Origin of the sequence: Pseudoalteromonas sp. 0303 (assembly GCF_013349995.1) — a bacterium.
Classification (GTDB): domain Bacteria; phylum Pseudomonadota; class Gammaproteobacteria; order Enterobacterales; family Alteromonadaceae; genus Pseudoalteromonas.
Map to the genome: position 1 here is coordinate 73,042 of NZ_JABVXF010000006.1, position 57,671 is coordinate 130,712.

A 57,671-nucleotide genomic window follows, 5' to 3' on the forward strand; every position below is an offset into this window, starting at 1 on the left:
TATGGTATTGATTTACTTTACCATTTTTCAGGCGGCCCATTTTATGGTCTTATTGGTGTTAAAGAAATTGATGTTTACACAAAAGACACATATGGAAATATAGGTTTAGGTTATCAGCACTTTTTAACAGATGGTTTATCTTTTAACGTCGAAGCCTCTTATTATAGTGGTTTTGATCACAGTGAATCGGACTTCAACAGTAAATTTGGTGTCAGTTACTTATTTGGACAAAGTTCATCTTCAAAGCCAGTTGAGCCAGCTCCTGTCATAGCTGAACCAACTGACAGTGATAATGATGGTGTAATGGATGCAGATGATCAGTGTGCTAACACACCGATGACAGATGCCGTTGATAGCAAAGGTTGTACTCTTTATGAAGAAAAAGAGGCAACAATCACTTTACTTGTCACTTTCCCGCATGATGTTGCAGAAGTACCAAATGAATACTTCAGCGACATTGCTGATGTTGCAGCATTTATGAAAGAAAACGAAGGCACATCAGTTGTACTTGAGGGCCATGCATCAGCAGTAGGTGATGCAGACTACAATATGAAGCTTTCTGAAAAGCGTGCTAAAGATGTTGCTGCAGAGCTAGTTAAAGATGGTATTTCCTCAGATAGAATTTCTACTGTTGGCTACGGTGAAGAGCGTTTGAAAAACGAAGCGTATACACTTGAAGCGCACGCACAAAACCGTCGCGTGGAAGCTCAAATCACGAGTGTTGAGAAAGTTAAAGTACTTCGCAAATAAATTATATACTTAAGGTAAATATTCTTTAATTACTCAATAACATATGATGAGGCCGGACTAATTTTATTAGCCCGGCCTTTTTTGAATAAAAATCAATATTTATTTTTTAAAGAAACACGTTAACCTTAGTTTGTACCAATTTAAGATGTAATAAGCATCATGTTTTGATATGAATCACTTAATCAAAGATCAAAATATTGTAGTATGGTATATAATTACCTTGTTGAATTATCATTAGGTAATATAATTATTTTTAATGATGTGTAATTTGCACCAGTCCGACATGGATTATTAAGGTGCTTTATGTCGCTGTATTTAGTTGATGCTATGGAATTATAAAAATTTATTAGTTGTTTGAGTTTATTAAGTTTGGATTAATTACTCATCATCTATCTTGACTGAGTGTAGGCTACACAGCCTTTAGTTACTAAAATGGAAGGGAATGAAACATGAAATTAAAATCACTAACTATAGCTTTAGCGCTTGCTGCAACAAGTGCTTCAGGTATCGCAGCTGAAAAACAAGGTTTTTATATCGGTGTCTTTGGTGACTACTACGATGCTTCTTGGATTGCAACAGACTATTCAAAGTATGCACGTACAGGTTATGCCACAGGTATGGGAGCCGAGTTAGGTTATCGATTTAGCGATAATTGGGGAGCTCGCTTGGAGTATGCTGACGAAAATGTTGATATTGAATCGCTGGTAACAGGCGATAAATATGACCATGATATGGAAAGATATGGTATTGATTTACTTTACCATTTTTCAGGCGGCCCATTTTATGGTCTTATTGGTGTTAAAGAAATTGATGTTTACACAAAAGACACATATGGAAATATAGGTTTAGGTTATCAGCACTTTTTAACAGATGGTTTATCTTTTAACGTCGAAGCCTCTTATTATGGTGGTTTCGATCACAGTGAATCGGACTTCAACAGTAAATTTGGTGTAAGTTACTTATTTGGACAAAGTTCAGTTTCAGAACCTGTAGAGCCTGCTCCAACAGTTGTTCCTGTCCCAGTTGAGCCAGTAGACAGCGATGGTGACAACATCCCTGATGCTGATGATCAATGTGCAAATACACCAATGACTGATGCTGTTGATGGCACAGGTTGTACGCTTTATGAAGATCGTGAAGTTACTAAGAGCCTACTAATTACGTTCCCTAACAATACATCTAAAGTATCTCAACAATACCTAGATGATATTGATGCTGCTGCTGCATTCTTAAAAGAGCACCCAGGTACAGACGTAGTACTTGAGGGCCACTCTTCATCAGTTGGTAAAGCTGACTACAACAAGTGGTTATCTAAGAAACGTGCTGATGCGGTTGCTAAGAAACTAATCGAAGATGGCATTGACCCAATGCGTCTTACTACTGTTGGTTTAGGTGAAGAGCGCCTTAAAAACCCAGCAAATACGCCAGAAGCTCACGCTGAAAACCGTCGTGTTGAAGCGAAAGTAACTGTAATTGAGCGTGTAAAAGTAGAGCGTTAATCTAACCCTTTACGCAAATTTGAAAACCCAGCCTAGTGCTGGGTTTTTTCATTTCTAAGACCTATAAAGTAAGTAGATAGGAATGATTCTTAATAAATATTCATTTGAATAGCGTTTTTTTCTAGTACTATTCATGTTATTTATAGTGAATATTAAACTCCTTACTTACAGCATGGATTTTCATCTATACTTAAAAGCTTTATAATTAACCGTCAGAATACTATAAGTACTGGGTCTTAATTGGTATTTAGCTTAATACTACCGAGTACTTTCACGTCACCAAGAGGGCAATATTGTGCTACAAGAATATCGTAAACACGTAGAAGAACGTGCCGCGTTAGGTATCGTACCAGCGCCATTAGATGCTCAGCAAACGGCTGATCTTATTGAATTAATCAAAAATCCACCGGCAGGCGAAGAAGAGTTTATCGTTGATCTTCTAGTTAACCGCGTACCACCGGGTGTTGATGATGCTGCTTACATCAAAGCAGGTTTCTTAGCTGCAGTTGCGAAAGGTGAAGCGAGCTCTCCACTTGTATCAAAAGAAAAAGCAGCTGAGCTACTTGGTACTATGCTAGGTGGTTACAACATCGCACCTATGATTGATCTTCTAGATGACGAAGCGTTAGCGCCGATCGTTGTTAAAGGTTTATCAAACACATTATTAATGTTCGATGCTTTCTACGATGTAGAAGAAAAAGCGAAAGCAGGTAACGAATTTGCTAAGCAAGTAATCGAATCTTGGGCAAATGCAGAATGGTTTGTAAACAAGCCTGCAGTTGCTGAAAAAATCTCAGTTACCGTATTCAAAGTAACTGGCGAAACAAATACTGATGACCTTTCACCTGCACCAGATGCATGGTCTCGCCCTGATATTCCACTACACGCTTTAGCAATGCTGAAGAACGAACGTGATGGTATCAATCCTGAAAAACCAGGTGAAGTTGGTCCAATCACACAACTAGAAGAGCTTAAAACGAAAGGTTTACCTCTTGCATACGTTGGTGATGTAGTTGGTACGGGTTCTTCTCGTAAATCTGCAACTAACTCTGTACTTTGGTTCATGGGTGATGATATTCCTCACGTACCAAACAAACGCGTTGGTGGTGTATGTTTAGGCGGTAAAATCGCACCTATCTTTTTCAACACAATGGAAGATTCTGGTGCATTACCAATCGAACTACCTGTTGATGAGCTAAACATGGGTGACCAAATCGATATCTTCCCATACGAAGGTGTTGTTAAGCGTCACGGTACTGATGAAGTAATCTCTACTTTCTCTCTTAAATCAGACGTAATTCTTGATGAAGTGCGTGCTGGTGGTCGTATTCCACTAATCATCGGTCGTGGTTTAACTGATAAAGCGCGTGCATCACTAGGTATGGAAGCTGAAGATATCTTCCGCAAGCCTGCTCTTGTAACTGATTCTGGTAAAGGCTTCACATTAGCTCAGAAGATGGTTGGTAAAGCATGTAACATGCCTGGCGTACGTCCTGGTCAATATTGTGAGCCGAAAATGACAACTGTTGGTTCGCAAGATACAACAGGTCCTATGACGCGTGACGAACTTAAAGATCTAGCATGTTTAGGTTTCTCTGCAGATCTAACTATGCAATCTTTCTGTCATACATCTGCTTATCCTAAGCCAATCGACGTAAACACTCACCACACACTTCCTGATTTCATCATGAATCGTGGCGGTGTATCACTACGTCCAGGTGACGGTGTAATCCACTCATGGTTAAACCGTATGTTATTACCAGATACAGTAGGTACTGGTGGTGACTCGCATACTCGTTTCCCTCTAGGTATTTCATTCCCTGCGGGTTCAGGTGCGGTAGCATTCGCAGCAGCAACTGGTGTAATGCCTCTTGATATGCCTGAGTCAATTTTAGTACGTTTCAAAGGTGAAATGCAGCCAGGTATCACACTACGTGACCTAGTTCATGCGATCCCTTACTACGGTATTAAAGAAGGCCTTCTAACAGTTGAGAAGAAAGGTAAAATCAACGAATTCTCTGGTCGCGTACTAGAAATCGAAGGTGTTGAGCACCTAACAGTTGAGCAAGCTTTCGAACTTTCTGATGCATCAGCTGAGCGTTCAGCGGCAGGTTGTACAGTTAAACTTTCGAAAGAGTCTATTGCTGAATACCTTGAGTCAAACATCGTAATGCTTAAGTGGATGATCTCTGAAGGTTACGGTGATGTACGTACGATTGAGCGTCGTATCAATGCAATGCAAGAGTGGTTAGCTAACCCTGAACTTATGGAAGCTGACGCTGATGCAGAGTACAAGCATGTAATCGAAATCGATCTTGCAGACATCAAAGAGCCAATCCTTTGTGCTCCTAATGACCCAGATGATGCACGTCTTCTTTCTGACGTAACAGGCGAGAAAATCGATGAAGTATTCATCGGTTCTTGTATGACTAACATCGGTCACTTCCGTGCTGCAGGTAAACTACTAGATGGTTTTAGTGGTCGTATCCCAACTCAACTTTGGGTTGCACCACCAACGAAGATGGATAAAGACCAGCTTACTGATGAAGGTTACTACGGTATCTTTGGTCGCGTAGGTGCACGTATCGAAACTCCAGGGTGTTCACTATGTATGGGTAACCAAGCACGTGTTGCTGATAAAGCAACTGTTGTTTCTACCTCTACGCGTAACTTCCCTAACCGTCTAGGTACTGGCGCTAACGTATTCTTAGCATCAGCAGAGCTTGCAGCAGTAGCGGCAATCTTAGGTAAATTACCTACACCTGCTGAGTACCAAGAGTATTCAGATAAGATCAATGCAACTGCAGCTGATACTTATCGTTACCTGAACTTCCACCGTATGCCTCAATACACTAAAAAGGCAGACCAAGTAATCGTTCAGCAAGCTGTTTAATTAGTAATAATTAAATTTACTAGTATAAAAGCCCGCACCTAGCGGGCTTTTTTATTAAGTTTTTGTTCAGTTTGGTTTGTAAAATTAATACATTTGTCTACACTGATTATTGTTAAAAGTTAAAAGTTAAAAGTTAAAAGTTAAAAGTTAAAAGTTAAAAGTTAAAAGTTAAAAGTTAAAAGTTAAAAGTTAAAAGTTAACAGTTGTAACTTTGTGTTTAATGTTGTAACCAAGGAGGGCGGACATTATTTCTTGGCTGCATAGATTTTGCAAATCAAGGAATTGAACAATGAAAGCACTTCTTCTTTTACTCCCCCTTAGTGGTTCGGCTCTTGCTGTTAACCCCTCTTTTAGTGAAGTCCGACTCGGTTTTGAAACGATTAGCTATAGTGAGACTCTCAATGATGTAGCAGGGTTTGGCAAGTTGAGTCAGTCAATTGATGTGACCAATCCCGCAATACGACAAATTTCATACACAGGGATTGATGATAATTGGGGATTCTATATTGAAAGTGCTGCAACAATTTCTACCGAAATTGAAACTGAAACTTGGTATTTGGCAGAGTTTGGCGATATTCAAGAAAATGCATTTAAAACAAAAGCGAATGAGATCGGTTTTAAAGGTGCTTATAATTTTTCAAAAGCCATACAGTTTACTTTAGGCACTAAGTTTTTTACTTCTAGTTTTACACGCTCAAATTTTGCTTTTGTGCAACCAGGTGCAGCGGCATTTGATGAGGCACTGCTTGCTATCTCAGATGATCCAGATAACCCCGCTCGTTTTACCTTACCGGGTATGAATAACGCGAACAATGTGGGCGACCAACAAGATTATAACTCCCAGCTACGCCCCGTGGTCTCTGTGTCAGAAGATCAAATAGGTATCTTGCTTACTTTAGGTGCCCGTTACGATAGTCGTTTAAAAGACAGTTTTAATAAGTACAGCTGGTATGCAGAAGCTGAATTGAGTACACCCATGTACTCTGAAATTCAAAATACTCAATTTGAAACAACTACATTAACCGACAGTTGTAATGGCTGGGGTGTGTTAGGACGAGTCGGGCTACGTTATCAAATAATGTCACATATTGCGTTAATGGGCGGTATTGATGCGCAATACAAATCTCGCGATATAGTGACTAAGAATCTTGAAAATGGTCAACGTTTGCGCGTACCTGAAGTCGAATATAGTAATGTGTCTTTTGCAGTTGGTTTGCAGTGGAGCTATTAATGAACAAGTTCGCCATAATTAGCTCATTACTTTTATTCTCTTTATCAGGGTGTAAAACCATTGATTCTGTTCAGCAAGATTTAGGTTCTCTTGCGAGTAGTATTACAGGAGAAGAACAGGCGACCCCCGAACAAATACAGGCAGCCTATGAAAAAGCCCAAAGTGTTTTCCAAGAAGCACTTACAGCTTATAACCAAATAGATACGGAGAACTTAGCGCAATTTGATGAGGAGCGTGTAGCTAAGGCTCGTAAAGTTTGGGCGGTGCTTGAGCCTGAGTTTAATGAACTGCGTTTAGCTCCTGAACATGCTTTAAAAAGTGCGTCACTGTTCTCATCTGATACGGTTGCAGATGAAGTCATGTCTCAAAGTCAGGAGGTCATTTCCTTGGTTACTGAAGCGCAGCTTGCCAAGCAAAGGATCACATCGGTTTTACAGCCAATTAGAGATGAGTTTGCCATTTTAGATCAATTGGATGCTGAAACATCTTATGAAAAGCGTTATCGAGAGCTCGATAAGCAACATCAACAATTAAAGGAAATGCTCATTGACGGGCAAGAGCAGCAAGTTGCTGAGTATGTACCTAAGCTATTAGAGCAACTCATTGATTTAGAAAAAGACGCCGTTGTACAGTTTTATTTCTCTCAGTATATCGAAAAAATTTATGGGTTAGCTAACTCAAAAAAAGTCGATATATTTCCGACAGTTTATCAGGACGTTCGAAAACAATTAGAGCAAGGAGAAACATTTAGTAAAGCTAACTATCGTAAGTACGAGCAAGTTAAACAAAAAGCTGCTTTATTGTCATTACAAATCGATCGTATTAATAGCCTTTATGCTGAGTACTTAGCCCAAAAATTGGCTATTGATAAAGACACTGTTGAAGCGCACATGCTGAGTCTAGAAAGTGAAATTTATGCACTGACCATGGCTGCTGGTTTGGGTGATCTGAGAGGCCTCTCTTTTCAGGAGCAGCTTCAGCAAGTAAGAAAAGCAATTAATTGAGTAAACCAAGAGCCACAGTTCGCTGTGGCTTTTTATCAACGTTAAGGGATTTAGCGTTTAAATAGCTAAGAGTTTCCCTGCTATAAGTGAATATAATGGAGTAAAGATATGTTAATTCAAAAGCGGCTGTTAGCCGCGGTTTTTGGTACCTTATTTTTAGTTGGGTGTGGGGGAGGTAGTGACTCTGAAACTAAACTTGATCCTGTTGACCCCGTTAATCAAAGTCCAACAGTTACTATTAGTGCCGAATCAGAAGGTGCAGAGCAGGCTTCTTTTAAATTAAGTGCCGCTGCCACAGATAGTGACGGTAGCATTGCCTCTTACAGTTGGACATCTGATGCTAGTTTTGACTTTGTACAAAGTGATGGATTAACGAGTGCTGAAGCTACTTTTCAAACACCCGATATAGACGCTGATACAACGGTTAATTTCACTGTCACTGTAACCGATAACGATGGAGCAACAACTTCAGCAAAGCATAGCGTTATATTTAAACGAAATGTTTCAACAGTGACAATTACCGGGATAGTAACGGATCAGCCAATTGCTAATGCAGAGTTAGAGATTAATGTTGGTAGTGACGTCTTTTCGGTCAATGCAGATCAAACCGGTCGCTATACGATTGAGCTTGTTGTGGACGAATCTGCAAGTGATAAGCTTGTGCTGGTTAAAGCAAAAGGTCTTGATAGCACCAACCCTGGGGTTGTTTTTGTTTCACAGCTAAGCTCAATTCAAGCGTTATTGGAACAGGCTGGTGAGGATAATACGCTTGATAGTGAAGACAACTTTGGCGTCAACATCACGAATGTAACGACCGCAGAATATGCGCTTTTAACACGTAATAATGAAGAACCTCAATCAGTCGAAGAGCTAAACGCAGCACTGCTAAATGTTGATGCTGACGAAAAGATCTTATTGGCAACTCTCATCAAAATCATCGTGGATAATGCAGATTATGTTCTCCCTGAAGGCGTCGAAAGCACACTCGATCTTGTCAGTGACGGAGATATCGCTAAGAATTTTGAAGATGAAGTAAATGAGAAAGATCCAGATCTCATTGAAGAGACGAAAGAAGAAATTAAAAAAGATGAAAACTTAGTTTCTGATAGCGATGAGCCTATTGTTGGTGATTTTATAGTTAACTCACCTCGTTATTATAACAATGATGCATATCACCTCTTTATGGCAAGTGACGGTACGGGTGAACTTAATGCAAATACAAGCTCAACACTGACAATGAGTAAAGAGTCTGGGGTTTATACCTTAGCGCTGGCAAATAGTGTAGTGACTTACACCGATGAATATAACGATGGTAATGAATCTTATATTGAGCAAACAAAATTAACAGATATTAGTTTTCAAGTTTTAGCAGAGAATGAGGTTTTCAGAACGATTGAAGTGACTCAAACCACACAACGAACATTGGACTACCAAAATGGTAGTGAACCCGTTGTGGAACCTTCAGTTACTCGAACCTATACAACAAACCTGATTGATAAGGCTAAAACAATAGCACTAAATACTACTGAGTTAACCGAAAACACATGGGTTTTAGACTTAAGAGACAATGATTACGATTCTGCGTCATCTGATGATGAACCTGAAACTTTGCGCTTTTATGCCGATGGTACAGGGGATGTAACGGGTGAGAGTAGTGAGGTATTTAGTTGGGAGCTCGATGATACTAAGTTATCTATTAGTTATGATGAAAACGGTGAAACTGGGTTAATTGCGTTTTGGTTTACAAAAGCTCTCTCTGCGGGCTACCAAGTTGTTGCATTAGACACTAGTTTTGATGAGCCAAGTAATACATTAACAGGTTTAATGGTTAAAAAAGCGAATGTGACAACAACCGATGAGGATATTATTGGTCGTTGGCATGGTTTTGTTGGTACTTCTCAATCTTATGATTTGAATATTTACCCTGATGGTAGTGTCGCTATTGGTTTAGATTATTCAGGTTTCCAAGGTCATATTGAAGATGGCAATTTCTCTAGAAAACGCTTTTATTCAGAAACATATGGTCTTGTATCAAGCTGTGATGGCTTTGCTGATGACTGTTACCTTGAAAGTGAAATGCAACATGAATTCATTAATATTGTTGGTAGCACCTATTACATAATTAGGACGCTAACTTATTACACTATGGGTGGTGAGGCATATGATGAAGTTAAATCGGTATTCATTTATGAATATAGTAAAGACTTTTCATACTCTGCCTTTACTGAAGAGCTATTAGATGGTTCTATTTCTCTTTACAAAGATGATAGTTCAACAGATGCTATTTACAGTCAATATAATGATTTAGGTGAAGTAAAGTATGTTGTCCGCTTTGATGGTGTTGAGCATATGGCAACGTTCAATGATGGCGTATTAAGCTACCAAGTTGATGGTAATACGTGGTTTGTTGAACTGGTTTCTGCAGATGAAAATGCTATTACTATTTGCCGATATCAGCAAGGAAGCAGTTGTTCAACTGATACGCAAATTAGTTACTTACCTAAGCGCCCTAAAATTACGTTAACAGTAAACCCATCTCAGAATGGTAGCCTCTCACCTAGTAGCCAAACTTCGTATTGGTACCAATATGCGTCTTTCGTAATTAGCCCTGATGAAGGGTATGTTGTTGATGAAATTACAGGATGCGAAGGATATATCGAAGGAGATTATTACCTTGTCTATACCACAGGTGCGGATTGCGATATTACCGCAACGTTTAAACCTGCATTATTAGCCGCTGGCGAATATATTATAAATAACAGTGATTTATATAATGCACCAGCTTATGAGCTTTTATTAAATGAAGATCAAAGTGGTTCTTTCACTTATGATAGAAAGGATGCCATTACTTGGTCTGAAGTTAATAATAGTATAGAGATAATACCAGTAAACAGTATTGTTATTGATGAATATATTGCTTTTCCATTTGTTGGTGAGCAGCAAGTTGAAACTCATTACCGTACAGAAATAAGTAGTGTTAGTCTAACGGCTTATCCTGAAAAGGGGACTAACTGGTACTGGTCTATTATTACTTATGAATATTATGAAAATGACGTTTGGATTCGCTCAGGTACCGAGCAGTCCAATGTATATTTGCACACTGAGACTAATTATATTACCACAACAGAATTGGAGCTACTTGGAGAGTGGACAGTAGGAGATGCTACTTATGATAACAGCATTTTAATCATGTCATTAAATGAAAATGGGGAAGGTAGTTTCACCGATGTAACAACGAATGAACTAGAAAATTTTAGTTGGCAAATTACCGATGAACACTTAACGATAACTTCTATTGAAAATAATTCTACAGAAACAGTTTATTTCACCAAAGATATTAATGTGGGCTACCAATTCCTCGTATCAGGCTCTGATGATGATGGCAGTTATACTGACTCAGGCATCCTAGTACGCAGAAATGTGCAAGCAATCTCTGCTGCTAATTTTGCTGGTCGGCATGAGTTCAGGGAAGGCCATGATTTAGACTCGCACTGGGCTGATATTCAAGTGTATGACGATGGTCAGGTTTTCTTTACCTTTAACACTAGTTTATACCAAAAAGGGTTTGAAGATGGTCACTTAAAGCGCGATCTTTATTATGATACTGAAACTTGGCAACCTGTAGACTGGTGTGATATTTCACAGGCTAATTGCGAGTTATATGGTGAGTTTGAATATACATTAGTCGCGGTAGATGGTAATCGCTACTATGTTGAACGCTTAACAAATTATTATAATGATAATCAACTGATTGATTCTTATGCTTATTTATATGTCCACGATTATTCAAGCTCAACTAAGGTTGATCAATTTGAAGATTACGATATGGGCTTTACCCTATATCAAAATGACGATAACGGTATTGCTCGCTGGTCAGTGAGTTATAGTGATTATGATGCTGAACTTGATAAGCAATATTATACTTTCCAACTAGATGATGCTGAGCCGATTAATATTGAGCTGCTTGACGGTAAACTGGAGTTAATACTTGATGGTCAAGATACGGTTATAGAGCTTATTGATAATAACCGTCGTGATATTACTTTTTGTAAATACTTAAAAGGTAATAGTTGCCTTGAGGAAGATAAAGTTTACTTATCGTTTGATGCGCCAGAGCACACGATTACAGTTAACAGTGATGAAAATGGCTCATTAGCTGTCGGAGATGAAAGTATTGTACGTCATGGCTCAAACTGGTGGACATCAATCAATCCAAATTCGGGTTATGAATTAGATACAATTTCTGGCTGCGAAGGTTTTATTAACGATGAAGGAAACTATGAAATTTCCTTTGTGAGCCAAAGTTGCCAGATTGATGTGACATTTAAAGAGTTAGTCCCACTATCTATAAAGGCAAATATCACCGACACTGTGCTTGCAATGTGTGTAGATAATTCTGGCTACACTCGGTTAGAAGAAACGACAGAGCTATTTTGTGCATGGAGTGGAAACGGAGAAGTAAAATCTCTGGAAGGATTAGAGTCTTTTAGCAACTTAGAAGCATTTCATATAAGTGAGCTGAATCTAGGAAGTGGGGATATTGATTTATCACAGTACTCTAACCTAAGAATTATAGGTATCCATAATTCTGGAGTTACCTCACTATTGGTTTATGATCCTAGTATTATTACAGAGCTTTATTTAACTTCAAATCAATTAAAAAGTATAGAATTGTCTGAATATACTAACTTGGTGCGTTTAGATTTATCGCAGAATGAATTAACAAGCATAGACTTAAGTCAAGCCCCAAGCCTTAATCATCTTGCTCTTAAAAATAATGAATTATTATCAATTGACCTAGATGTCAATATACTACTAGAGGAGCTCATAATTAATAATAACCGTTTATTAGAGCTTGATCTTTTCCAGAATAATCAACTTGTAGTATTAAATGCAAGCAACCTAGCTATTAATGAATTGGATTTATCCAATCTGAATAATCTTGAGTCTTTATCTCTTGATTATACAGCTATTAGCAACTTAGACTTTTCTCTGTTGTCCTCGCTTACAAATATAAGTCTTAGGGGCGTTGAACAGTCTTTAGTTCCTTGGGAGCAGATTTACCATGTGTCTAGACTTGGTATCGGTGGTCAAGACTATACAAGCTTTGATTTCTCACCGTTTACTCGTTTAATCTATCTGTCTGTGGGGGACTCTAGCATTACTGATTTTTCAACAATTGCTAATCCTCAACAATTACAAACGTTAGATATTTGGGGGAATAATTTATTAACTCAGTTAGATATAAGCACAATGACATCTTTACAGCATTTTTATTTACAAAGTACAGCTGTAACACAAATTGACTTTGCTAATAATACTAATCTGGAATATGTTTCTGCATGGAATAACCCGCTACGTACTGTGAGTGGGATAGAAGGTATTACAAATAACTACGCAAACTTAAATTTTGAAAGTAACCCATTATCAGCGGAAACACAGGCTTATTTAGATGATCTTCGTGATAATCAAGGTTATTACAATATTTTTTACAGTTTAAGCTACACAGTAACTGTGAATATCACAGGTAATGGCAGTGTCAGTGATACAGAAATGCATTTACAGGATGGTGAAACCAGAGGCATCTACCTATACCCGGATACAGGTTATGAAGTAGCAAGTGTAACAGGTTGTGATGGCATTTGGCATTCTGCGGATTACTATGAAGTAGGGCCAATAACAGCCTCATGTGAGGTTGACGTTGAGTTTGTTGAATTAAACCCGTAAATATCATCTCATGTTGTTTAAATAGCCGCATATTGCGGCTATTTCTGTTTCTGCATTAAAATTTCACAAAATGACGCCTTTAGATCTTAATCATGATCAGCTTACCGCTGTAGTTTACATTTAAACGCAAATTTTCCTCTCTGGTTGCATTAAAATGCTCACATTATTAATGGATGAAAATTCATAACTCAATCTCAATTCTAACAAGCGAGAATGTAATGACAGCCTTAAACAACCAGAACCTTCTACAACTTCGTTTTGTAAGCCAAGCGCATATTGACGCAGTTAAGCCCTCTTTTGCTAACCTACCTGCTAATCCATACGCAGATGGTGAATTTCGTAAGCGTCGTTATTCAGTAATCAAAGTTGTTGATGGTGAATTAAAACTACAACCAACAAAAGCATTCGTGCAAGATGACTCAATTAATACCTTCCAAGGTAATGTTGAGCGCACCTATGAAAATCTAGAAGATAGCTTATTAGCGACTGATGGCATGAAGCAAATAGTTAATCAGTTCCGCGATATGACGGGTATCAGCGATGATCGCGATATTGAAATTCATCAATTCAGAATGCTTGCGATCGACAGTGACACTCCAGCTGCACCTGAAGGTGTTCACCAAGATGGTTTTGATCACGTATGTGTATGTGGTGTATCACACGAAAACCTAGAAGGTGGTGAGCTGCTTGTTTATGAACACCAACAAGCTGAGCCATGTTTCAAAATGGAAATTAAAGATGGCATGTTCGCACTGATTAATGACCGTGAAGTATGGCACAACGCTACACCAATGAATAAATTAGATGCAAGCAAAGAAGGTTACCTTGATTGCTTCGTACTAACTGCGTAAGGGTATCTCATGAACTTAACGCAATTACGTCGCCAATTTCCTGCACTTATGCAACAAGTGGCAGGTCAGTCACCGATTTTTCTTGATGGCCCAGGTGGCTCGCAAGTACCACAGTCAGTTTTAAGTGCTATGACTGCTTATTTGGGTTACTACAACTCAAACTTAGGCGGCGCATTTTTCTCAAGTGATAAAACGGTAGAGTTAATGGCAAATGCTCGCCAAGCTGCAGCCGATTTATTAAATGCGCCATCTAAAGAGCAAATCGTGTTTGGTGCAAACATGACAAGTTTAACGTTTAGCTTTAGCCGTGCCATCTCACGTGATTGGACTGCTGATGATGAAATTATCGTCACCAATGCCGATCACTTCTCAAACGTATCATCTTGGCAGCAAGCTGCTGAAGATAAAGGCGCGACAGTAAAAACTACCCTTATCAACGAAGCTGATTGCAGCCTAGATATGGCACACTTTGAAAGCCTTTTATCTAGCAAAACAAAGCTTGTTGCTGTGACATATGCGTCGAACACGACGGGTTCAATTAATGACATTAAACGCATCGTTGAGCTTGCACATGCTGTTGGTGCGCTAGTGTATGTTGATGCCGTTCATTACGCACCTCATGAGCTTGTAGACGTACAAGCACTTGATTGTGACTTCTTAGCCTGCTCGGCATATAAGTTCTTTGGTCCTCACCTTGGTATTGTCTATGGCAAACGTGAGCACCTTGAAGGTTTCACACCATATAAAGTTGAACCTGCAAAAGATGTTGCGCCAGGTCGCTGGGAAACGGGTACGCAAAGCTTTGAAGCGCTAGCTGGCTTAATTGCTGCTGTTGATTACATTGCTGCAATTAGTGAACTTGATGATAGTCATTCACGCAGAGAAAAACTCGCGGCTGCATTTGCTATTACTAAACAACACGAAATGGCATTAAGTAAGCATTTCTTAACTCGTTTAGCAGATTACCCACGTATCAAGTTATTTGGTATTGATGATCTAGAGCGTATAGCTTATCGCACACCGACTTTTGCTTTAACTTTTGAAGGCATCGAGCCACGTGTTGTGTCTGAATTTTTAGGTAAGCAACATATTTGTGTGTGGGATGGTAATTTCTACGCTCAAGGCTTATGTAAGCAACTCGGTGTATTAGAAACCGGCGGCGTAGTACGCATTGGTTGCATGCACTACAACACGACTGAAGAGCTTGATAAGGTTTTTGATTTATTTGATCAATTACTGGCAGGTTAAATCTGAGTTGTTAGTTTTAATTAAGCTATAAGCAGCCCGAGTGGGCTGCTTATTACCGCTAGGATTGTGGTTGGCCATATATTTGTTCCGCGCGGTTGAATAAGACCCACGAGGTTAAAATATACTTATCATTTGAAATTGGCTTATTACCACGGTGCGTGTGGGTAAAATAGCCCGGTGCTACGACCATAGAACCCTGTTTAGGCGATATTTTTCGTTGTTGATAGTAAAATTCTGTTTCACCACCTTCTTCTACATCATTTAAATAGAACATAAATAACAGCACGCGGTGTAGTGCCTCGTTGTGGCCTGCTTGCGGATATACCTCGCTATGCCAATAAGGGTAACCACCTTTATTGATATCGTATTTCTGTGCTTGAATTGGACCCATGCGGAAAATTTGCTGCACGAGTAATGGCAATTGTGGTTTGCCGACTTCTTCAAAGTTATCTTGTGTTAGGTCAACAGGTTTGCCTGTTTGCGGATGGTAAACCTTTAAACCAAAGGCACCAATCATCATAAAAATATGCTCTTCAAGGTATTTGAAGATGTAACCCGCAGTCGTTTGTTGAACGTGTTTAAGTTGCTCAGCGTATTCAGGGTGGTTATTAAGGTATAAATCGCGGCTGTCTTTTTTCGCTAAATCTACTCCGCCGGAGGTAATGCCTTGTTTTAAATGCGGGCTTTGTTCAAATACCGTGATAAAGTTGTCGCAAAATTCTTTGCTGAGGGCGTTTTCGTATACGCGAATAAAGTCCGTCATGAGCTACCTTTAGTTTATATTTTTTATAGGGTTACTATGTTTACTGAAACTATCACACCACGCTTTAGCGAAACAGATGTGCTAGGGCACATCAACAATACCGTACTCCCTGTATGGTTTGAAGCCGCCCGAGCGCCTATTTTCAGGTTTTTTACGCCCGATTTAAACCCTTATGAGTGGAAACTGATTATTGCTAAGGTTGAAGTAAGCTTTGTCGGTGAGTTGTTTTATGGCCATGATGTCACAGTGAAAAGCAGTGTTGAGCACATTGGCTCTAGTTCATTTGTACTGCGTCAAGAGGCTTGGCAGCAAGATAACTGCTGTGCCGTTGGTAAAACCGTACTAGTACGTTACGACTTCGCAAATAAATGTTCGCAAAAACTTAATGAGCAAGAAAGGGCTGACCTTACAGCGCATTTAATCGCTGAGTAATACCCCATTTTTTGCCGACATTTATGAACGCTTGGGGTAAAATGCGCCTTCATTATTTTGACTGAGTAATTTTGGGTTACACGCAATGCTGTTAATGATCGACAATTATGATTCGTTTACATACAACCTAGTGCAATATTTTCAGCGCTTAGACCAAGATGTATTAGTTAAACGAAACGATGAGATCAGCATTGCTGAGATTAAACAACTTAACCCAGAGCACATCGTACTGTCGCCTGGGCCATGTTCACCAAACGAAGCGGGGATTTCCTTGCAAGTGGTCGAACAATTAAAAGGGCAGTTGCCAATTCTTGGTATTTGCTTGGGGCACCAAACTATTGCTCAGGCTCTAGGTGCTGATGTTATTCGTGCCAAGCAAGTGATGCATGGTAAAACGTCGTTAGTTAAGCATACCAATCAAGGTGTGTTTAACGGTTTGGCAAACCCGCTGACGGTATGCCGGTACCATTCTTTGGTAGTGGATAAACAAAGCCTGTCTAGCGACTTTACTATTACTGCCTGGACAGAACAAAATTCTGATTTTGATGAAATTATGGGGATCATGCATAATGATTTAGCACTTGAAGGAGTGCAATTTCACCCCGAAGCAATTTTGACCCAACAAGGGCTTGAATTACTTGCTAACTTTTTAACTCGCTTCTAACCTTAGGCTAGTGAATTAACAAATATGACCGACAATACGCCTGTGCAAATGACCGAAGAAACCCGACAACAAAGGACTGCGATGGTGCTTAATGAGCGCGCGCACGATCTTTTGCTGGGTCACAGTTTTGCACAGCGTCAAATTGGCTTTATTCACACCCTAGAAATCGACTATGGCGAATCAATGGAACAGCGAACTCTATTAGAAGTAGAAGTTGCTGCCGAGAAAAAACGTCAAAAGAGCAGTACAGCTCACCATAAATACCGTGCACAGGCGAGCAAGCAATTACACCAAGTGATTGAGGCTGCCATGCATAAGCAGCTTGAAGACATTGATTCAGTAATTCATGAAACTATAGGGATTCAAGATAGCGTACCTGCTATTTTAGATATTTTAGCAGTGCGTTCAGCCTCAGTAGGTCGACTAGAGCCCTTAGTTAAAGACTTAAGTTGGTTAGGCCGTGAGCTTGTCGCGTTTGTGAATTTGCCTTTTTACCGAAAACAACGTAATAAACACACATCAGTTCAAGTCGATAACCCACAGTTAGCGCTGCGCTACATTGGCTTAGATAACTTAAAGTTTGTGGTGCCAACCTTTGCGGTACGCCATTGGATGCCACACAGTACAGAACCATTCCCGCTGTTAAAACGTCGACTTCGTGATAATTCAATGGCGTGTGCTATCGCAGCTCAAGAGATTGCGAAGCTTAATGGTGTAAATGAGGTGCATGCGTTTACTTTAGGTATGCTACTCGATGTGGGTAAGATAGCGCTTGTTCGCATATATCTTCGTATTTTCGAGTTAGTTTGGCAGCGCCAAGTAACAAAAGCCCGTGATGAGCAAAAGAAAGATCTACACACAGCTTTATTAGAACTAAAACCGGATCCTTTATTTTTAAGCACCTTGCTAAATAAGCAGTCGATGAAGGTAACTGCGACCGTAATTGAGAAAATGGCTTTTAGGTATTTGCCATTTAATGCGGTGATGCAGCAGTTAACTACACCTTTAGCTAAAAACGATGAGTATTTGCCGCTTACTAAGGTGATTTTAAAAGCACGTTGTTACGCTCAGTATTTAAGTTTAAATGAGCATCAACTAGTCGAAAATGACGAAACTGAACGTTGGTTTGCACACTTCGATTTCACTAAAGAAGAGCTTGATCAGCTAGCAAAATGCAATTTTGATCGCTTTCATATTCAAATTAATTAAAAAAATTGTTAATTTTTTTGCGACTATTCATTCATTGTTTATCAATCCGCAGTGACAAATTTTTTCTCTTTAGCCTCTGCTTGGCTCACTAGCTGTACGCCTTTTTATAGTATTTAGAGCAAAAAATAGCCTTCAAATAGTTATTCACTATCCATGAAAAAATATCTCAAGCCCTTTATTTTCAAGGGCTACATGAAAGTTTTCTAAGAGACAGGACGAAAATTTTCTGGAATAATGGATGAATGAAAATTGAACCAAAGAGTAATTTTGGAGATTTTGCGCTAAGCTCAATCGGCTAAGTAAAATGGCTTAGTTTAGCTTTAGAGCGCCACCTTACTCTGAGTGTGCTTACAATTATGAGGATATAAAATGACAGTCAATCGCGAATTATTTGATCAAGTAATGGTTCCTAACTATGCACCATCAAGTGTTATTCCAGTTCGAGGCGAAGGCTCTCGCGTATGGGACCAAGAAGGTCGCGAATTTATCGATTTTGCTGGTGGTATTGCTGTTAACTGTCTTGGCCATTGTCACCCAGCTCTTGTAAGTGCATTAAAAGAGCAAGGCGAAAAAATTTGGCACTTATCAAATGTAATGACTAATGAGCCAGCGCTTCGCTTAGCTAAAAAGCTAACTGACGCAACGTTCGCTGAAAAAGTATATTTTGCTAACTCTGGTGCAGAAGCTAACGAAGCGGCACTTAAACTTGCACGCCGTTTTGCACTTGATAACTTTGGTGAGCAAAAGTCACAAATTATCTCATTCAACAAAGGTTTCCACGGCCGTACCTTCTTCACAGTAACAGTAGGCGGTCAAGCTGCATACTCTGATGGTTTTGGTCCAAAACCTGGTGATATCGTTCACTGTGACTACAACGATTTAGCTGCATTTGAAGCGCTTATCTCAGACAGCACATGTGCAGTAATGATGGAGCCTCTGCAAGGTGAAGGCGGTATCATTTCTCCGACTGCTGAGTTTGTTGAAGGTGTTCGTGAGTTATGTACTAAGCATAATGCACTACTTATCTTTGATGAAGTACAAACAGGTGTTGGCCGTACGGGTGAGCTTTATGCTTATCAAGGTTTAAATGTAACTCCTGATATCTTAACGACTGCAAAAGCGTTAGGTGGTGGTTTCCCTATCGGTGCGATGATCACCACAACTGATATCGCTAAGCACTTAAAAGTAGGTACTCATGGTTCTACTTACGGTGGTAACCCACTTGCGTGTGCAGTAGCAGAAGCTGCATTCGACACAGTAAATACACCAGAGGTACTTAACGGCGTTAAAGAAAAGTCAGCGTTATTCCGTGAGTTACTAACTGCGATTAACGAAAAGTACAATGTATTCACTGAAATCCGTGGCGAAGGTCTATTAATTGGTGCTGTAGTAACAGAGCAATTCAAAGGTCGTGCAAAAGAGTTTTTAGTAGCTGGTACTGCAGAAGGCGTTATGTCTTTAGTTGCTGGCGCTGATGTTGTTCGTTTCACTCCGTCACTTGTAATTCCAGAAGCTGATATCCGCGAAGGTATGGCTCGTTTCGAAAAAGCAGTTGCAAAAGTCGTTAACGGCTAAACGAAACTGTCATTTCAGGGCAAGTTAAGCTTGCCCACATTTCTTAATTTACCGTTATTTATAAGGGAGCAAGCGGACTTATGATGATCCTTCGCCCAATCCAGCAAAGCGATTACCAAGCGTTAGTAAAGATTGCTGTTGAGTCAGGCCATGGCTTTACGTCTTTGCCTAATAATGAAGAGTTATTACAAAAGAAAATTGATCATTCTGTCAGCTCATTTGCAAAAGCAGCACAGCAGCCAGGTGATGAAGGTTACTTGTTTGTTCTTGAAGATAGCGAAACGGGTGAAGTTGTAGGGACTTCGGGTATTGAAGCCGCTGTTGGTTTAGATGATGCTTTTTATCATTATCATTTAAGCAAAGTAATTCATTCTTCTCGTACGCTAGACGTGTATAAAGCCGTTGATATTTTAACCCTGTGTAATGATTACACCGGTGCAACTGAGCTATGTACATTATTCTTAAAAGATGGCTACCGTAAAAACAATAACGGTAAATTGCTTTCAAAAGCGCGTTTTATGTTTATTAATCAACATAGAGAACGTTTTGCTGACACCGTCATTGCTGAAATGCGTGGTGTGTCTGACGAAAGCGGCGAAAGCCCATTCTGGCAATGGCTAGAAGAGCACTTTTTCTCAATGGACTTTCCAACGGCAGATTACTTAACGGGTATTGGTCAGAAAGTATTTATTGCTGAGTTAATGCCTAAATACCCAATTTACGTCAACTTACTGAGCAAAGATGCACAAGCTGTGATTGGTCAAGTACATGACAACACACGCCCTGCGATTGAACTATTAAAGAGCGAAGGTTTCACCTTTAATGGTTATGTAGACATTTTTGATGCAGGCCCAACTGTTGAAGCAAAAGTAGATAACATTGCTACAGTCAGAAATGCCCACACAGTTAAAGTTGAAATTGGTGAAAGCCAAGGCGACACCACGGTATTGTTAGCAAATGATAAAATTGCTGATTTTAGAGCAACCGTGACTCAAGTTAGCCTATCATGTGATGCCGATAGCATCACAATCTCAAGTGAATTAGCAAAAGCACTTCACTTAGAAGCGGGTGATTCAGTATCACTTGCAGAACTATAGAATTCAGGAGACATATTAATGACTCATGCAGCGCAATTTATTAATGGTCAATGGCAAGCAGGCCTTGGTCATACTTTTCAATCTGTAAACCCAGCAAATAACGATGTAATTTGGCAAGCAAACACTGCTACAGCCGAACAAGTAGACGGCGCAGTCGCTGCTGCACGTGAAGCGTTTTACAGCTGGGCTGATAAAACATTTGCAGAGCGTTTAGCGATTGTAAAAACATTCGCAGAAACACTGAAAGAGCACAGCGAAGAATTAGCGATTGCTATCGCACAAGAAACAGGTAAACCACTTTGGGAAACACGCACTGAAGCAGGTGCGATGGTGGGTAAAATTGCTATCTCTGAAAAAGCATTTTTAGAGCGTACAGGCGATGTTGAAAACCCAATGCCACAAGGTCGCGCGATGATCCGCCACAAGCCTCATGGTGTTGTAGCTGTGTTTGGCCCTTATAACTTCCCTGGTCACTTACCAAATGGTCACATTGTACCTGCACTATTAGCAGGCAATACCGTGGTATTTAAACCTTCTGAGCTAACGCCAGCAGTTGCTGAGTTAACGTTAAAGTTATGGCAAAAGGCGGGTCTCCCTGCAGGTGTAATCAACCTTGTGCAAGGTGAAGTAGAAACGGGTAAAGCGCTTGCATCTCATAAAGGGATCGACGGTTTATTCTTTACTGGCTCTTCGCGCACTGGTCATATTTTACATGAACAGTTTGCTGGTCAACCGGGTAAAATCTTAGCTTTAGAAATGGGTGGTAATAACCCGCTTATCGTTACTGATGTTGCTGACACTAAAGCGGCTATCCACGATATTATTCAATCAGCGTTTATCTCTACAGGTCAACGTTGTACGTGTGCGCGTAAGTTATTCTTACCTGCGGGCGAGCAAGGTGATGCTATCTTAGCGGGTCTTATTAAAGCAACTAAAGCTATTAAAGTAGGTGACTACGACGCAGAAGAGCAACCTTTCATCGGGTCAATGATTTCTTCAGCAGCAGCAGCTGGTATGGTTACAGCACAACAGCAACTTGTTGAGCTTGGCGCTGAAGTGTTAGTTGAGCTAACGCACAAAGAAAATACCGGTTTTGTGACACCGGGTATTTTAGAGTGTACAAATGTAGCTAACTTCCCAGACGAAGAGCACTTTGGACCACTGCTTAAAGTATTCCGCTTCACTGATTTTGATGCCGCTATTGATAAAGCGAATGACACAAGCTTTGGTTTATCAGCTGGTTTATTAAGCGACAGCGCAGCAGATTACGACCATTTCCTTCGTCGTATTCGCGCAGGTATCGTAAACTGGAACCGTCCTATCACAGGTGCATCAAGTGCAGCACCATTTGGTGGTATTGGTGCATCAGGTAACCACAGAGCAAGCGCATATTATGCTGCTGACTATTGTGCATACCCTGTCGCTTCGGTAGAGCTTGAAAAAGTAGCAATGCCAGCGACATTAAGCCCAGGCTTAAAAATCGATTAATAATCGTAAATCATTATAAAAAGCAGCTTCGGCTGCTTTTTTTGTATGAGATGCTTGGCAAAGGTAGCAATTAAAAGCGCTTTCTGCTTAAATCTAAAGAGATAGTTTTTTATTAGGTGTGCAGTCGTATGGTTTTAGATAGGCAAGGGTACGATGATCTTGTCATGTATCTCACTCAAAATTTAGCGCTTTTTGAGAAGCCGGGTCAAATTAAACCAGGAGCTCCAACAGTGTTAGAGCTGATTGAAGACGTGATAGCAGAAAATGTCATGTTACTTTGCGAGCAACACACAGAGCTTAATACAGAACAACGCAGCCAAATTGTTCGCGAAGTCGACGGTATCGTATATGACTTACAAGAAGTGCTGAGCAGCGTTACAAATCACACAGTAACCGTTGAACAACACGCGTTTATTGATGAGTTTGCTGGATTAGTAAAAAACTTATTCGATAGTGCTGTTGTCGAAAGTGCCTAACTTATAAAGCACAACACAATTTCTAGTCTTTAAGCGAGCAGCTCAAAGTTAGCAACTCGCTTTCCTTTAAAGCTCACCTCTTATCCCTTGCATCTGTGTGTGACTTGCTTACAATCAAGCAAAATAACTTTAAGAGATAAAGCACATGCAAGCGAATGTAAAATGGGTAGAAGGCGATACGTTTATTGGCCTTTCAAATTCAGGTCACAATGTAGTTTTTGATGCAGGTAGCGATAGCGCTGCGCCAAGCCCAATGGAAATGGTTTTAATGTCAGCGGGTTGTTGTTCATCTGTTGATGTTGTTAGTATTTTAAAAAAAGCAAAACAGTCATTTTCTGATGTGCAAGTTAAGCTATCTGCAGAGCGTGCTGAGTCAGCACCTCGCGTGTTTACCAAGATTAATCTACACTTTGTGGTTACCGGTGATAATGTCTCTGAAAAGCACCTTGCAAGAGCGGTACAATTATCTGCTGAAAAGTATTGTTCTGTAGCCTTAATGCTTGATAAGACAGTAGAAATTACGCATAGTCATGAAGTTGTGCAAGAACAGGTAAAATAACGCTTTTTCCGAGCAGGAAATTCGTATAAAATCCGCGAACTTTTATTTCTGCTGGTGCAGGTTTCACTCGTTTTAAGGTTGGTTTAGCATGAATAAACCCTTCGATAAAATTAAGCTTCATGGCTTTAATAACTTAACTAAGAGCTTAAGTTTTAGTATTTACGATATTTGTTACGCAAAGACGGAACAACAGCGTAAAGAATATATTGAATATATCGACGAACAGTACAGTGCTGATCGCCTTACCGATATTTTAGGTGAAGTTGTGGATATTATTGGCGCAAACATTCTAAATGTTTCTCGCCAAGATTATGATCCGCAAGGCGCCAGTGTGACAATCTTGATCTCTGAGGAGCCAATTGAGCAACAAACAACGTATGACGTTGATGAAGCGCCGGGTCCTCTTCCTGAAACAGTGGTAGCGCACTTAGACAAGAGCCACATCTGTGTTCACACATACCCAGAAGCACACCCTGATGATGGTATTTGTACGTTCCGTGCTGATATCGAAGTATCAACGTGTGGCATTATTTCGCCATTAAAAGCGTTAAACTTCTTAATTCACAGTCTTGAGTCTGATGTTGTAACAATTGACTACCGCGTACGTGGTTTTACTCGTGACGTAGATGGTGTTAAACACTATATCGATCACGCGATTAACTCAATTCAGAACTACATGACTGAAGATACCAAAGAAGCGTACCAAATGATGGACGTGAACGTGTATCAAGAGAACTTATTCCACACTAAGATGATGTTAAAAGAAACTGACTTGAATACTTACCTATTCGGTGTTTCTACAGCAGATCTTTCGGAAGAAGAAGAAGAAGTTATCTATTCTAAGCTGACCCGCGAGATGCAAGAAATCTTCTACGGTCGCAACTTACCAGACACTGAGTAAGTCACTATAGCTTTAAAAAACGGCGCGTAATGTAAGTTATGCGCCGTTTTTTATGCCTCATTGACTGCACTCATCTGTCCTTATATGCTGATTAAAAGGCCAATTTAAGGATAGATATGTCAGTTGTTCTCTCGCAGTCAGTATTTTTAGCAGAGCAAGTTCGTGACCATGAAGGACCAGCTGCTAAGCGCTCTGGCGTAACCTTGTATGAGCTTATGGAGCGAGCAGGGCTGGCGACTTATCAGCAAGCTATCAGCTATTTTCCTAAAGCAAGTACATTCGTTGTGTTAGCGGGCGTTGGTAACAATGCCGGCGATGGTTATGTTGTTGCTCGCTTAGCTAAACAAGCGGGCAAACAGGTTACGGTTATTGCAGCAATATCTGATAAACCGCTCAAAGGCGATGCGCTCAGTGCTCAGCAGGCTTGGCTTGACGCCGGAGGAGCAATAACAGCTGATGTCAGTGCTATTGAGCGAGCAGATCTCATTATTGATGGCCTGCTTGGCACGGGAATTCAAAGCAAGGTACGCGAGCCTTTTTCAACCTTGATTAAAGCAGCTAACGAGAGCCAAGTGCCGATAGTTGCTATTGATCTACCTTCAGGCATTCATGCAGACACAGGTGTCGTACAAGGAGTCGCAATAAAAGCCGCGCTTACTGTGACTTTTGTGGGGATTAAACAAGGTTTAGTGACAGGGCAAGGTAGAGCGCATGCAGGGACATTAGAGTTTAATGACTTAGGTATTGAAGATGCCTTTTTAAAACAGACATCACCCACGGCTGAGCTTATCAATTATCTGAACCAAGCTAGGCTTCCTGAGCGCGATAACAACAGCCATAAAACCAGCCATGGTAAATTGCTGTGTGTTGGTGGTAATGCCGGTACTGCAGGTGCTATTCGTTTAACCGCAGAGGCAGCGCTTCGCAGCGGTGCGGGCATGGTCAAAGTGTATACCCATAGTAGCTCTATTTTACCTGTGAGTATTGGCCGGCCAGAACTAATGGCGACAGATACAAATCTGATTAGCGCTCTTGAGTGGGCAACCTGTGTTGCTATTGGCCCAGGGCTTGGTCAAGACACTTGGTCGGAAACAACCTTTGAAGCAGTCATGCAGTATTGCTTTACTAATAATAAGCCTCTGGTTATTGATGCAGATGCACTTAATCTAATGGCTCAGCATGCTTCGTCATTCCCATTAGCTAATACCGTTATCACACCACACCCCGGTGAGGCTGCAAGGTTACTTAATTGTCGCGCTAGCGATATTGAAGAAAATCGCTTTCATGCGGTAAAGCAGCTCGCACGTAGCTATACCACTACTTGTGTACTCAAAGGTGCTGGCAGTTTAATTGCTGATAATAACCAAACATGGGTGTGTACCGACGGTAACCCTGCACTTGCGGTTGGAGGCAGTGGCGATGTACTAACAGGCATCATAGCGGCACTAATCGCACAGGGGCTTACTCCTCAGCAAGCAGCGTGTTTAGGTGTAACCTTACATGCAAAAGCCGGAGATATTGCCGCAGAACGTGAAGGCGAAAGAGGCATGTTACCTAGTGACTTGTTTGCGATAGTGAGGGAGTTGGTTAACTGAGCCGTCAGCCGTCAGCCGTCAGCCGTCAGTTTCTGATAGCTGACAGCTTAAAACTGATAGCTAGAACTGCCACATACTTAAAGGTGAAAAGCGTTGTGGATATGCCTATTCAACATGCCAATCGTTGAAAAAGAAGTATGGTGGGGCTTGTGAACTTAGCTATTAGTTTATTGTTCTGTTAAATGGTACAAATAATCTAGGTAAAGTAACTTGGACTCGCATGCTATCTTAAATTCTTACTTCTCGAATCCTGTCGATTATTAAAATGTTGATTTTCATTGCTTTTATTTCTCTCCTGTTTTTTGGTTTTAAATTTAAATCTCTGCGGTAACACCCGTAAACTTTTTGTGAATTATTATTGGTTATAAATTGACTTTTTTGGGATTGTCTACAAATATTAAGCCGCAGTTTCAGAAAAGCTCGTTTCGCCATGTCTCGGGAATGTTTTATACACCTTATAAAATTGCCTCATACTGCTTCACTAAACTTCTGGGTGATGTTTGGAATGCACATTCCAACCCTACCAAATTTAAGGATATAAATATGAATAAGCACTTACTTATTTCAGGAGTGGCCTCATGTTTTGTGTCTGCAGTGGCATTTGCAGATGTGACAGCTATGACTGGAACTATTCACTTACAACCCACAAATGGCAGTATTAACGGTTCGACAATCTCAATATCCTCTGAGCAAGTTGTATCTGGTGGAACGTTTGGAACTTACACTACGGAGCAAATGTATAATGATGGTTTTCGTACTGAAGATGGAAAATTTGCGATGCAAATGTTCAACTATGGCTCAGGCATAGGGGCATTTGATATTCGTCCAAGGCCTAGCAGTTATACAATCATTAATGATGGTAGTGCATTATATGATGTGTATTGGGGATGGCAATATTGGTTAATTTACACAAATGATGCTACGTACGGCACTGTTTTGGCAGTATGGGATGATATGCCGGCATCATTAACTTATTCATGTGATGATTATTGCCTTGCTTCAACTATCAGTGACCCGATAGGTATCGTTGATGAAGATATGGATCAAGACGGTATACCTGATGCTGTCGATAATTGCCCTGAAGTTGCAAACCCTGATCAGCTAGACTTTGATCAGGATGGTCAAGGTGATGAATGTGATGCCGATGTTGACGGCGATGGAGTAAATAATGATTTTGATTACTGCCCAGACACTCCTGCTCTAGAGGCGGTAACCTATGAAGGGTGTTCAGTTGAACAACATATGGCTGCACAATGTGGTGAATCGTCAGAGTTTGCTAACCATGGTAAATACGTCAGTTGTGTTGCAAAAGCGGCTGAACAGCTTTTAGATCAAGCTCTAATTACCGAAGAGCAAAAAGACGCGATTGTCAGTGAAGCTGCTAAATCAGATAAAGGTAAACCTAAGCAAAGTAAATCAAAAAAGTAAGTAGCTTAGAATAGCTCTTATCAAATGATTTATAAATCAGACTAAGTTTCTATAATCGTAAAAAAGCCCCTAAAAACATGTGTTAATAGGGGCTTTCTTTTGAAGGGGAGGTACCTTCGGGTAATATCTTTAAATAAAGATTTTTACCGGGGGGATGATGTCGGGTAGCAGCAGTGCATTACTGCACCGCCGCCCCCTAAGAACCGTACGAGCGAGTTTCCCCGCATACGGCTCAAGCCTCTATAAGTCAGTACCTAAGTACAGACCAACGACTACTTTACCGAAGTAAGTTCTTGTACTGATTCCTCTATGTTCAGTGTACAACTCTCGATATCATTCCCTGAGAAAATCTCCGCAGGGTTATTAAGCGAAGTTCTAAATTTAACAATAGTACCTCCCTTAGTTTTTAATATGATCTCAGACCCAACAGGCACATTAGTATTAAACTTTACTGTTGTTCCTTCTTTAATTGGGAACTGTTCGAGAGAGTTATCTGACATAAGTATTTCCTCATTTATAAGGCTTTATTGCCTAATAAATATATGTGGACATACATACAGTATTTCAAGAGCAGTGGTGAATAATTTTTTAAACTATTTATTCACATGCAATTGCCTATGACAATTAGGGTGCAACAACACCAAATTACCTAGCTCATCTGAACCGCCTTTTACCCTTTCCACAATATGATGGATATTCCACCCTGTTTCTTTGGTAATTTTGTGGCGGCACATAACGCAGCATTGCTGCTGCCTGAGCCAGAGCATCAGCACTTTCCTTTTGCCCTGCATTGATTCACGCCAAGCTCGCTCTAAGCGTTGCTCGAAGTATTCCTCAAATGCCAAGTCATAAGGGTTGGCTTCTGCTTTTATCTTAGTAAGTCGCTTTATCACCACATCGTTACATGAGAATAGGTGAAGTATTTTCGACTCCTCCCATTCACCTGAAAATACCCAGTTGCGTTTGCCCACTGTTTTAAAGTACTTAGACTTAACCCAGTGAAAGCGACGATTTTTATGTCGCCGTCGGCACCACTTCCAAAGCATTTTCCAAACCCGATAATCAACATAATTAAAGGTTTCCTTGGCAACGATATGTCTGTGATAGTTTGCCCAACCTCTAAGTACAGGGTTGAGCATGTATATCAACAAACCAGCCGTCACCGTTTTATTGCCGCTAATTATGTTTCTGACTTTATGGAGGAACGTTCGCAGGTTCTTTCGGCTTGGCTTAATTAAAAGCTTGCCTTTGTACTTGCGTAAGTTTTGCCCCAAAAAGTCAAACCCTTCATCAATATGGGTTATCACCGTTTTTTCCGGCGAAAGCGTCAGCCCCCGTTTCGCCATAAAGGCTTCAACGAGAGGTTTTACTTCATCTTCCAGCAACTCTTGCGAGATACCAGTAATAATGAAGTCATCTGCATATCGCACATAGTTAACCTTGGTCTTGTAGCTGGCTTTAGTGTTCTTCTTCCCAAAACGGGATTCAAGCACCGTTTCCAAACCATCAAGCGCCATATTGGCCAACACAGGAGAAATAATTCCCCCTTGCGGTGTCCCAGCTTCAGTCGGATTCAGTTTACCGGATTCCATGTAACCGGCTTTCAGCCATTTTCCGAGTACTCGTTTATCCAATGGAATGTTGGCGAGTAACCAGTCATGACTGATGTTATCGAAGCACCCTTTGATGTCCCCCTCTAACACCCATTTGGCAGAATGCTTGCGACTGAGGTTCACAAAACATTGCTCAATCGCATCTGCCGTTGAGCGCATCGGGCGAAAGCCATAGCTATTTCTATCGGCGGTTGTTTCCGACACAGGCTCTAGCGCCAGCAGGTATAACGCCTGCATAGCTCTGTCGAGCATAGTCGGTATCCCAAGCGGTCGACGCTTGCCGTTCGCTTTAGGAATATAAACTCGCCTCAACGGTTTGGGCTTATAGCCCTTACGCGTTAATCGAAATAGCGCCAGCCATTTACTCTCAGGTGTACTCCATAACTCCCCATCGACACCGGCAGTCCTTTTGCCTCGATTTTCAGTTACCCGTTTAACTGCCAAAGCTTTGGCAGCAAACGAGCGCACCAACATGCGTTGTAGGGCTTTCACTTTACGCCACTGTTGTTGCTTAGTCGCCTTCGCGATCCGTACTTGTAGCCCTCTCACCTTGCGCTCAACCGCATACCAATCAATGGTATGCCAGCTGTTTGCTTGGTGGGAGAACGCAGGTACATGGAACATACATTCCGTACTCATCTTGCTTTCCTCCATAACCACAAAATGGAGAAAAGCCAAGCCCTTACGGGGATAGCTAATCCCCGCTTGGGTTAATTTGTTAGATGGCTTTACACGCCTTCACACGATTAAAGACCAGTCTGAATTTGGCACTCTTTCGAGTTAGGGCAAAGTTAGAACCCCTATCCGAACCATTACAGTTCAGCCTTCGCTTGGTCAGACATCCTTTACCCGCTTATCCAACAGCGTTCCTTACGGATTGCCTGCCTGTGTTACTGTTACCAGCAATCAGGCGAATAATCGGGCTTACCGAGTTCCATTGCAGTTACACGAGCAACGTAGGTTCTGTCTATCTACCGGTGGTCATAAGACGGCGTAATCCCAGATGTAAAAGGATTAACCGACCACGTACCTTTTGGTCAGAGCGCATCAACAATATTTCGCTCTTTGCGGTTGACGGTATTTATCAACAGTTCACTTACGTTAACCATATTGCCCAGCCTAGCCCCCAGCCAGCTTATTGTTAGCCAACTATGCCCACTCTCACGAGTTAAGGCACCGTTTACACAGGGGTACATTGTCAGGAAGCTTTGCACCATGCCGTTACCAGCATCGCACTATCCCTAGGCTACTGTTAGCCGTATAACAGGTCTCGCTACCGAAGTGCCGAAACAAAACGGTGAGACAATAACTACAACAGCTTACGCCGGAGATCGCTCCAGCAGCAAAATTCCAATAAGTCGTGCCAGAAGTGGCAAGCAGACGGGAGTATCCTCGAAGGTTAAAATTGTCGGCAGGCTGACGCCGCCGTTCTTTTTCCCTTTCGCACAAAAGACTATGCTTCTAGATACCTACGTGTTGAGGGCAGCGCAGACATTAACACTTTGCGCCCGTTTTCTTTATGCTGACCGACAATAACGATCAGGCGAACATTCTCTTTCGAGAATGCCGTTGATCGGATTGTGCGATCCGACCAACGGATTTCGACTACTAATTTTTTGCAGGTGGGTGAGCAAGTACGTAAGTACTTGCTTACGGTGTAGCCTGCTAGGTTAGCGACCTACGCGACTCTCGTCGCACTACATCATGCCGCCCATACCACCCATGCCGCCCATGCCGCCCATATCAGGAGCAGCTGGTGCATCTTCTTTCGGGATTTCAGCAACCATTGCTTCAGTTGTGATCATAAGACCCGCGATTGAAGCTGCGTACTGTAGTGCAGAACGCGTTACTTTAGTTGGGTCTAAGATACCCATTTCGATCATGTCGTTGTACTCGCCTGATGCTGCGTTGTAACCGTAGTTACCTTCACCGCCTTTTACTGAGTTAACAACAACAGATGCTTCGTCACCTGCGTTAGTTACGATTTGACGAAGTGGTGCTTCCATCGCACGTAGTGCAACTTTGATACCGTGGCTTTGGTCTTCGTTGTCGCCAGCAAGTTCAACAAGTTTGCTTGCTACGCGAACTAGTGCAACACCACCACCTGGTACAACACCTTCTTCAACCGCTGCGCGAGTTGCGTGTAGTGCATCTTCAACGCGGTCTTTTTTCTCTTTCATTTCGATTTCAGTTGCTGCGCCAACTTTGATTACTGCAACACCGCCAGCTAGTTTAGCCATACGCTCTTGTAGTTTCTCTTTATCGTAGTCAGAGGTCGCTTCTTCGATTTGTGCTTTGATTTGTGCAACACGACCATTGATGCCGTCTTCTTCGCCTGCACCGTCGATGATTGTTGTATCATCTTTAGTGATCACAACGCGCTTCGCTGTACCTAGGTCTTCGATTGTCGCTTTTTCTAGCTCTAAACCGATTTCTTCAGAAATAACAGTACCACCTGTTAATACTGCGATGTCTTGTAGCATTGCTTTACGACGGTCGCCAAAACCAGGTGCTTTAACCGCAGATACTTTAACGATACCGCGCATGTTGTTTACAACAAGTGTTGCAAGCGCTTCACCTTCAAGGTCTTCAGCAATGATAAGTAGTGGCTTGCTAGCTTTAGCAACAGCTTCTAATGTAGGTAGTAGCTCACGGATGTTAGATACTTTTTTATCTACAAGTAGAATGAATGGGTTGTCTAGCTCTACAGCGCCTTTTTCAGCGTTGTTGATGAAGTATGGAGAAAGGTAACCGCGGTCAAACTGCATACCTTCAACTACGTCTAGTTCGTTTTCTAACGACTGACCTTCTTCAACAGTGATAACGCCTGAATCACGGCCTACTTTTTCCATTGCTTCTGCAATGATGTCACCGATTTCTTTATCAGAGTTAGCAGAAATAGTACCTACTTGTGCAATTGCTTTAGTGTCTGCACATGGAACAGAAAGTGCTTTAAGCTCTTCAACTGCTGCAGTAACTGCTTTGTCGATACCGCGCTTAAGGTCCATTGGGTTCATACCCGCTGCAACTGCTTTTAAGCCTTCGTTTACGATAGCTTGCGCTAATACTGTTGCAGTTGTTGTACCGTCACCAGCAGCGTCATTCGCTTTAGACGCTACTTCTTTAACCATTTGTGCGCCCATGTTTTCGAACTTGTCTTCAAGCTCGATTTCTTTTGCTACAGATACACCATCTTTAGTGATCACTGGAGCGCCGAATGATTTGTCTAATACAACGTTACGGCCTTTAGGACCTAAAGTTACTTTTACTGCGTTTGCTAAAATGTTTACGCCAGTTAGCATTTTGCCACGTGCGTCACCTGCAAAAAGTACTTCTTTTGCTGCCATGATTAAATTCCTCTTAAATTCTGTAAACGGGTTGCTAAACGAAAAGTAGGATTAGCCTACAATGCCTAGGATGTTATCTTCACGCATGATCAGGTACTCTTGACCTTCGATCTTTTCAGCTTTTTCAACATAAGAGCCGAACAGCACAGTGTCACCGGCTTTAACTTCTAATGCTCTTACTTCACCGTTGTCTAAAACACGGCCATTACCAACAGCGATAACTTCTCCGCGAGTTGATTTTTCAGCTGCAGAGCCAGTTAATACAATACCGCCAGCAGACTTAGTTTCTTCTTCTAGACGCTTAACGATGACGCGATCATGTAAAGGACGAATGTTCATTTATTTAGTTCTCCTAACAGTTTCTGAACAGTACAGAAAAAATCTTGTGTTATTGCAGGGGAGTGCTAAGCCACCCGTTGCGTTTCATTGCATTCATTAATGGGGGTGGCTTAAAAAAATCCAAGTACAAAAATTAAAAAATTTTAATCTTTTCGCTCAAATTCACCATCAATAGTTGTAGGTTGATGGTTTGGCTCTTCATGAGTGGTTGTTTTACTATGATATTGGAAGTGTGCAGAGCCTTGATTTGCCTGCGAACTCATGCGCACAGTTGCCTGACTAGCAAGGCCTGCAGCCAGTTTGTTGCGGATTGCTGGCGTGAGTAGTAAAAAGCCAAAAAAGTCAGTCATGATGCCTGGTGTCATTAATAAAACACCGGCGATAATGACACATAATCCAGTAAATAATTCTTTTGCAGGCATTTGCCCTTGTGCCATTTGTAATTGCACGTTTTGAATCGCGCCCATACCTTGCTGCTTCACTAATTTCGCACCGACAATCGCGGTTACAATTACAAGCGCTATGGTGGCAAAGCCGCCGATCACTTCACTCACTTGGATGAGTAACGCGATCTCCACAATCGGCACTAAAATAAATAACAAAAACAAAAATCTAAACATAACGCTCTCTAAAAAATGTCATTCTCTTTCGAGTCAGTGAAATATAAATTGGGGTGAGCAGGTCATTTTTCAAGACGGAACCTAGGATCACCTTGCTCGCTACACATTATAGTTACTATCGGCTACTATGGTGCGACTCACGTAATCAAATAAAGGTTCCTTATGACTACGCATTTTCGACTTATTTTTACTACTTGTGCAAATGAGGCTGAAGCCCGTCAGTTGGCACAACATCTAGTTAAAGAAAAGCTAGCTGCTTGTGTGAACATTTTGCCTACTATTGAATCTATTTACATGTGGGAAGGCGAGGTGACTCAAGCTATTGAGAGTAAGTTACTGATCAAAACTAAGTCAGAAAAAATGAATGAGGTGATCCAAACTATCAAGAAATTGCATAGTTATGAGGTGCCTGAAATTCAGGTCGTTGATGTGGCTACAGGCAATTTAGCCTATTTTAATTGGATGGATGAGGTACTTAATTAATGCGATCGTTCCTTTTATTACTTTGTGCATTATTGCTAATGCCAGCAAGCGCAAGTAATAACAATTTACTTGGAAATCTACTACAACCTGCGGAGCAAACATTTCTCCCAGTTGATCAGGCTTTTGTTTTCGATTTTGACCAGCAAGGCAAAACCTTATTTATTGGCTGGGATATTGCGCCTGATTATTACCTTTATAAAAAGAAAGTCGAAATTATTGCCAAAGGCGCAGATATTGAAATTCCTGATCTTGGCAAGGGCGTGATTATTGAGGATGAATTTTTTGGTAAGACCGAGGTATTCTTTGATTCGTTAAGTGTGGTTTCTAAGCTTAGTAACGTCACAGAAGGTGCGGTTGTTAAAGTGCGTTTTCAAGGCTGTGCCGAGGCGGGGTTATGTTATCCGCCAGAAGTTAGAACCATTCCTTTATCTGTGATTGCAGGTGAGCAAGTATCACAGGCTGCAGATGCGGGGAATGCATTGGCTGCATTAACACAAGCAGCCGATACTAATGAAGCGTCATCAGCCCCTTCTCAAGAAGTTTCAAAACCAGCTGGTGAGCAGTCATATACCGATAAGCTGGCATCGCAAGGTTTACTAACTAACCTAGTAATCTTCTTTTTAGTTGGTGTTGGTCTTGCCTTTACGCCATGCGTATTCCCAATGTTTCCGATTTTGTCGAGCCTTATAGCGGGTCAGCAGAATTTATCGACTAAGAAAGCGTTCTCGCTGTCGTTTGTATATGTACAAGGTATGGCCGTTACTTACGCAGGACTGGGTTTAGTGGTTGCATCATTAGGTGGGCAAGTACAAGGGTATTTACAGCATCCTACTGTACTAATTAGCTTTAGTATCTTATTTGTATTGCTGGCAATGTCGATGTTTGGCTGGTACGAAATCAAATTACCTAGCGGTATGATGAATAAACTTACTCAGGTTAGTAACCAGCAAAAAGGCGGCAATTATGTTGGCGTATTTATGATGGGTGTACTGTCTGGTTTGATTGCCTCACCGTGTACAACAGCGCCATTATCTGCTGCTTTACTCTATGTAGCGCAAAGTGGTGACTACCTCGTCGGTGGTTTAACACTTTATGTACTCAGTTTAGGCATGGGCTTACCGCTGTTATTACTGGGGACTTCTGGCGGTAAATTACTACCAAAAGCCGGTGGTTGGATGGAGCAAGTGAAAACCCTCTTTGGTTTCATTATGCTGGTCGTGCCGCTTATTCTGCTTGAGCGTATTGTTGATATTGAAATCATTTGGTTAATGGCGGGTTTATTAGCTCTTGCTACAGCGCTTTATTTACACCATTGGCAAAGTGGTCAATCACAAGGCAAACTAAAAACAGCATTGTGGTTTGCTGCAACCTTATTGGTTGTGACTGGGGCGAGTTTAACGAAAAATTATTTCTGGCCCAGTAAAGCGGTGGTTGCTGAAGCTACTGTAAAAACACATGGTTTTAGACAAGTTGCTAATCTAAGTGAATTAAAAGAAGAAATTGCACAAGCAAGTAGCGAAGGGCGCTTAGTAATGGTCGACTTATATGCCGACTGGTGCGTTGCGTGTAAAGAGTTTGAGCACTACACGTTTCCTGACGCTAAAGTGCAAGAGCAATTTGCTCACTTTGAATTAATTCAAATCGATTTAACACAAAGCGATGCAAAAACCATAGAGCTGATGGAAGAATACACGGTATTTGGTTTACCGAGCATTTTGTTCTTTGATAGCCAAGGTAATGAGCTTTTAGAGCAACGTGTAACAGGCTTTTTAAATGCCAAAGACTTTGCAGAACATTTAGCAAAAGTTCGAAATAGCGCTAAATAAACGCAAACGTGCAAGAAAATAGCAAAACGCCACTCATCTGAGTGGCGTTTTTGTATCAGCATCATAAAAAATACTTATTTTAAGTGAAAAATAGCAAATTCACTGATTGAAGCTCAATTAATCAGCAGGAAAACGCTTAGAATGACCCTGTTGTGTGCCTTGCTATACTTGACTTTGCCACGAATAGGGAGTGATTAGACCAGTATTTTGCTGCTATTTACGTCGAAATATCTATAATAGGTGGTTAACGTGAGAAATAGTTGCTATTTTACATCAGCACGCTTAGGTTAAGCGTGGGTTTATGATGAATATGGTTAAACTGCTTACTTATAGGATATATCGCGTATTATGGCTGCAAAATTCAAACTTTTAGTTCTAAATGGGCCAAATTTAAACATGCTTGGCAAGCGTGAACCAGAAAAGTACGGTACTCAATCTCTTGATGAGATTATAGCTGAACTTAGTCAGGTTGCTGCCAGTCTCAATGTTGATTTAACGCATTTCCAAAGTAACAGTGAAGCTGCATTAATAGAACGCATTCACGATGCGTGGCAAACGGTTGATGCAATTATTATCAACCCTGCTGCATTTACGCATACAAGCGTAGCCTTACGGGATGCATTACTTAGTGTAAACATTCCCTTTTACGAGGTGCATTTAACTAATGTGCATGCTCGAGAAGCATTCCGTCATCATTCGTATTTTTCGGATGTGGCACAAGGCGTCATTATTGGATTAGGAGCAATGGGTTATAAGGTGGCACTTGAAGCTGCTGTTAGCCGGTTGCAAAACACACATTAATTTTTAAATAACTAACAGGCGGGTCGTTCAATGGATATTCGCAAGATCAAAAAACTTATCGAATTAGTAGAAGAATCTGGTATTGCTGAATTAGAAATCACTGAAGGTGAAGAGTCAGTACGCATCAATCGTAACAATATGTCTGCAGCACCTGCAATGCAGTATGCACCACAACAGTTTGCAGCACCTGCGCCAGCAGCGGCACCAGCTCCAGTAGCAGAGGCACCAGCAGCAGAAGCGGCTGCTCCAGCTGCACCGACTGGCCATCAAGTTAAATCTCCTATGGTTGGTTCATTCTACTCAGCGGCTTCTCCAGAAGCAGCACCATACGTAGAAGTAGGTTCTAAAGTAAATGTTGGCGATACGTTATGTATCGTTGAAGCAATGAAGATGATGAACCAAATCGAATCTGATAAAGCAGGCACAGTAAAAGCTATCTTAGTTGAAAATGGCGAGCCAGTAGAATTCGATCAACCTTTATTCATCATTGAATAATAGCGCAACAAAAGGCCAACTCTATGTTAGATAAAGTAGTCATTGCAAACCGAGGTGAAATTGCACTTCGCGTACTGCGCGCCTGCAAAGAGCTTGGGATCAAAACTGTTGCTGTGCATTCAACGGCAGACCGTGATCTTAAGCACGTGTTACTGGCAGACGAAACAATTTGTATTGGTAAACCAGCAGCCACTGAAAGTTACTTAGATATTCCGCGCATTATTGCAGCGGCAGAAGTAACAGACGCAGTTGCTATCCACCCAGGTTATGGTTTCCTTTCTGAAAATGCAGACTTTGCTGATCAAGTTGAGCAAAGCGGCTTTGTATTTATCGGTCCTAAAGGCGACACAATTCGTTTAATGGGTGACAAAGTTTCTGCAATCGAAGCGATGCGTAAAGCCGGTGTACCTTGTGTACCAGGTTCTGATGGCCCATTAACGGCAGACAGTGAGCGCAACATTCAAATCGCTAAGCGTATTGGTTACCCTGTAATCATTAAAGCAGCAGGCGGCGGCGGTGGTCGTGGTATGCGTGTTGTTCGCAGCGAAAAAGAACTGATTGATTCAATCGCTCTTACTCAGCAAGAAGCAAAGCAGTTCTTCGGTAATGGTATGGTTTACATGGAAAAATTCCTTGAAAACCCACGTCACATCGAAGTTCAAGTACTTGCAGACGGTCAAGGCAATGCAGTTCACTTAGGTGAGCGTGATTGTTCAATGCAACGTCGTCACCAAAAAGTTGTTGAAGAAGCGCCAGCGCCAGGTATCACAGCTGAAATGCGTAAGTTCATTGGTGACCGTTGTACTCGTGCATGTATCGAAATCGGTTATCGCGGTGCAGGTACGTTCGAATTCTTATACGAAAACGGCGAGTTCTATTTCATCGAAATGAATACCCGTATTCAGGTTGAGCACCCAGTAACAGAAATGGTCACTGGCGTTGACTTAATCAAAGAGCAGCTAAAAATTGCAGCGGGTCAACCATTATCATTCACACAAGAAGATGTGGTTATTCGTGGTCATGCAATTGAGTGCCGTATTAATGCGGAAGACCCAGACACCTTTATTCCATCACCAGGTAAAATCACGCGATTCCACCCTGCTGGCGGTTTAGGTATTCGTTGGGACAGCCACATCTACGCAGATTACACAGTACCACCTCATTACGATTCAATGATTGGTAAGTTGATCTGTTACGGTGAAAACCGTGATGTAGCTATTGCTCGTTCACGCAATGCGTTAAACGAATTAGTGATCGATGGCATCAAGACCAACACACCACTGCACAAGAAAATCTTGGCAGATGAAAACTTCCAAAACGGTGGTACAAACATCCACTACCTTGAGAAGAAACTAGGTCTGTAAAAAAAATTCTGTTTAAGCTAAAAAGCCGGCAACTTTGCCGGCTTTTTTATTTAAGCTCAAAACTTACAGCTTTTAGCTTAGATTGCTTTAAATCGAATCGCTGTGCCGCCGCTGGTGGCAAGCTTTAACGTTAGCTTATCATCAGCAGTCACTATGCGTTTTTCTACTTTTAAGTCGTAAGGGTTATTTACCCATTCAGCTTTGTCACCGTCACGGTAGATTTGCGCTTCAAACTTTTTACCTTTATCTAAGAAGTCTAACTTCACTTCTAAAGTGCGAGCTTTTTCGTCTGTAACTGCACCTAGATACCAGTCGTTACCTGAGTATTGATCACGCTTGCGTTCTTTACGCGCAAATACAACGAAATCGCCAACTTCACCTTGTAGTGCAATACTTTGTTGCCAATCAGTTGGTACATCCTGAATAAACTGGAATGCATCTGGCTTCGCTAAATAATTACGTGGTAAATCTGCGGCCATTTGAATAGGGCTGTACATTACAACATATAGCGCTAATTGCTTCGCTAGGGTCGTTTGTGGGCGGTTGGTATCAGCACCTAAACCGTTAAAGCCCATATCAAAAATACCTGGAGTAAAGTCCATTGGGCCTGCAAGCATACGGGTGAAAGCTAGCATTGGAATGTGCTCTGGTGGGTTCGGCGGTGTACCCCATGCGTTAAACTCTTGACCACGGGCACCTTCACGAGCAATCCAGTTCGGGTATGTACGACGTAGGCCGGTATCTTTCACAGGCTCATGCGTGTTGATACTAATTTTATGTTTTGCAGCAAGTTTTACGTTGTGTAGGTATTCATTAACCATGAACTGACCATCGTGCCACTCTTTGCGTACAATACCGTTTTCATCGATGCGCTTGATGTTACCACCGTCAGCGACATAACCTGTTTTAACTTGGCTTACATTTGATTTTTCGTATAACGCAAATGCATCTTCCATTTGGTTACGGTAGTTGGTCACGTTGCCCGATGTTTCGTGGTGACCAATTAATTGTACGCCTTTTTCTTTGCCGTAACGTGTCAGCTCTTCAATATCAAAGTCGTCGTAAGGTTGTGTGAAGCTAAATACGTCACCGTTATAAAACCAGTCGCCATCCCAGCCAATATTCCAGCCTTCGACTAGCACGCCATCGAAGCCATATTTAGCAGCGAAGTCCATGTAATATTTAGTGTTTGCAGTGGTTGCACCATGAATTTTACCGCTACCCCAAGAATTTTCTTTGATGTGCATACCCCACCAAATACCTACGTATTTACCCGGTTTAACCCAAGATACATCACCCAGTTTATTTGGTTCGTTTAAGTTTAAGATGATATCTGAGTTGATTAAATCAACGGCTTCATCACCAATTTGAATTGTACGCCAAGGAGTATTAAATGCGCCTTGTTTTTTGACCGCTACACCGTCTGACCAAGGTGTTAAATCGGCTTGGAAGGTACCATCACGACGTTGATTTAAAACCATGCCTGCATAATCAACAAGGGCAGCTTCGTGAATACTGATATGCACACCCTCTTTATTTTTTATAGTAAATGGTGTGTGCACAAGTGCCGCTTTATGAAGTGGGGTGGTGTTATAAACATATTCATAACGGTTCCAACCACGAGCGGGGATCCACCAAGCTGTTGCATCTGATGAATCTGTAATAGCAAACTCTGTAAGCTCTTTAGTGATTTCTACATCATCATAACCAGCTTGTTTTGGTAATTCGTATCGAAAGCCGACACCATCATTAAAAGCACGAAAACGTACCGTAAACGTGCCACCTTGTGGTTGTGGCTTTTTAAAGGTAACAGCGACTTCGTTATGGTTATCAACTACCGTTTGGCGTTCACCCCAAGGTTGCTCCCAGCTGCTTTTTACCGAATCAGTGGTTTGGCTGCTAATTTTATAACCTTCACTCATTGCTGGTTGTTGTTTAAAAACAAGGCCTAACGAAGAGTTAGCAATGACTTGTTTACCGGCAAAGCTGATTTCGTAGCTAGGTGTGTGTTGCTCATCTGAGATAGTTACTTTGATCTGCCCATCAGGTGAACTGACGGTTGTGGTTTGTGCTAGGCAAGTACCTGAAAAGGCTGCTAACATTAAGGCAGTTAATCGCATTGTTGTTCCTTGGCGGCTTATGGTTATGGATTGTTGTCATGTATTCACATATATCCTTAAAGCATAAAGTGACTTGCTGGTTAATACGAGAGATCTGCATACGTATTCAACAAAGTGAGTGCTGTGATATCAGGCCTTATACTAAAAAAGGTTTAAAAAATGATAAGAATAACCCTCTTGCTACTACTATTGTTTAGTCAATGATGATTGGCAATTTGATCCTAACCAAAGTCGTGGAGAAGCTTTAACCGCAAGTTGGCGTTATCAACTGTCGACCAAGTGGCAAGTAGGTGCTGAATATTCAGTTCTGAGCAGTGACGCTCAAAATAGACCCGGTATGGGATTTAATGAGCATAACTCGCAGCAGCAATTGCAACTTTCAGCGAGTTGGCACTTTTAATTTCATACACTTTTTCAGTTTTTCTACTAACATTCTAATGAACGTGCTGATTAGAATTTAAATTAGGATAATGTATGAAGTTACAAAGCATTCGCGTCAAAAGTTCTTTGCCTATTGTACTGCTCGGCATTGCTATCGTCATTTTAATTGCTGGCTATACCTATCTAATTAACCTTCAAAAAGAAGCGATTGATGCACAATCAGAACGCTTCTTAAATGCGGTCTCTGTGGTTGTTAATGCTGACCGAGACCTATACCAAGCTAAAGTCGCAGAGCTGCACCTGGTTACCCAAATGAAAGGGGATAAAGGCCAACTTACTGACCATCAAGAAAATGCCGAACAGGTTAAAGACCGTTTCAAGCAATATTTATCTTATATGTCGCCATACTCTGAGGTGACTGGTCAGTTTCGTAACTTTGATAGCGCATTTGACGCTTGGTATGCAGCATCAACAGCTCATATTAATAACCCAGCAAATGCTTCACAAAAGCAAGCGTCTGAGCAAAGCTTTTCAGCACTACGTGATATTTTAGATAAAGCCGGAGAAGCTGCAGACAAAACCTCTCAAGCAGAGACAGAAAAGCTGATGGATAAAGTAATAGGCTTTAAAGTGATGCTTATGGTGATGATTGCTGTGGTTTTAGCTGTTGCTGGTTGGTTTAGTTATTTTGTGCCGCGCCAGCTTACAAAACAAATTAACTTTGTCACAGAGCGGATTAACGAGATAGCCTCTGGAGATGGTGATTTAACAGGTCGTATCAATGTTAAAACGCAAGATGAGTTTGCCGAGTTAGCAACTGCATTTAATCGCTTTTTAGATAATCTGCAGCAGTTAATCAAAGATATTTTAGAGCAAGCGAAAGAGCTACATAATCTAGGCAACGATTTAGATAACTTTGCAAATCAAAACCATCAAGTTAACCAAAAGCTTAGCCAAGCTTCTGAGTCGATAGTCAGTGCTGTACATGAAATGAGTGTAGCAAGTCGCGAAGTAGCTAATGTGGCGCAAAACTCATCTCACGAAGCCGATAATTCGCAGCAGCTAGCTAAACAAGGTTTAGCTGCGGTTGATAATTCAAGCCGTAAAATTATTGCGCTATCAGACAACATGGAGCATGCCAGCCAGCGTTCAACTGAGTTGCAACAAAGCTCAGACAACATTGCTAAAGTGCTTGAAGTTATTCGTGCTATTGCCGAGCAAACTAACCTACTTGCACTGAATGCAGCAATTGAAGCGGCCCGCGCCGGAGAACAAGGGCGAGGCTTTGCGGTAGTAGCTGATGAGGTTCGTACCCTTGCAACTCGCACGCAAGAGAGTACTAATGATATTCAAACTATGGTGGAGCAGTTTGCAACTAGCGTTGAGCAGTCACTGCAAGCTATTAACAGTGGTAAGCGCTATGCCGATGAAGCGGTTGAGTCATTCACACAAACCAATGATGTGCTTAACTCAATGCAAGAGTCATCAGTTAAGGTAAATGATATGGCGATGCAGACAGCGCAAGCGACTGAAGAGCAAACTGCTGTAGCAGATGAAATTAGTCAAAATTTATCAGACCTAAATGATCAAACCCAACAAGGGGGCGGCTTAGCAAGTTCAACACAAGAAGTGGCTAATCGTATGAACCAACTCACTGATGAGCTCAATCATTTAGTGAATCGATTTAAAGTCTAATCATAAGCCAACAAAAAAGGGCTCAATGAGCCCTTTTTTACATCTTACTAAAACGCTTACTTTTTCTCAAAAGCACGTTTCATATAATTTGGTGTCGCTAATGCGCCGTGGTGAATACCTGCATTATAGTACTCTGTGCTTTGCGCCAGTGTATTTGCATCATCTTCACGAAACCCTGCGAATGCTTCTGACTTACGAGCAAGGGTTACTGACCATAAACCGCTTGGGTAAATTGGCTGTGGGAAAGGCAGCGTTTGTAGGTCAACAAAACCTACTTCTGTCATTGCATCACGCATTTCTACTAATAGTGGCATATGCATAAGTGGGGATTCACTTTGCTGAATCAAGATGCCACCCGGACGAAGTGCAGTTAAACAGCTAGTATAGAAAGCGTGGTTGAATAAGCCTTCGCCCGGACCAACTGGATCTGTTCCATCAACAATTACTACATCGATTGATTCTGGCGCCGCTTCACGCATGTACTTGATGCCGTCGTCAAACATCACTGTTGCGCGAGGATCTTGGTTTGATTCACACAGCTCAGGGAAGTATTTAAGTGACATTTGTGTCACGACTTCGTCGATATCAATTTGCGTTACGCTCTCAACACCTGGGTGTTTTAAAACTTCGCGTAAAGTACCGCAGTCACCACCACCAATGATCACCACATTTTTTGGATTTGGGTGTGCAAGCAATGCCGGATGGCTGATCATCTCGTGATAAAAAAAGTTTTCACGGCTACTTACCATAGTACAACCGTCAATAATCATCAGATTACCGAAGTCAGTTGTTTCGTACATTTCTACTTTTTGAAATGGCGATTGCTGTTCATCAAGCTTTTTAGTAATGCGTAATGAAAAGGCACTACCATCACGGTCACTAATTTCAGTGAACCAGTTGTTTTGATCTAAATTAGCCATCTTGCTTATACACTTTTGGTTAATGGTAAAAAAGGGGGGCAATTTTGCCAGTGCTTGACCAATTGCTCAATCAAATTTTAATCAGTATAGCGAATATTTTTTATCACTTTGGCATATAGCGCAATTTTTGTTAGCGTGGTCAGCCCTAGCGTATTAAAATGTGCGTTTATATTTAATGAAATTACAGAAGACATTGCCATGACTTGGGGTTTAGACAAAGCACGCGATACATACAATGTTGCTCATTGGAGTGACGGTTACTTTGACATTAACGCACAAGGTGAGCTGGTGGCTTACCCTGATGGCGATCAAACAAAAGCTGCGGTGTCTTTATCTGAACTAACCGAGCAATTCAAAAAGCAAGGTCTTACTTTACCTGTACTAGTACGCTTTACCGACATTTTACAAAATCGTGTTGATACCCTAACGAGTGCTTTTACCAAAGCCTGTAATGCCCGTGAATACCAAGGTAGTTATACCTGTGTTTACCCAATCAAGGTTAACCAGCAGCGCTCAGTGGTCAGTAAACTACTTGCCCATCCAAGTGGTTTAGTAGGCCTTGAAGCCGGCTCAAAGCCTGAACTTATGGCGATTTTAGGTGTAGCACAAGAGCCAATTACCATTGTTTGTAATGGTTACAAAGACAGTGAGTTTTTACGTTTAGCCTGTATCGGTCAAGGCATGGGCCATAAAGTTCATATTGTTGTAGAAAAACTATCTGAACTAACCACCTTATTGGCTGAAATAGATGACTTAGGTATTGAGCCATCAATCGGTATTCGCATTCGCTTAAACTCGGTAGGTAAAGGTAAATGGCAAAACACCGGTGGTGAAAAAGGCAAATTTGGCTTAACTGCTGGCCAAGTACTTTCTGCAGTTGAGCTACTTAAGTCGCGTAATAAACTTCATTTAATGCAACTAGTGCATTTTCATATTGGCTCACAAATAGCCAATATCCGTGATATTCATCGAGCACTGCGTGAATGTGCTCGCCATTTTGCAGAGTTAACGCAGTTAGGCGTGCCACTTAATACAGTTGATGTCGGTGGCGGTTTAGGTGTTGATTACGAAGGCTCTGGTTCACGTAGTTCGTGTTCAATGAACTACAGTGTTGATGAATATGCACGTAATGTAGTGAATGCATTTGCTGAAGTATGCCAACAACATGATCTTAAACACCCTGCGATTATTACTGAATCAGGCCGTGCGTTAACAGCGCACCACGCAGTATTAATTACAGATGTTATTGATGTTGAGCGTGCACCTAACCATGCGAATCCAACGGCGCCTGAGGCAGACAGCGTATTAGTGCTCGATGAAATGTGGCAGTGCTTACAGCGTTTAACGCCGCGTATGGCACTAGAAATTTATCATGATGCAATGCATCTATTTAGTGAAGCCCATGACCAATATGTGCATGGCCTACTCACTATGCTTGAATGGGCAAAGCTTGAGCAGCTGTATTTCACCATTTTACACCGTGTTCGTGCATCCCTCAGCGAAAATGCCCGTGCCCACCGTGAAGTGTTAGATGATTTAAACGAAAAGCTGGCCGATAAGCTATTCGTTAATTTCTCATTATTCCAATCACTGCCTGATGTCTGGGGTATTCAGCAGTTATTCCCTGTGATGCCTGTTGAAAACCTTCATCAGCCATTAACGCAGCGCGCTATTATTCAAGACATTACTTGTGACTCTGATGGACAAATTCGTAACTATGTTGAAGGTACAGGTATTGAGAGTAGTTTACCTATTCCTGAGTACAAGCAAGGTCAGCAATACCACATTGCCATGTTCTTAGTGGGCGCGTATCAAGAAATTTTAGGTGATTTACATAACCTGTTCGGCGACACAGATTCAGTGCATGTTGAGCTTACTGAAGCGGGTTATCAGCTGACTAACGCAATTAAAGGTGACAGCGTTAAGGACGTATTAAAGTTTGTTGATTATGATAGCGACATTCTTGCTGAAAACTTTGCAAAACGGGTTAACTCACTGGCAATTGATGAGCAATCTAAGGCACAATATTTGTCAGAACTAAATGCAGGCCTTGCTGGCTATACGTATTTTGAAGATTAAGCATTAAAGGAATAAGTAGTAATGTCCATGATCCGTTGTGTGTTCAGTTTTATATTTTACACCCTCAATACACTTTTTTGGTTTGTGCCCATCTTTATTTGTGGCGTGATTAAACTGATCCCAATTAAGCCTCTACAAAAAGCAATGAGTTGGATAGCTAAGCAATGCGCCACTATGTGGGTGAGTTGCAACAGCATCAATCAAAACATATTTGCTTCATATAAGCTAAACGTGACAGGTCTTGAGCAACTAAAAGCGAAAGACTGGTACTTGGTGATCGCAAATCATCAAAGCTGGGTAGATATCGTTGTAATGCAACGCGTGTTTAATCGCCGCATACCGTTTTTAAACTTTTTCTTGAAAAAAGAGCTAATCTACGTTCCTTTTTTAGGCCTTGCTTGGTGGGCATTGGATTTCCCATTTATGACTCGCACGAGTAAAGCTCAGTTAAAGAAAAACCCTAAATTGCGTGGTAAAGACTTAGAAACCACGCGCAAAGCTTGTGAAAAATTCAAAGAAATGCCAGTAAGTATCGTTAACTTTGTTGAAGGTACGCGTTTTACAGAGCAAAAGCACTCGCGTCAAAATAGTCCTTTTGAGCACTTATTAAAGCCAAAAGCGGGTGGTGTTGCGTTTGTTATGCAAGCAATGGGTGAGCAAATTTCCAAAGTGGTCAATGTCACTATTCATTACCCTGGTGGTATTCCTAGCTTTGTGGACTTTGCCAGTGGTCGTGTAAAAGAAGTCGAAGTGCGAGTAGAAGTGATGGAAGTAAGCCCTAATTTAATCGGTGATTACACTGGTGATGCTGAGTTTAGAGTTAACTTTCAAGCTGAATTAAACCGCATTTGGAATGAAAAAAACCAGCAGCTAGCCGAGTTAGAAGCAAAAACGCAGTAGTATTGCTAACGCAGTCGAGAGCACACATATGTTAAAGAAATTTTTACCTAATTGGTTAACAGGCGTTCTAGTGAGCATTGTCTTGTTTGCTAATGTAATTATCTGGGGCACACTAGTGCTGCTCTTTGGTGTGCTTAAATTAATACTGCCGTTTAAAGTGGTTAGCGACATTCTTCATGCGGCCTATCGCGGTTGGTGTAAAGGTAACCGTTTAGCTTTGTGGTTAGGTTGCCCCACAATAGATGTTGATATTAAAGGCAAAGTCAGTACAAATGGTTGGTACTTACTTATCTCTAATCACATGAGTTGGTTAGACATTGTTGTTCTAAGTGCGATTGATGTTTTACCCGCGCCAAAGTTCTTTTTAAAAGATGAGCTGAAGTATGTGCCATTCATTGGCACTGGCGCATGGGCTATGGGTATGCCTTTTATGAAGCGGGTGAGCAAAGCGCAACTGGCAAAAAATCCTAAGCTGAAAGGGCTCGATGTTGAGCGCACTAAGCGTAGTTGCCGCGACTTTCGTAATCACCCGACAACCATTATCAACTTTGTTGAAGGCACGCGCTTTACAAGTCAAAAGCACAGTAAGCAAAATAGTCCTTTTACTTACCTTTTAAAACCCAAAGCAGGCGGTATAGCATTTGCTCTTGAGGTGTTAGGTGAGCAATTTGATGCATTATTAAATACCTCGATTATTTATCAGGGCGAGGGCGACCATATTTGCCGTAACCTGATGCGTGGCCGTTTAAACGTGATTAAAGTTGAAGTGCACGTACAAGCAATTAGCGCAGAGATGATTGGTGATTATCAGCATGACCGTGCATTTAGAACGGCTTTCCAACAACATATTAATGAGTTGTGGTTACAAAAAGATGCTCAGCTACTAACTTATCACCAAGCTCAGCAAGCTGAGTACCTTGCTACCATCAATAAGGAGATTGAAGCGCCATGAAGCAAACTCACCTACAAGAGTTGGTGATGCCTTGGTTTGAATCAATGCCAGACGCGGCGCTAATAAGTGCATTAACCGCTACAGCTATCGGTGTTGGCTCATTACTAATAATTTACATGTTTACCCGTCGCTTATTACTGCCGGGTATTCAAAAGGTTGTTACACGCCTGTCTCCTGAGCGCATTGGTGCGCTTACACCTATGCTCAATAAACTGAATCGTCGTTTTGCGGGGATATTGTGCTGCGTACTGTATTTGGCAACCTTTGATTATGTATATCCAGTTCATGATGTCGCTGCGTTGGTACTTAAAACCGTAGGCCAAGTTGCATTGATCATTTATGGTGGCTTCATTTTAAGTAGTGTGGTGAGCATTGCTGGTGGCATCTATAACCAACTTGATTTTGCCCGCGATATTCCGATTCAGGGTTTGATCCAAGTTGTAAAACTTATCACTTTTATGGTTTGCGCCATTCTCATTGTGAGCATTTTGCTAGAGAAGTCGCCAACTTATATTCTCTCTGGCTTTGGTGCGATAGCGGCGGTGACCTTACTCGTATTTAAAGACACCATTTTGGGCTTTGTCGCCAGTATTCAAATTGCAGCTAACCGATTAGTGACTTATGGCGATTGGATCCAAGTGGATAGCTATGGCGCGGATGGCGAGGTTATCGACCTTGGCTTAAATACGGTAAAAGTACGTAACTGGGATAACACTATCACAACCATTCCGACCTATATGCTAGTTGCTGGGTCATTTAAAAACTGGCGTGGTATGCAAGAGTCGGGTGGTCGTCGTATCAAGCGTGCTTTAAACATTGATATGAACAGTATTCGTTTGGTTGATGATGCGTTTCGAGAGCAAATTGATGCTGCTATTCCACTTAACGACTATATTCGTGTTTCAAGCTTGCCCGATCCGGTGACAAACCTTGGCTTGTTCCGTCGTTATGCTGAAGGTTACTTAAAACAACATGAGAAAATTAATCGTGATTTGACCTTAATGGTACGTGAGCTACAGCCGATGAATCACGGCTTACCTATTGAGTTTTACTGCTTTAGTGAAGATAAGCGCTGGATTTCATACGAGCACTTGCAAGCAGAGATTATGGATCACCTGCTTGCTGTGCTACCAATCTTTGGACTCAGACCATATCAAAGTGTTACTGGGCAGTTAAGTACAAGCGAAGCTCAAACAGGGCTAAAACCAAGTATCAAGGTTGCTAACCCTGTGCGCGAAAAAACTTAAAACTGACTAACTAGCACGCTCAGTGCAAAAAAGCCTAACAATAGCCACCAAATAGGTGGCTTTGCCATTCTTAGCCACGTAAATGCTGCAATGACTAAAGCTACTTGCCACAAATTTTGCACTGCCGATTGCCAAATAGGTGAATAAAGGGCGGCAGCTAAAAAGCCCACTACGGCCGCATTTAACGCTGCAATACTGCCCGCAAAGCGAGGCTTATCAGCCAGCTGTAGCCAGCTTTTCATAAAGGCTAACATCAATAAAAAGCCCGGTAAGAAAATCATGATGGTCGCGACAATCGCACCTATAAGTGGTGTATTCGGCGACACTTGTGCGCCTAAGTATGTAGCTATTGTGAACATCGGTCCAGGTATGGCCTGAGCACTGGCATAAGCAGATAAAAACTGCTCGGTTTCAAGGCTTGGCACGCCAGCTTGTAAAATGGGTAACACAACGTGGCCGCCACCAAAGACCATAGCACCAGTTTGGTAAAATGGGGCAAACAAAGAAAACCCTTCGCCTAAAGGCAAAAAGCTAATCAGTAACAAGACGGTAAATAAACAAAGCGGTAACCAAGCAATTTTCACAGGTTTATGTTCTTGGTTCTCTGGTAGTTTAAGCTGAGGATAAAACCAACCTATGGCCGCAGCCGCAACCAGTACTAAAATTTGACTCGATAACTGTGAGAACACAATCAGTGCAATCGTGCTTAATACCGCGATAAGCTTGTGTAAGTGATTTTTGCAAAAGCTCATTGCCATGCTGTATGTCGCATCGGCAACAATCACCACAGCAAAGAGTTTAAGCCCAGCAATGACCGCAAAGTAAATATCACCAAACTGGTGAGCGCTAAGAGCCAAAAAGAACATAATTAAAAATGAGGGCAGGGTAAAGCCAACAAATGCACACAGGCCTCCCAGTATTCCTCCTTTTTCAACCCCCATTGCAAAGCTAACTTGGCTTGAACCAGGGCCCGGTAAAGCTTGGCTTAGGCTAATCAATTGCGCATAGCGCTCTGCAGAAAGCCATTTTAAATTATCAACAAAGTGGCGCTTAAAATAACCAAGGTGTGCCGCAGGACCGCCAAAGCTCATACAGCCTAATAAAAAGAATTGTTTAAAGATGATAAATAACATTACCGTTGCCGTTACAGGGTGATAGTTTCTATTATGACAAAATTGTATGACATTTTTGTGGTTTTTATGACACAAGGCCGTCTACAATATAGAGAACGAGTGAACGTAGTTATGAGTATCACTATGAAACGCTATATTACCAGTTTATTGTTACTACTTTGCAGCAGCTTTGCACTTGCAACCTCTTTTGAGAAAGTTGTGGTGGCTGTTGATCATGCGCCTCCTTATGGCATGGTCTCTGAAGATGGTAAAGTCAGTGGCGCAATAGTGGATATTATGCGTGAAATGCAGCGTACCTTACCAATCAAGCTTGAATATGTCGCTTGCCCGTTTTCTCGTTGTTTAAAAATGCTCGAGCAAAATGAGCTAGATGTGATGGGCGGGCTTATTCGCACTGACGCTCGTGAGCAAAAAATGCAGTTTCTCACCCCGCCATACATGATGCTGTCATCTTCTTTTGTGTTTTATGCAAGAGCTGATAGCGAGCTTGAAATAAATAGTTATCAAGATTTAGCAGGTAAACGTATTGCAGTAATGCGAGGTGCAGCACACTTTCCTCGTTTTGATAACGATAAAACACTTATTAAAGTTGAAGCTTTAAGTGAAAATAATGCATTTGAAATGCTATTAAAAAATCGTGTTGAGCTAGTGATTGCTGTTGAGAGCACTGCTGATCATGCCTCTGTATTTCTGCAGCGACCTTCACAAGAAATCGTAAAAATGCCCTATCGCTATAAAGATATTATTTATGGCCACATTGCCCTAAGTAAACAGTTTGCAAGCTCGGATTTAGCCGAAAAAATTCAAGAGCGCCTCAATACGCTAGTCCTCAATGGCCGTTTAACAGAATTGGTCAAAAGTTATAACTTACCTCCGGTTACTGCTGTAGCAATCGATAAGTAACCCCTTCTTCATAGTTTGTTCATAGACGTTCATTCATAATTGTTAACAATTCAATTTGAATAATTGCCATGGAGAGACACATGACTTTTACAAAATCAGTTTTAACAGTGGGCGTTTTAGCCGTTCTTTTAACAGGTTGTGAGACAACTAATACAGGTAAAGGCGCTGCGATTGGTGCTGCTACAGGTGCAGTACTAGGTAAAGCAACGGGTGACCATGACGATAAACGTATTTTCATTGGTGCGGCTATTGGTGCATTAGCAGGTGCAGCCGTTGGCGATTATATGGATAAGCAAGAAGAAGCATTTCGCGATGAGCTAGCAGGTTCAGGTGTTGAAGTGGTTCGTGAAGGCGACAATATTCGTTTAGTCATGCCATCAAATATTACTTTTGCAACTGATCAATCTTATATTTCTTCTGGCTTTCATAGCACCCTAGATGCGATTGCTAAAGTAATGAATAAATACGAAAAAACCTACTTAAGCGTTGAAGGTCATACCGACAGCACAGGTAAAGATAGCTACAATATGACGTTATCTCAACAACGTGCGCAAAGCGTAAAAGATTACTTAGTTAATCATCAGATTATGTCTGCGCGTATCAGCACACGAGGTTATGGTGAAACACGTCCCGTGGCAAGCAATGACTCAGCAAATGGCCGAGCTTTAAACCGCCGCGTAGAAATTCAAATCGTACCGAATACACAAGGTTAGATTTGTGGTCAGGTTTGATATGCCCTTTCAAACCTGACATTTCCCTTCTTAATCTCGATTAAACTGTAATTCGCACAATTGTTTATACAATGGGTTAGTCTCAAACAATTGCTGATGCGTACCCGTTGCGATAATTTCTCCTTTATCCATCACGACAATCACATCGGCGTGTTTAACCGTTGCTAGACGATGGGCAATAATCAGTGTTGTTCTGTCTTTCATTAGATGCTCAAGGGCAGCTTGTACATGAAACTCACTTTGTGCGTCGAGTGCACTGGTTGCTTCATCAAGCAATAAAATGGCAGGGTCTTTTAATATTGCGCGCGCTAGTACTATGCGTTGTTTTTGCCCACCTGAGAGCCTAACACCTTGCTCACCTAAAAAGCTGTGATAACCATCAGGGAGTTGATTAATAAACTCATCGGCATGGGCATATTTAGCTGCTGCATATACTTGCTCGTCGCTGGCGCTTGGATTGCCATAACGTATGTTATGCATTACATCTGAGCTAAATAAAATTGGGTTTTGTGCCACCATCCCCATTTGCTGGCGTAAGCAATCAAGAGAGAGTGCTTTTATGTTTATTCCTGCAAGCGAAATACTTCCTGAGCTTGGGTCGTAAAAGCGCTGTAGTAATTCAAACAGCGTTGTTTTACCAGCCCCCGATGGGCCAACAATAGCAACAGTTTGCCCTTGTTTTACTTGTAGATTAAGCGCATTCAAAGCGGCTTTATCTGGCCTTGAAGGGTAATGAAAGAACACATCATTAAACTGAATAGCAGGGTGATTAAGCTTGTTTGCCTCAAGTTGTGCATCATAATTTGTATCTGGACTTTTGATCATGCTTTCAACGGCGAGTAGCTCTAATAACCGTGCTGCTGCACCTGCTGCTCTTTGTAACTCACCGTACACTTCGGCAACAGTTGCTACAGACATCGCCACCATAATCGCATAAAACACAAAAGCACCTAGCTCACCACCTGTCATGGTGCCAGCTAATACGTCGCTGCCACCAACCCAAAGCATCACACTAATGGCGCTAAAGGTCAGAAATATAACTGCTGCAATCAAAAACGAGCGCTGTTTGATACGGCTCTTCGCTACTTGAAACGCCTTGTTGGTTTCTTCGCTAAATGCTGCTTTTTCACGTTCTTCGTGACTATAACTTTGCACAACTTTAATATTTTGTATGATCTCACCAGCATAGGTGCTGATATCGGCAATGGCATCTTGGCTTGAGCTTGCCAGCTTTCTCACTTTTCGGCCAAAAATCATCATCGGCAGTAGTACTACGGGTACGCAGGCAACAACCACAAGAGTTAGCTTTAGGTTGGTGATAAGTAGCATAGCCAAGCCACCAATCAGCATTAAGCTACTACGTAATGCCATCGAAAAAGAGGAACCAATGATAGATTGCAACAAGGTGGTATCGGTGGTTAGGCGCGACATCAGTTCGCCGCTGCGGTTTTCTTCAAAGTAGCTTGGGTGTAATGTAACGATGCGATCAAACACGGCTTTACGAATATCGTTACTGACTCGCTCACCAATCCAGGACATTAAATAAAAGCGACAAAAAGTACCTACAGCCAATAAGCTTATTAAACCAATTAACACCATCACCGCTTGTTGAAGCTGAGCTTGCGAGCCTGCAATAAAGCCATGGTCGATAACAAGTTTAACGCCTTGTCCGAGTGACAAGTTAACACCGGCCGTAAGCAGCAAGGCGCCTAGGGCTGCAAACACCATCCATTTATAGGGTTTTATAAAAGCTAAAATCGGTAACAGGCTACTAAATGCGGCCTTTTCTTTATTGTTAGACATGCTAGATTCTTGTTGGTGAATAGGGTATAGATATGGTTATCAATGCTCTAAAAATCAACAGTTATTAAGGGATTAGTATGGAATCTACAACGATCAGTGGTCAATTCACCGTAAAGTTAAACCCAATTGGCGGCTATGCCACAGGGCAAGATGGCGTAAATCTGGGACGCATGTCGATTGATAAACAGTTTTCAGGTCCATTAGAGGCAACAAGCCAAGGCGAAATGCTCAGTGCCATGACTGCAACTCAGGGCAGTGCAGGTTATGTAGCGATTGAACAGGTCGTCGGTAGCTTAGAGGGTAAGCAAGGCAGTTTTGTACTACAACATTTTGGCACGATGGATAAAGGAGCTGATCGATTGATTTTAGAAGTGGTGCCTGACTCTGGCGCAGGAGAGCTTGAAGGTCTCTGTGGTAAAATGGCAATTCGAATTGAATCGGGTATTCATCATTATGACTTTGAATACCAACTGATGGACTAACATGCAAAAAGTAGTTGAGTTTAAAAAGAAGCGCTTTTTCGGCGGCATCGATATTGATGCATTAAATCAACGGGTGTTTGAATTAGGTCAAGCTGGCTGGCAAGTGAAAACAATCACCACTGCCACTGGGGTTTATGGTCAGATAACATCCGTTTTATTACTAATTGAGAATAACGAATAATGACACTAACTGAGTGGTTGAGTTTAGTTTTAATTTGCGTGATGGGGGCAATGTCGCCGGGGCCGAGTTTAGCAGTGGTTTTAAAACATAGTTTACATGGCGGTATGAAGAACGGCATGTTAGCGGCGCTGAGCCACGGTATTGGGGTTGGCTTTTATGCATGTGCCTCGTTACTAGGCTTAGGTGCGCTGATGACTCAGTTACCAATGCTTTATCAAGTACTGGTCTATGGTGGTGCAGCCTATCTCGCATATTTGGGTATTCGTATTCTGTTATCTAAACCCAGCTCGCAAACACTGAATGTTGAGCAGACTAAGCCGAGCCCTCGCAGCGCACTGCAAGATGGCTTTGCTATTGCCTTTTTAAACCCAAAACTTGCGGTGTTCTTTTTAGCGTTGTTTTCGCAATTTATTGACCCAGAAAACCTGACTTTGCAAGTTGGTTTAATCATGTGTTTAACGGTATTTGTGCTTGATACAGGCTGGTATCTACTTGTTGCACTGTTAACCGAAATATCAAAAAAGCGTTTTGGTTTCACCAAGACAAATCCATGGCTCGAAAAATTGCTAGGGGTGATCTTTATTGCCTTAGCTGTTCGTGTCGTTATTACTCTATAAATCCCTCTATATTGCGATTACATCACTAATAAAAAAGGGTTGTGATCGCTGCTCTCCCCAGCAAGTTCCTATTGCATACGTATTCATCACACAATATTTACCTTTTGGTTACACTTTATTGGTTGTTTTTTGACAACAACAATAACCACAAATACAACACCTCCAACGACAACAGGGTGGAAATCCAATGGGGAAATTCAAGCTAAGTGCGCTTATGCTGGCTTTAGTGGCAGCAAATAGTGCAATAGCGGCGACGGAAGAAGAACGCACATCAGCAAAGGAAATCGATCCTGAGCTAGAAGTAATCGAAGTGCGCGGCTTTAGTCGCAGCTTAATTCAATCATTAAATCAAAAACGCTTTAGCGACACTGTCTCTGAGCAACTATCAGCTGATGACTTAGGGGCATTACCTGATGTGTCTATGGCAGATGCATTAACACGTCTACCGGGGATCTCGGCGGTACGTACCGGTGGCCAAGCTGCCGAAATCAACATTCGCGGTTTATCTGGTGGATTTGTTTTTTCGACATTAAATGGTCGAGAGCAAGTATCTACTAGTGGTAGTCGCAGTATTGAGTTTGACCAATACCCGTCTGAGTTAATCAGCTCAGCGGCGGTTTATAAGTCGCCTAAGGCATCGCTCATTGAAGGGGGCGTCGCGGGTACAGTCGAGCTACAAACAGCCAGCCCATTGGATAATGACCAGCAACACAAATTTACTGCGAATGTGCGTGGTATGTATAACGACCGTGCTTCAGAGGTATTTGATGCCACGGAGTATGGCGATCGTATTAGCTTTTCTTACCAAGGTAAGTTTCTTGACGATACGCTAGGTGTCGCAGTGGGTTACGCGCGCTTATTCCAACCAAGTGTGGCGACTCAGTTTATCGGTTTAGCATATAACGGTAATAAAGACGTTGATGGGCTAGCAAATGATACCGATGGCCCTGCTGATAATCCTGCTAATGAATACATTAGTGAAGGGTTTGAGCTTCAGCACTTAGGTGGGGAAGAAACCCGTAATGGTTATTTAACCTCAATTGAATGGGTGCCAACCGATAACTTTAAACTAAAAGGTGATGCGTTTTTATCACGTTTTGATAGCGAATCATTTGCCCGTGGTTTTCGGGTTAAGTTTGGTGGTCCGTCTGCGGTGTATGCTAACCCAGTGCTTGACGGTAATGCGGTGATTGGTGGTGCAATTAACCGCACATCAAATAGCTTTACCCGTGTTGAAATCGTTAATGATGATAACCAAGACTTTGATGAAGTAGACAGCTACGGCATTAATGCGGATTGGCAAGTTACTGAGCGTTTGAATGTTAATGCTGACTTATCGCTATCACGTGCTAAGAGTAATTTTCGTAATGGTTTACTTTGGGCATTGGTAGCAGAAGATGCCACTGTTGAGAACCCTGTGTTCGATACCAATGTATCGCTTAACTATCAATTGAACGGCTTAAACTTGCCTGATGTAGGTTTTAACCAAGCCGACGCATTTAGCGATATTGACCGAGTTATGGTCAGTAAATACGGTATTTACCCGTATGAAAATGAAGATGAAGTAAAAGCATTTCGACTCGATTTTAAGTATGAGTTAGAGAATAACTGGTTTAGCTCCATTGAATTTGGCGCTCGTTATTCTGACCGTGAGTACAGCAATAATCGCTCTGTATTTGAATACGGTAACGATGGTGCATTTTCTTCGACTCAACCACCGCTTCGTCTTACCGATGACATGACCACCGTGGTTGATTGGCAAGGCGAGTTTAGTTATTTTCCATCATACCTAGCGATAGATTTAGATAAAGCACTCAACGCATGGTTTCCTGATGGGACTCCGCAGCCAGTACAGACTTGGGGTAATGCCGATGGTGTTGTGGATTTAGATGGTGATGGTGAGCCAGATGCGCAAGGCTATACCACTAACTACTCATGGACCATGTTACAAAGTGGCTCAGTGTATGAAGAAGTAGTGTCAGCCTATCTTATGCTTAACATTGATACTGAAATTGGCACTCTACCCGTTACAGGTAATATTGGTATTCGCCGAGTAGATACTGATCAATCAGCAACGGTACTCGAAAACGTCGGTGGCGATCCACAGCTCGGAGCGCAGTATATTGTTGATGACAATGGCATTGTTAACGACCTATATGCACCAAGCGTGTTAGGCATTAAATACACTGACTACCTGCCTTCATTAAATCTGAACTTTAAAGTGAGTGATGCGACACAAATTCGTTTTGCTGCGGCAAAAGTGATGGCGCGCGCTCCGATTAACCGTTTAGCGGGTGATGCCAGTGCATCGGTTAACAATGACGGCGAAATTAACGGTTCAAGTACTAATAACCCATTCTTAAAACCTTTCTATGCTGATCAATACGATATCTCGTACGAGCAATACTTTGAAGACACCGATGGTGCACTGGTTGTTGCTGCGTTTTATAAGAATATCGACTCATTCATAGATACGGTAGCCATAGAGAACTTTGACTTTAAGGGTAATGGCTTTAACGTACCAGAATACATTGTTGACCCTGTCAGCGGTGAGCAAATCGAAACCACAAATGGGGTGTACACAACTGCGGTTAACAATGCCAAAGGCGGTTATATTCGTGGTATTGAGCTTGCCTATACGCAAGTTTTCTCTTTCTTACCCTCGCCGTTTGAAGGTTTAGGCATTAACGCCAGTTACTCATATACCGAGAGTGAGGTGCAATCTATTACCGATTTAGGTGGTGATTCTGTGTCGCAAGACTTGCCTGGCCTTTCAAACAATGTCTTTAACGGCACACTTTTTTACAGCTATGAAAACTTTGAAACACGTTTGAATGTGCGTTATCGCGATGATTTCGTTTCAGAGCAAGTTGCTGTCAATGAACAAGTAGTTAATTTTGATGCGGAAACGGTTGTCGATTTCCAAACATCGTATCAGTTCACAGATTCATTCGGCATGTTATTACAAGTGAATAACTTAACCGATGAACCAACACAAAGCTACTTTGGAACAACCAGTAAAACAGGCACCACGCAATTCTTTGGTCGTCAGTTTTATCTAGGTTTTACCTATAACCATTGATCAGTAAGCCGGAGATAATAATATGAAAATAATAGCTAATTTTAGCCGCTTACTGATTGCATGTAGCATGGTATTGCTAACTGCATGTGGTGGTGGCGCTAGTAACGAAATAGATTCTGGGCAAGTTTTATTGACCTGTAGTGTCCCGCAAGTTCCCAATGAAGCGG

The 57,671-nt window shown here is 41.6% G+C and carries 46 protein-coding genes (1 of these 46 running past the window's edge); 36 read left to right on the forward strand and 10 right to left on the reverse strand.

The window, feature by feature from the left end:
- From HUS62_RS06100 to HUS62_RS06135, 8 genes are all read left to right on the forward strand, one after another.
- Nucleotides 1-750: OmpA family protein (locus tag HUS62_RS06100; protein WP_175078891.1), on the forward strand; the 750-nt coding region annotated here is incomplete at its 5' end.
- 449 nt (nt 751-1,199) lie between these two features.
- On the forward strand, nt 1,200-2,249 hold the full coding sequence (locus tag HUS62_RS06105; RefSeq protein WP_175078892.1) for an OmpA family protein: 1,050 nt from the start codon (nt 1,200-1,202) through the stop codon (nt 2,247-2,249).
- A 295-nt stretch (nt 2,250-2,544) separates the two neighbouring features.
- Entirely contained in the window at nt 2,545-5,142 is a 2,598-nt protein-coding gene (gene acnB, locus HUS62_RS06110; RefSeq protein ID WP_175078893.1) for a bifunctional aconitate hydratase 2/2-methylisocitrate dehydratase, read from the forward strand.
- 289 nt (nt 5,143-5,431) lie between these two features.
- Nucleotides 5,432-6,373: an autotransporter outer membrane beta-barrel domain-containing protein gene (locus HUS62_RS06115; RefSeq protein WP_175078894.1), complete on the forward strand. Its 942-nt coding sequence runs from the start codon at nt 5,432-5,434 to the stop codon at nt 6,371-6,373.
- Nucleotides 6,373-7,377, forward strand: coding sequence for a hypothetical protein (locus HUS62_RS06120; protein WP_175078895.1), 1,005 nt, complete (start codon nt 6,373-6,375; stop codon nt 7,375-7,377). The genes HUS62_RS06115 and HUS62_RS06120 overlap by 1 nt, the downstream gene beginning before the upstream one ends.
- Before the next feature lie 108 nt (nt 7,378-7,485).
- Entirely contained in the window at nt 7,486-13,104 is a 5,619-nt protein-coding gene (locus HUS62_RS06125) for a leucine-rich repeat domain-containing protein (RefSeq protein ID WP_175078896.1), read from the forward strand.
- 218 nt (nt 13,105-13,322) lie between these two features.
- On the forward strand, nt 13,323-13,955 hold the full coding sequence (locus tag HUS62_RS06130; RefSeq protein WP_175078897.1) for a 2OG-Fe dioxygenase family protein: 633 nt from the start codon (nt 13,323-13,325) through the stop codon (nt 13,953-13,955).
- Nucleotides 13,956-13,964: 9 nt separating this feature from the next.
- A complete protein-coding gene (locus HUS62_RS06135) occupies nt 13,965-15,203 on the forward strand; it encodes a cysteine desulfurase-like protein (RefSeq protein ID WP_175078898.1) in 1,239 nt (412 codons plus the stop codon).
- 58 nt (nt 15,204-15,261) lie between these two features.
- Here HUS62_RS06135 and HUS62_RS06140 read toward each other — a convergent pair whose 3' ends face one another.
- A complete protein-coding gene (locus HUS62_RS06140; protein WP_105180682.1) occupies nt 15,262-15,966 on the reverse strand; it encodes a 2OG-Fe(II) oxygenase in 705 nt (234 codons plus the stop codon).
- 36 nt (nt 15,967-16,002) lie between these two features.
- On the opposite strand from HUS62_RS06140, the gene HUS62_RS06145 reads away from it, so the two are divergent.
- From HUS62_RS06145 to HUS62_RS06195, 11 genes are all read left to right on the forward strand, one after another.
- Nucleotides 16,003-16,398 (forward strand): thioesterase family protein, encoded by a 396-nt coding sequence (locus HUS62_RS06145; RefSeq protein ID WP_175078899.1) that lies wholly within the window; start codon nt 16,003-16,005, stop codon nt 16,396-16,398.
- A gap of 85 nt (nt 16,399-16,483) precedes the next feature.
- Nucleotides 16,484-17,062, forward strand: a complete 579-nt coding sequence (locus tag HUS62_RS06150; RefSeq protein WP_175078900.1) for an aminodeoxychorismate/anthranilate synthase component II — start codon at nt 16,484-16,486, stop codon at nt 17,060-17,062.
- Between the two features lie 48 nt (nt 17,063-17,110).
- Nucleotides 17,111-18,271 carry an HDOD domain-containing protein gene (locus HUS62_RS06155; RefSeq protein WP_175078931.1) on the forward strand — a complete coding sequence of 387 codons (1,161 nt, stop codon included), beginning with the start codon at nt 17,111-17,113 and terminating at the stop codon, nt 18,269-18,271.
- Nucleotides 18,272-18,640: 369 nt separating this feature from the next.
- Entirely contained in the window at nt 18,641-19,846 is a 1,206-nt protein-coding gene (locus tag HUS62_RS06160) for an aspartate aminotransferase family protein (RefSeq protein ID WP_058583979.1), read from the forward strand.
- Nucleotides 19,847-19,926: 80 nt separating this feature from the next.
- Nucleotides 19,927-20,943 carry an arginine N-succinyltransferase gene (gene astA / locus HUS62_RS06165; RefSeq protein WP_055198948.1) on the forward strand — a complete coding sequence of 339 codons (1,017 nt, stop codon included), beginning with the start codon at nt 19,927-19,929 and terminating at the stop codon, nt 20,941-20,943.
- An 18-nt stretch (nt 20,944-20,961) separates the two neighbouring features.
- Nucleotides 20,962-22,431 carry a succinylglutamate-semialdehyde dehydrogenase gene (gene astD, locus HUS62_RS06170; protein WP_062566651.1) on the forward strand — a complete coding sequence of 490 codons (1,470 nt, stop codon included), beginning with the start codon at nt 20,962-20,964 and terminating at the stop codon, nt 22,429-22,431.
- 128 nt (nt 22,432-22,559) lie between these two features.
- Nucleotides 22,560-22,907, forward strand: coding sequence for a DUF3802 family protein (locus tag HUS62_RS06175; RefSeq protein WP_054563480.1), 348 nt, complete (start codon nt 22,560-22,562; stop codon nt 22,905-22,907).
- Between the two features lie 145 nt (nt 22,908-23,052).
- Entirely contained in the window at nt 23,053-23,466 is a 414-nt protein-coding gene (locus HUS62_RS06180; RefSeq protein WP_055020887.1) for an OsmC family protein, read from the forward strand.
- A gap of 88 nt (nt 23,467-23,554) precedes the next feature.
- The gene (speD, locus tag HUS62_RS06185) at nt 23,555-24,367 is read left to right on the forward strand and encodes an adenosylmethionine decarboxylase (RefSeq protein WP_054552422.1); all 813 of its coding nucleotides are present in this window, start codon (nt 23,555-23,557) and stop codon (nt 24,365-24,367) included.
- Nucleotides 24,368-24,483: 116 nt separating this feature from the next.
- Nucleotides 24,484-25,962 carry an NAD(P)H-hydrate dehydratase gene (locus HUS62_RS06190; RefSeq protein ID WP_175078901.1) on the forward strand — a complete coding sequence of 493 codons (1,479 nt, stop codon included), beginning with the start codon at nt 24,484-24,486 and terminating at the stop codon, nt 25,960-25,962.
- A 543-nt stretch (nt 25,963-26,505) separates the two neighbouring features.
- Nucleotides 26,506-27,390, forward strand: a complete 885-nt coding sequence (locus HUS62_RS06195) for a thrombospondin type 3 repeat-containing protein (RefSeq protein ID WP_220094974.1) — start codon at nt 26,506-26,508, stop codon at nt 27,388-27,390.
- A 272-nt stretch (nt 27,391-27,662) separates the two neighbouring features.
- On the opposite strand, the gene HUS62_RS06200 is transcribed toward HUS62_RS06195, so the two are convergent.
- From HUS62_RS06200 to HUS62_RS06220, 5 genes are all read right to left on the reverse strand, one after another.
- Nucleotides 27,663-27,890, reverse strand: coding sequence for a hypothetical protein (locus tag HUS62_RS06200; RefSeq protein WP_175078903.1), 228 nt, complete (start codon nt 27,888-27,890; stop codon nt 27,663-27,665).
- A 93-nt stretch (nt 27,891-27,983) separates the two neighbouring features.
- Nucleotides 27,984-29,642: a group II intron reverse transcriptase/maturase gene (gene ltrA, locus HUS62_RS06205; RefSeq protein WP_175078904.1), complete on the reverse strand. Its 1,659-nt coding sequence runs from the start codon at nt 29,640-29,642 to the stop codon at nt 27,984-27,986.
- Nucleotides 29,643-30,700: 1,058 nt separating this feature from the next.
- Nucleotides 30,701-32,350: a chaperonin GroEL gene (gene groL, locus HUS62_RS06210; RefSeq protein ID WP_058583976.1), complete on the reverse strand. Its 1,650-nt coding sequence runs from the start codon at nt 32,348-32,350 to the stop codon at nt 30,701-30,703.
- 51 nt (nt 32,351-32,401) lie between these two features.
- A complete protein-coding gene (locus HUS62_RS06215) occupies nt 32,402-32,689 on the reverse strand; it encodes a co-chaperone GroES (RefSeq protein ID WP_036973362.1) in 288 nt (95 codons plus the stop codon).
- Nucleotides 32,690-32,832: 143 nt separating this feature from the next.
- Nucleotides 32,833-33,309 (reverse strand): FxsA family protein, encoded by a 477-nt coding sequence (locus tag HUS62_RS06220; RefSeq protein WP_054552425.1) that lies wholly within the window; start codon nt 33,307-33,309, stop codon nt 32,833-32,835.
- Between the two features lie 162 nt (nt 33,310-33,471).
- On the opposite strand from HUS62_RS06220, the gene cutA reads away from it, so the two are divergent.
- The 5 genes from cutA (at nt 33,472) to accC (ending at nt 38,278) form a co-directional block, all read left to right on the forward strand.
- The gene (gene cutA / locus HUS62_RS06225) at nt 33,472-33,792 is read left to right on the forward strand and encodes a divalent-cation tolerance protein CutA (protein ID WP_054552426.1); all 321 of its coding nucleotides are present in this window, start codon (nt 33,472-33,474) and stop codon (nt 33,790-33,792) included.
- Entirely contained in the window at nt 33,792-35,618 is a 1,827-nt protein-coding gene (locus tag HUS62_RS06230; protein ID WP_175078905.1) for a protein-disulfide reductase DsbD, read from the forward strand. The genes cutA and HUS62_RS06230 overlap by 1 nt, the downstream gene beginning before the upstream one ends.
- Nucleotides 35,619-35,966: 348 nt before the next feature.
- Entirely contained in the window at nt 35,967-36,419 is a 453-nt protein-coding gene (gene aroQ / locus HUS62_RS06235; protein ID WP_175078906.1) for a type II 3-dehydroquinate dehydratase, read from the forward strand.
- Nucleotides 36,420-36,449: 30 nt separating this feature from the next.
- On the forward strand, nt 36,450-36,914 hold the full coding sequence (accB, locus tag HUS62_RS06240; protein ID WP_054552429.1) for an acetyl-CoA carboxylase biotin carboxyl carrier protein: 465 nt from the start codon (nt 36,450-36,452) through the stop codon (nt 36,912-36,914).
- A gap of 23 nt (nt 36,915-36,937) precedes the next feature.
- Entirely contained in the window at nt 36,938-38,278 is a 1,341-nt protein-coding gene (accC, locus tag HUS62_RS06245; protein ID WP_054552430.1) for an acetyl-CoA carboxylase biotin carboxylase subunit, read from the forward strand.
- Between the two features lie 77 nt (nt 38,279-38,355).
- Here accC and HUS62_RS06250 read toward each other — a convergent pair whose 3' ends face one another.
- The gene (locus tag HUS62_RS06250) at nt 38,356-40,398 is read right to left on the reverse strand and encodes a glycoside hydrolase family 97 protein (protein WP_175078907.1); all 2,043 of its coding nucleotides are present in this window, start codon (nt 40,396-40,398) and stop codon (nt 38,356-38,358) included.
- Nucleotides 40,399-40,872: 474 nt separating this feature from the next.
- Between HUS62_RS06250 and HUS62_RS06255 the strand changes: the two genes are divergently transcribed.
- A complete protein-coding gene (locus tag HUS62_RS06255; RefSeq protein WP_175078908.1) occupies nt 40,873-42,474 on the forward strand; it encodes a methyl-accepting chemotaxis protein in 1,602 nt (533 codons plus the stop codon).
- Between the two features lie 56 nt (nt 42,475-42,530).
- Here the strand turns inward: HUS62_RS06255 and speE are convergent, their stop codons facing one another.
- Nucleotides 42,531-43,394 carry a polyamine aminopropyltransferase gene (gene speE, locus HUS62_RS06260; protein ID WP_054562846.1) on the reverse strand — a complete coding sequence of 288 codons (864 nt, stop codon included), beginning with the start codon at nt 43,392-43,394 and terminating at the stop codon, nt 42,531-42,533.
- Nucleotides 43,395-43,592: 198 nt separating this feature from the next.
- Between speE and speA the strand changes: the two genes are divergently transcribed.
- The 4 genes from speA to HUS62_RS06280 are packed head-to-tail and all read left to right on the forward strand — an operon-like array spanning nt 43,593 to nt 48,572.
- Nucleotides 43,593-45,473 (forward strand): biosynthetic arginine decarboxylase, encoded by a 1,881-nt coding sequence (gene speA, locus HUS62_RS06265; RefSeq protein WP_175078909.1) that lies wholly within the window; start codon nt 43,593-43,595, stop codon nt 45,471-45,473.
- Between the two features lie 21 nt (nt 45,474-45,494).
- Nucleotides 45,495-46,373: an acyltransferase gene (locus HUS62_RS06270; RefSeq protein WP_175078910.1), complete on the forward strand. Its 879-nt coding sequence runs from the start codon at nt 45,495-45,497 to the stop codon at nt 46,371-46,373.
- A gap of 28 nt (nt 46,374-46,401) precedes the next feature.
- Entirely contained in the window at nt 46,402-47,325 is a 924-nt protein-coding gene (locus tag HUS62_RS06275; RefSeq protein ID WP_175078911.1) for an acyltransferase, read from the forward strand.
- Nucleotides 47,322-48,572, forward strand: a complete 1,251-nt coding sequence (locus HUS62_RS06280; RefSeq protein WP_175078912.1) for a mechanosensitive ion channel family protein — start codon at nt 47,322-47,324, stop codon at nt 48,570-48,572. Before HUS62_RS06275 ends, HUS62_RS06280 begins: the two co-directional genes overlap by 4 nt.
- Here the strand turns inward: HUS62_RS06280 and chrA are convergent.
- Entirely contained in the window at nt 48,569-49,705 is a 1,137-nt protein-coding gene (gene chrA, locus HUS62_RS06285) for a chromate efflux transporter (RefSeq protein WP_175078913.1), read from the reverse strand. The genes HUS62_RS06280 and chrA overlap by 4 nt on opposite strands.
- 33 nt (nt 49,706-49,738) lie before the next feature.
- Between chrA and HUS62_RS06290 the strand changes: the two genes are divergently transcribed.
- Both HUS62_RS06290 and HUS62_RS06295 read left to right on the forward strand, forming a co-directional pair.
- Nucleotides 49,739-50,608: an ABC transporter substrate-binding protein gene (locus tag HUS62_RS06290; RefSeq protein WP_258536729.1), complete on the forward strand. Its 870-nt coding sequence runs from the start codon at nt 49,739-49,741 to the stop codon at nt 50,606-50,608.
- Between the two features lie 80 nt (nt 50,609-50,688).
- Nucleotides 50,689-51,321 carry an OmpA family protein gene (locus tag HUS62_RS06295; RefSeq protein ID WP_054562840.1) on the forward strand — a complete coding sequence of 211 codons (633 nt, stop codon included), beginning with the start codon at nt 50,689-50,691 and terminating at the stop codon, nt 51,319-51,321.
- A gap of 48 nt (nt 51,322-51,369) precedes the next feature.
- On the opposite strand, the gene HUS62_RS06300 is transcribed toward HUS62_RS06295, so the two are convergent.
- Complete coding sequence (locus tag HUS62_RS06300) at nt 51,370-53,142, reverse strand: ABC transporter transmembrane domain-containing protein (protein WP_175078914.1); 1,773 nt, start codon at nt 53,140-53,142, stop codon at nt 51,370-51,372.
- 77 nt (nt 53,143-53,219) lie between these two features.
- Between HUS62_RS06300 and HUS62_RS06305 the strand changes: the two genes are divergently transcribed.
- From HUS62_RS06305 to HUS62_RS06325, 5 genes are all read left to right on the forward strand, one after another.
- A complete protein-coding gene (locus HUS62_RS06305) occupies nt 53,220-53,624 on the forward strand; it encodes a DUF3224 domain-containing protein (protein ID WP_054562838.1) in 405 nt (134 codons plus the stop codon).
- 1 nt (nt 53,625) lies between these two features.
- Nucleotides 53,626-53,805 carry a DUF4177 domain-containing protein gene (locus HUS62_RS06310; protein ID WP_054554414.1) on the forward strand — a complete coding sequence of 60 codons (180 nt, stop codon included), beginning with the start codon at nt 53,626-53,628 and terminating at the stop codon, nt 53,803-53,805.
- Nucleotides 53,805-54,422 (forward strand): LysE family translocator, encoded by a 618-nt coding sequence (locus HUS62_RS06315; RefSeq protein WP_175078915.1) that lies wholly within the window; start codon nt 53,805-53,807, stop codon nt 54,420-54,422. Before HUS62_RS06310 ends, HUS62_RS06315 begins: the two co-directional genes overlap by 1 nt.
- Nucleotides 54,423-54,609: 187 nt before the next feature.
- A complete protein-coding gene (locus HUS62_RS06320) occupies nt 54,610-57,504 on the forward strand; it encodes a TonB-dependent receptor (protein ID WP_175078916.1) in 2,895 nt (964 codons plus the stop codon).
- A 22-nt stretch (nt 57,505-57,526) separates the two neighbouring features.
- Nucleotides 57,527-57,671, forward strand: partial view of an alpha-1,6-glucosidase domain-containing protein gene (locus tag HUS62_RS06325; RefSeq protein WP_175078917.1) — the start only. The gene runs 4,172 nt beyond the window's last position; 145 of the gene's 4,317 nt are visible here — the first part of the coding sequence; its start codon is at nt 57,527-57,529; the stop codon falls past the right edge of the window.

Excerpts from the sequence above, each read along its gene's own strand:
- HUS62_RS06300 (WP_175078914.1), bottom strand. The coding sequence starts at position 53,142 with ATGTCTAACAATAAAGAAAAGGCCGCATTTAGTAGCCTGTTACCGATT.
- astA (WP_055198948.1), top strand. The coding sequence starts at position 19,927 with ATGATGATCCTTCGCCCAATCCAGCAAAGCGATTACCAAGCGTTAGTA.
- HUS62_RS06275 (WP_175078911.1), top strand. The coding sequence starts at position 46,402 with ATGTTAAAGAAATTTTTACCTAATTGGTTAACAGGCGTTCTAGTGAGC.
- HUS62_RS06155 (WP_175078931.1), top strand. The coding sequence starts at position 17,111 with ATGACCGAAGAAACCCGACAACAAAGGACTGCGATGGTGCTTAATGAG.
- HUS62_RS06195 (WP_220094974.1), top strand. The coding sequence starts at position 26,506 with ATGAATAAGCACTTACTTATTTCAGGAGTGGCCTCATGTTTTGTGTCT.
- HUS62_RS06250 (WP_175078907.1), bottom strand. The coding sequence starts at position 40,398 with ATGCGATTAACTGCCTTAATGTTAGCAGCCTTTTCAGGTACTTGCCTA.
- astD (WP_062566651.1), top strand. The coding sequence starts at position 20,962 with ATGACTCATGCAGCGCAATTTATTAATGGTCAATGGCAAGCAGGCCTT.
- HUS62_RS06150 (WP_175078900.1), top strand. The coding sequence starts at position 16,484 with ATGCTGTTAATGATCGACAATTATGATTCGTTTACATACAACCTAGTG.
- HUS62_RS06125 (WP_175078896.1), top strand. The coding sequence starts at position 7,486 with ATGTTAATTCAAAAGCGGCTGTTAGCCGCGGTTTTTGGTACCTTATTT.
- cutA (WP_054552426.1), top strand. The coding sequence starts at position 33,472 with ATGACTACGCATTTTCGACTTATTTTTACTACTTGTGCAAATGAGGCT.
- HUS62_RS06310 (WP_054554414.1), top strand. The coding sequence starts at position 53,626 with ATGCAAAAAGTAGTTGAGTTTAAAAAGAAGCGCTTTTTCGGCGGCATC.
- aroQ (WP_175078906.1), top strand. The coding sequence starts at position 35,967 with ATGGCTGCAAAATTCAAACTTTTAGTTCTAAATGGGCCAAATTTAAAC.
- accB (WP_054552429.1), top strand. The coding sequence starts at position 36,450 with ATGGATATTCGCAAGATCAAAAAACTTATCGAATTAGTAGAAGAATCT.
- HUS62_RS06135 (WP_175078898.1), top strand. The coding sequence starts at position 13,965 with ATGAACTTAACGCAATTACGTCGCCAATTTCCTGCACTTATGCAACAA.
- HUS62_RS06130 (WP_175078897.1), top strand. The coding sequence starts at position 13,323 with ATGACAGCCTTAAACAACCAGAACCTTCTACAACTTCGTTTTGTAAGC.
- HUS62_RS06190 (WP_175078901.1), top strand. The coding sequence starts at position 24,484 with ATGTCAGTTGTTCTCTCGCAGTCAGTATTTTTAGCAGAGCAAGTTCGT.
- speD (WP_054552422.1), top strand. The coding sequence starts at position 23,555 with ATGAATAAACCCTTCGATAAAATTAAGCTTCATGGCTTTAATAACTTA.
- ltrA (WP_175078904.1), bottom strand. The coding sequence starts at position 29,642 with ATGAGTACGGAATGTATGTTCCATGTACCTGCGTTCTCCCACCAAGCA.
- HUS62_RS06175 (WP_054563480.1), top strand. The coding sequence starts at position 22,560 with ATGGTTTTAGATAGGCAAGGGTACGATGATCTTGTCATGTATCTCACT.
- speA (WP_175078909.1), top strand. The coding sequence starts at position 43,593 with ATGACTTGGGGTTTAGACAAAGCACGCGATACATACAATGTTGCTCAT.
- HUS62_RS06160 (WP_058583979.1), top strand. The coding sequence starts at position 18,641 with ATGACAGTCAATCGCGAATTATTTGATCAAGTAATGGTTCCTAACTAT.
- HUS62_RS06105 (WP_175078892.1), top strand. The coding sequence starts at position 1,200 with ATGAAATTAAAATCACTAACTATAGCTTTAGCGCTTGCTGCAACAAGT.
- chrA (WP_175078913.1), bottom strand. The coding sequence starts at position 49,705 with ATGTTATTTATCATCTTTAAACAATTCTTTTTATTAGGCTGTATGAGC.
- HUS62_RS06230 (WP_175078905.1), top strand. The coding sequence starts at position 33,792 with ATGCGATCGTTCCTTTTATTACTTTGTGCATTATTGCTAATGCCAGCA.
- HUS62_RS06305 (WP_054562838.1), top strand. The coding sequence starts at position 53,220 with ATGGAATCTACAACGATCAGTGGTCAATTCACCGTAAAGTTAAACCCA.
- accC (WP_054552430.1), top strand. The coding sequence starts at position 36,938 with ATGTTAGATAAAGTAGTCATTGCAAACCGAGGTGAAATTGCACTTCGC.
- HUS62_RS06200 (WP_175078903.1), bottom strand. The coding sequence starts at position 27,890 with ATGTCAGATAACTCTCTCGAACAGTTCCCAATTAAAGAAGGAACAACA.
- HUS62_RS06115 (WP_175078894.1), top strand. The coding sequence starts at position 5,432 with ATGAAAGCACTTCTTCTTTTACTCCCCCTTAGTGGTTCGGCTCTTGCT.
- HUS62_RS06270 (WP_175078910.1), top strand. The coding sequence starts at position 45,495 with ATGTCCATGATCCGTTGTGTGTTCAGTTTTATATTTTACACCCTCAAT.
- HUS62_RS06255 (WP_175078908.1), top strand. The coding sequence starts at position 40,873 with ATGAAGTTACAAAGCATTCGCGTCAAAAGTTCTTTGCCTATTGTACTG.
- HUS62_RS06220 (WP_054552425.1), bottom strand. The coding sequence starts at position 33,309 with ATGTTTAGATTTTTGTTTTTGTTATTTATTTTAGTGCCGATTGTGGAG.
- speE (WP_054562846.1), bottom strand. The coding sequence starts at position 43,394 with ATGGCTAATTTAGATCAAAACAACTGGTTCACTGAAATTAGTGACCGT.
- HUS62_RS06295 (WP_054562840.1), top strand. The coding sequence starts at position 50,689 with ATGACTTTTACAAAATCAGTTTTAACAGTGGGCGTTTTAGCCGTTCTT.
- HUS62_RS06140 (WP_105180682.1), bottom strand. The coding sequence starts at position 15,966 with ATGACGGACTTTATTCGCGTATACGAAAACGCCCTCAGCAAAGAATTT.
- groL (WP_058583976.1), bottom strand. The coding sequence starts at position 32,350 with ATGGCAGCAAAAGAAGTACTTTTTGCAGGTGACGCACGTGGCAAAATG.
- HUS62_RS06215 (WP_036973362.1), bottom strand. The coding sequence starts at position 32,689 with ATGAACATTCGTCCTTTACATGATCGCGTCATCGTTAAGCGTCTAGAA.
- HUS62_RS06320 (WP_175078916.1), top strand. The coding sequence starts at position 54,610 with ATGGGGAAATTCAAGCTAAGTGCGCTTATGCTGGCTTTAGTGGCAGCA.
- HUS62_RS06145 (WP_175078899.1), top strand. The coding sequence starts at position 16,003 with ATGTTTACTGAAACTATCACACCACGCTTTAGCGAAACAGATGTGCTA.
- HUS62_RS06120 (WP_175078895.1), top strand. The coding sequence starts at position 6,373 with ATGAACAAGTTCGCCATAATTAGCTCATTACTTTTATTCTCTTTATCA.
- HUS62_RS06290 (WP_258536729.1), top strand. The coding sequence starts at position 49,739 with ATGACAAAATTGTATGACATTTTTGTGGTTTTTATGACACAAGGCCGT.
- HUS62_RS06280 (WP_175078912.1), top strand. The coding sequence starts at position 47,322 with ATGAAGCAAACTCACCTACAAGAGTTGGTGATGCCTTGGTTTGAATCA.
- HUS62_RS06315 (WP_175078915.1), top strand. The coding sequence starts at position 53,805 with ATGACACTAACTGAGTGGTTGAGTTTAGTTTTAATTTGCGTGATGGGG.
- HUS62_RS06180 (WP_055020887.1), top strand. The coding sequence starts at position 23,053 with ATGCAAGCGAATGTAAAATGGGTAGAAGGCGATACGTTTATTGGCCTT.